The organism is Halioglobus sp. HI00S01 (genome assembly GCF_001635445.1).
Classification (GTDB): Bacteria; Pseudomonadota; Gammaproteobacteria; order Pseudomonadales; family Halieaceae; genus Halioglobus; species Halioglobus japonicus.
The window spans coordinates 115,344-172,052 of the sequence record NZ_LWEE01000010.1; the positions used below are offsets into that span (position 1 = coordinate 115,344).

The 56,709-nt window shown below is 59.2% G+C and carries 59 protein-coding genes and 2 tRNA genes (2 of these 61 running past the window's edge); 48 read left to right on the plus strand and 13 right to left on the minus strand.

What is annotated here, in order from left to right; translation table 11 throughout:
- From dnaX to A3709_RS02555, 10 genes are all read left to right on the plus strand, one after another.
- Positions 1-557: the 3' portion of a DNA polymerase III subunit gamma/tau gene (gene dnaX / locus A3709_RS02510; RefSeq protein ID WP_066049605.1), read on the plus strand. 1,225 nt of this gene lie to the left of the window's left edge; the window shows 557 of its 1,782 coding nt (coding positions 1,226-1,782); the start codon falls outside the window, past its left edge; the stop codon is at positions 555-557.
- A gap of 9 nt (positions 558-566) precedes the next feature.
- Complete coding sequence (locus A3709_RS02515; RefSeq protein ID WP_066049608.1) at positions 567-890, plus strand: YbaB/EbfC family nucleoid-associated protein; 324 nt, start codon at positions 567-569, stop codon at positions 888-890.
- 14 nt (positions 891-904) lie between these two features.
- Positions 905-1,504, plus strand: coding sequence for a recombination mediator RecR (gene recR, locus A3709_RS02520; RefSeq protein WP_066049611.1), 600 nt, complete (start codon positions 905-907; stop codon positions 1,502-1,504).
- A gap of 13 nt (positions 1,505-1,517) precedes the next feature.
- Positions 1,518-2,636 (plus strand): ribonuclease D, encoded by a 1,119-nt coding sequence (gene rnd, locus A3709_RS02525; protein WP_066049613.1) that lies wholly within the window; start codon positions 1,518-1,520, stop codon positions 2,634-2,636.
- Complete coding sequence (locus A3709_RS02530) at positions 2,633-2,905, plus strand: YcgL domain-containing protein (RefSeq protein WP_066049616.1); 273 nt, start codon at positions 2,633-2,635, stop codon at positions 2,903-2,905. Before rnd ends, A3709_RS02530 begins: the two co-directional genes overlap by 4 nt.
- The gene (locus tag A3709_RS02535; protein WP_066049619.1) at positions 2,898-3,332 is read left to right on the plus strand and encodes a YcgN family cysteine cluster protein; all 435 of its coding nucleotides are present in this window, start codon (positions 2,898-2,900) and stop codon (positions 3,330-3,332) included. Before A3709_RS02530 ends, A3709_RS02535 begins: the two co-directional genes overlap by 8 nt.
- Before the next feature lie 8 nt (positions 3,333-3,340).
- Entirely contained in the window at positions 3,341-3,730 is a 390-nt protein-coding gene (locus A3709_RS23555; protein WP_066049622.1) for a hypothetical protein, read from the plus strand.
- Positions 3,723-5,216 (plus strand): VWA domain-containing protein, encoded by a 1,494-nt coding sequence (locus A3709_RS02545; RefSeq protein ID WP_066049625.1) that lies wholly within the window; start codon positions 3,723-3,725, stop codon positions 5,214-5,216. The genes A3709_RS23555 and A3709_RS02545 overlap by 8 nt, the downstream gene beginning before the upstream one ends.
- A gap of 55 nt (positions 5,217-5,271) precedes the next feature.
- The gene (locus tag A3709_RS02550) at positions 5,272-6,117 is read left to right on the plus strand and encodes a MoxR family ATPase (RefSeq protein ID WP_066049875.1); all 846 of its coding nucleotides are present in this window, start codon (positions 5,272-5,274) and stop codon (positions 6,115-6,117) included.
- Positions 6,118-6,123: 6 nt separating this feature from the next.
- Entirely contained in the window at positions 6,124-7,299 is a 1,176-nt protein-coding gene (locus A3709_RS02555) for a VWA domain-containing protein (protein ID WP_066049628.1), read from the plus strand.
- A 7-nt stretch (positions 7,300-7,306) separates the two neighbouring features.
- Here the strand turns inward: A3709_RS02555 and A3709_RS02560 are convergent, their stop codons facing one another.
- Genes A3709_RS02560 through A3709_RS02570 form a run of 3 tightly spaced genes read right to left on the minus strand, consistent with a single transcriptional unit; the run spans position 7,307 to position 10,043 of the window.
- On the minus strand, positions 7,307-8,077 hold the full coding sequence (locus A3709_RS02560) for an RNA methyltransferase (protein WP_066049631.1): 771 nt from the start codon (positions 8,075-8,077) through the stop codon (positions 7,307-7,309).
- Positions 8,074-9,126, minus strand: a complete 1,053-nt coding sequence (locus A3709_RS02565) for an AraC family transcriptional regulator (protein ID WP_156507540.1) — start codon at positions 9,124-9,126, stop codon at positions 8,074-8,076. The genes A3709_RS02560 and A3709_RS02565 overlap by 4 nt, the downstream gene beginning before the upstream one ends.
- A 20-nt stretch (positions 9,127-9,146) precedes the next feature.
- Positions 9,147-10,043, minus strand: a complete 897-nt coding sequence (locus tag A3709_RS02570; protein WP_066049636.1) for an IclR family transcriptional regulator — start codon at positions 10,041-10,043, stop codon at positions 9,147-9,149.
- Positions 10,044-10,201: 158 nt separating this feature from the next.
- Here A3709_RS02570 and A3709_RS02575 point away from each other — a divergent pair, with 158 nt between their 5' ends.
- Positions 10,202-10,420 (plus strand): glutaredoxin family protein, encoded by a 219-nt coding sequence (locus A3709_RS02575; RefSeq protein WP_066049639.1) that lies wholly within the window; start codon positions 10,202-10,204, stop codon positions 10,418-10,420.
- A gap of 12 nt (positions 10,421-10,432) precedes the next feature.
- Here A3709_RS02575 and A3709_RS02580 read toward each other — a convergent pair whose 3' ends face one another.
- On the minus strand, positions 10,433-10,867 hold the full coding sequence (locus A3709_RS02580; protein WP_066049642.1) for a universal stress protein: 435 nt from the start codon (positions 10,865-10,867) through the stop codon (positions 10,433-10,435).
- Positions 10,868-10,983: 116 nt separating this feature from the next.
- Here A3709_RS02580 and A3709_RS02585 point away from each other — a divergent pair, with 116 nt between their 5' ends.
- The 4 genes from A3709_RS02585 to A3709_RS02600 all read left to right on the plus strand — a co-directional run bounded on the left by A3709_RS02585 (position 10,984) and on the right by A3709_RS02600 (position 15,087).
- Positions 10,984-11,439: a hypothetical protein gene (locus tag A3709_RS02585; RefSeq protein WP_082849834.1), complete on the plus strand. Its 456-nt coding sequence runs from the start codon at positions 10,984-10,986 to the stop codon at positions 11,437-11,439.
- A 105-nt stretch (positions 11,440-11,544) separates the two neighbouring features.
- Complete coding sequence (topA, locus tag A3709_RS02590; protein ID WP_066049881.1) at positions 11,545-14,196, plus strand: type I DNA topoisomerase; 2,652 nt, start codon at positions 11,545-11,547, stop codon at positions 14,194-14,196.
- The gene (locus A3709_RS02595) at positions 14,193-14,654 is read left to right on the plus strand and encodes a DUF6586 family protein (RefSeq protein ID WP_066049645.1); all 462 of its coding nucleotides are present in this window, start codon (positions 14,193-14,195) and stop codon (positions 14,652-14,654) included. The genes topA and A3709_RS02595 overlap by 4 nt, the downstream gene beginning before the upstream one ends.
- Positions 14,655-14,826: 172 nt before the next feature.
- Positions 14,827-15,087, plus strand: coding sequence for a hypothetical protein (locus tag A3709_RS02600; RefSeq protein ID WP_066049648.1), 261 nt, complete (start codon positions 14,827-14,829; stop codon positions 15,085-15,087).
- A 102-nt stretch (positions 15,088-15,189) separates the two neighbouring features.
- Here A3709_RS02600 and lexA read toward each other — a convergent pair whose 3' ends face one another.
- Together lexA and A3709_RS02610 are read right to left on the minus strand one after the other, a co-directional pair.
- Complete coding sequence (gene lexA / locus A3709_RS02605; protein ID WP_066049650.1) at positions 15,190-15,792, minus strand: transcriptional repressor LexA; 603 nt, start codon at positions 15,790-15,792, stop codon at positions 15,190-15,192.
- Between the two features lie 68 nt (positions 15,793-15,860).
- Positions 15,861-16,178, minus strand: a complete 318-nt coding sequence (locus A3709_RS02610; RefSeq protein WP_066049653.1) for a DUF6763 family protein — start codon at positions 16,176-16,178, stop codon at positions 15,861-15,863.
- Positions 16,179-16,451: 273 nt separating this feature from the next.
- Between A3709_RS02610 and A3709_RS02615 the strand changes: the two genes are divergently transcribed.
- Together A3709_RS02615 and A3709_RS02620 are read left to right on the plus strand one after the other, a co-directional pair.
- Positions 16,452-17,546 carry a mechanosensitive ion channel family protein gene (locus tag A3709_RS02615; protein WP_066049656.1) on the plus strand — a complete coding sequence of 365 codons (1,095 nt, stop codon included), beginning with the start codon at positions 16,452-16,454 and terminating at the stop codon, positions 17,544-17,546.
- The gene (locus A3709_RS02620) at positions 17,543-18,295 is read left to right on the plus strand and encodes an S-methyl-5'-thioinosine phosphorylase (protein ID WP_066049660.1); all 753 of its coding nucleotides are present in this window, start codon (positions 17,543-17,545) and stop codon (positions 18,293-18,295) included. The genes A3709_RS02615 and A3709_RS02620 overlap by 4 nt, the downstream gene beginning before the upstream one ends.
- A 25-nt stretch (positions 18,296-18,320) precedes the next feature.
- Here A3709_RS02620 and A3709_RS02625 read toward each other — a convergent pair whose 3' ends face one another.
- Complete coding sequence (locus tag A3709_RS02625) at positions 18,321-19,355, minus strand: CsiV family protein (protein WP_066049662.1); 1,035 nt, start codon at positions 19,353-19,355, stop codon at positions 18,321-18,323.
- The gene (gene mfd / locus A3709_RS02630; RefSeq protein ID WP_066049665.1) at positions 19,355-22,819 is read right to left on the minus strand and encodes a transcription-repair coupling factor; all 3,465 of its coding nucleotides are present in this window, start codon (positions 22,817-22,819) and stop codon (positions 19,355-19,357) included. The genes A3709_RS02625 and mfd overlap by 1 nt, the downstream gene beginning before the upstream one ends.
- Before the next feature lie 151 nt (positions 22,820-22,970).
- On the opposite strand from mfd, the gene A3709_RS02635 reads away from it, so the two are divergent.
- From A3709_RS02635 to A3709_RS02695, 12 genes are all read left to right on the plus strand, one after another.
- Positions 22,971-24,440 (plus strand): glyceraldehyde-3-phosphate dehydrogenase, encoded by a 1,470-nt coding sequence (locus A3709_RS02635; RefSeq protein ID WP_066049668.1) that lies wholly within the window; start codon positions 22,971-22,973, stop codon positions 24,438-24,440.
- Between the two features lie 954 nt (positions 24,441-25,394).
- A complete protein-coding gene (locus A3709_RS02645; protein ID WP_066049674.1) occupies positions 25,395-26,738 on the plus strand; it encodes a Na(+)-translocating NADH-quinone reductase subunit A in 1,344 nt (447 codons plus the stop codon).
- Positions 26,739-26,741: 3 nt separating this feature from the next.
- Entirely contained in the window at positions 26,742-27,935 is a 1,194-nt protein-coding gene (locus A3709_RS02650; protein WP_066049676.1) for an NADH:ubiquinone reductase (Na(+)-transporting) subunit B, read from the plus strand.
- Entirely contained in the window at positions 27,928-28,698 is a 771-nt protein-coding gene (locus tag A3709_RS02655) for a Na(+)-translocating NADH-quinone reductase subunit C (protein ID WP_066049679.1), read from the plus strand. The genes A3709_RS02650 and A3709_RS02655 overlap by 8 nt, the downstream gene beginning before the upstream one ends.
- Positions 28,699-28,700: 2 nt before the next feature.
- Entirely contained in the window at positions 28,701-29,363 is a 663-nt protein-coding gene (locus A3709_RS02660) for an NADH:ubiquinone reductase (Na(+)-transporting) subunit D (RefSeq protein ID WP_066049682.1), read from the plus strand.
- Positions 29,364-29,972 carry an NADH:ubiquinone reductase (Na(+)-transporting) subunit E gene (gene nqrE, locus A3709_RS02665; RefSeq protein ID WP_066049686.1) on the plus strand — a complete coding sequence of 203 codons (609 nt, stop codon included), beginning with the start codon at positions 29,364-29,366 and terminating at the stop codon, positions 29,970-29,972.
- Between the two features lie 15 nt (positions 29,973-29,987).
- Positions 29,988-31,208: an NADH:ubiquinone reductase (Na(+)-transporting) subunit F gene (nqrF, locus tag A3709_RS02670; RefSeq protein ID WP_066049691.1), complete on the plus strand. Its 1,221-nt coding sequence runs from the start codon at positions 29,988-29,990 to the stop codon at positions 31,206-31,208.
- A complete protein-coding gene (locus A3709_RS02675) occupies positions 31,192-32,259 on the plus strand; it encodes an FAD:protein FMN transferase (protein ID WP_066049694.1) in 1,068 nt (355 codons plus the stop codon). Before nqrF ends, A3709_RS02675 begins: the two co-directional genes overlap by 17 nt.
- Before the next feature lie 19 nt (positions 32,260-32,278).
- Positions 32,279-32,515 (plus strand): (Na+)-NQR maturation NqrM, encoded by a 237-nt coding sequence (gene nqrM, locus A3709_RS02680; protein ID WP_066049696.1) that lies wholly within the window; start codon positions 32,279-32,281, stop codon positions 32,513-32,515.
- A gap of 14 nt (positions 32,516-32,529) precedes the next feature.
- Positions 32,530-33,789 (plus strand): lipoprotein-releasing ABC transporter permease subunit, encoded by a 1,260-nt coding sequence (locus A3709_RS02685; protein ID WP_066049699.1) that lies wholly within the window; start codon positions 32,530-32,532, stop codon positions 33,787-33,789.
- Positions 33,782-34,462: an ABC transporter ATP-binding protein gene (locus A3709_RS02690; protein WP_066049702.1), complete on the plus strand. Its 681-nt coding sequence runs from the start codon at positions 33,782-33,784 to the stop codon at positions 34,460-34,462. The genes A3709_RS02685 and A3709_RS02690 overlap by 8 nt, the downstream gene beginning before the upstream one ends.
- Positions 34,459-35,703, plus strand: coding sequence for a lipoprotein-releasing ABC transporter permease subunit (locus tag A3709_RS02695; RefSeq protein WP_066049705.1), 1,245 nt, complete (start codon positions 34,459-34,461; stop codon positions 35,701-35,703). Before A3709_RS02690 ends, A3709_RS02695 begins: the two co-directional genes overlap by 4 nt.
- On the opposite strand, the gene A3709_RS02700 is transcribed toward A3709_RS02695, so the two are convergent.
- The gene (locus A3709_RS02700) at positions 35,696-36,223 is read right to left on the minus strand and encodes a DUF2062 domain-containing protein (RefSeq protein ID WP_066049709.1); all 528 of its coding nucleotides are present in this window, start codon (positions 36,221-36,223) and stop codon (positions 35,696-35,698) included. The two genes, A3709_RS02695 and A3709_RS02700, sit on opposite strands and share 8 nt — an antisense overlap.
- 133 nt (positions 36,224-36,356) lie before the next feature.
- On the opposite strand from A3709_RS02700, the gene A3709_RS02705 reads away from it, so the two are divergent.
- The 14 genes from A3709_RS02705 (at position 36,357) to A3709_RS02770 (ending at position 49,052) form a co-directional block, all read left to right on the plus strand.
- Positions 36,357-38,612 carry a DNA internalization-related competence protein ComEC/Rec2 gene (locus A3709_RS02705; RefSeq protein WP_066049712.1) on the plus strand — a complete coding sequence of 752 codons (2,256 nt, stop codon included), beginning with the start codon at positions 36,357-36,359 and terminating at the stop codon, positions 38,610-38,612.
- A gap of 73 nt (positions 38,613-38,685) precedes the next feature.
- Entirely contained in the window at positions 38,686-39,309 is a 624-nt protein-coding gene (locus tag A3709_RS02710; RefSeq protein ID WP_066049715.1) for a MotA/TolQ/ExbB proton channel family protein, read from the plus strand.
- Positions 39,306-39,740 (plus strand): biopolymer transporter ExbD, encoded by a 435-nt coding sequence (locus A3709_RS02715; protein ID WP_066049718.1) that lies wholly within the window; start codon positions 39,306-39,308, stop codon positions 39,738-39,740. Before A3709_RS02710 ends, A3709_RS02715 begins: the two co-directional genes overlap by 4 nt.
- The gene (msbA, locus tag A3709_RS02720; RefSeq protein ID WP_066049721.1) at positions 39,733-41,574 is read left to right on the plus strand and encodes a lipid A export permease/ATP-binding protein MsbA; all 1,842 of its coding nucleotides are present in this window, start codon (positions 39,733-39,735) and stop codon (positions 41,572-41,574) included. The genes A3709_RS02715 and msbA overlap by 8 nt, the downstream gene beginning before the upstream one ends.
- Entirely contained in the window at positions 41,574-42,548 is a 975-nt protein-coding gene (lpxK, locus tag A3709_RS02725; RefSeq protein ID WP_066049723.1) for a tetraacyldisaccharide 4'-kinase, read from the plus strand. The genes msbA and lpxK overlap by 1 nt, the downstream gene beginning before the upstream one ends.
- A 23-nt stretch (positions 42,549-42,571) precedes the next feature.
- The gene (gene kdsB, locus A3709_RS02730) at positions 42,572-43,336 is read left to right on the plus strand and encodes a 3-deoxy-manno-octulosonate cytidylyltransferase (protein WP_197484051.1); all 765 of its coding nucleotides are present in this window, start codon (positions 42,572-42,574) and stop codon (positions 43,334-43,336) included.
- On the plus strand, positions 43,333-43,812 hold the full coding sequence (locus tag A3709_RS02735; RefSeq protein WP_066049729.1) for a low molecular weight protein-tyrosine-phosphatase: 480 nt from the start codon (positions 43,333-43,335) through the stop codon (positions 43,810-43,812). The genes kdsB and A3709_RS02735 overlap by 4 nt, the downstream gene beginning before the upstream one ends.
- Entirely contained in the window at positions 43,793-44,815 is a 1,023-nt protein-coding gene (gene murB, locus A3709_RS02740; protein ID WP_197484052.1) for a UDP-N-acetylmuramate dehydrogenase, read from the plus strand. Before A3709_RS02735 ends, murB begins: the two co-directional genes overlap by 20 nt.
- Before the next feature lies 1 nt (position 44,816).
- Positions 44,817-46,643 (plus strand): excinuclease ABC subunit UvrC, encoded by a 1,827-nt coding sequence (uvrC, locus tag A3709_RS02745; protein WP_066049737.1) that lies wholly within the window; start codon positions 44,817-44,819, stop codon positions 46,641-46,643.
- Positions 46,640-47,212, plus strand: coding sequence for a CDP-diacylglycerol--glycerol-3-phosphate 3-phosphatidyltransferase (gene pgsA / locus A3709_RS02750; protein WP_066049739.1), 573 nt, complete (start codon positions 46,640-46,642; stop codon positions 47,210-47,212). Before uvrC ends, pgsA begins: the two co-directional genes overlap by 4 nt.
- Positions 47,213-47,328: 116 nt before the next feature.
- Positions 47,329-47,404: transfer RNA gene (locus A3709_RS02755), tRNA-Gly, on the plus strand.
- A gap of 114 nt (positions 47,405-47,518) precedes the next feature.
- Positions 47,519-47,592: transfer RNA gene (locus A3709_RS02760), tRNA-Cys, on the plus strand.
- 194 nt (positions 47,593-47,786) lie between these two features.
- Entirely contained in the window at positions 47,787-48,401 is a 615-nt protein-coding gene (locus A3709_RS02765) for a hypothetical protein (protein ID WP_066049742.1), read from the plus strand.
- 120 nt (positions 48,402-48,521) lie between these two features.
- Entirely contained in the window at positions 48,522-49,052 is a 531-nt protein-coding gene (locus tag A3709_RS02770) for a hypothetical protein (protein ID WP_066049745.1), read from the plus strand.
- Here A3709_RS02770 and A3709_RS02775 read toward each other — a convergent pair.
- Positions 49,038-49,853, minus strand: a complete 816-nt coding sequence (locus A3709_RS02775) for an NAD-dependent protein deacetylase (protein WP_156507541.1) — start codon at positions 49,851-49,853, stop codon at positions 49,038-49,040. The genes A3709_RS02770 and A3709_RS02775 overlap by 15 nt on opposite strands.
- A gap of 88 nt (positions 49,854-49,941) precedes the next feature.
- Between A3709_RS02775 and A3709_RS02780 the strand changes: the two genes are divergently transcribed.
- Both A3709_RS02780 and A3709_RS02785 read left to right on the plus strand, forming a co-directional pair.
- The gene (locus A3709_RS02780; protein WP_066049751.1) at positions 49,942-50,829 is read left to right on the plus strand and encodes a TIGR01777 family oxidoreductase; all 888 of its coding nucleotides are present in this window, start codon (positions 49,942-49,944) and stop codon (positions 50,827-50,829) included.
- Between the two features lie 9 nt (positions 50,830-50,838).
- Complete coding sequence (locus tag A3709_RS02785; protein WP_066049754.1) at positions 50,839-51,312, plus strand: pyridoxamine 5'-phosphate oxidase family protein; 474 nt, start codon at positions 50,839-50,841, stop codon at positions 51,310-51,312.
- Between the two features lie 9 nt (positions 51,313-51,321).
- Here the strand turns inward: A3709_RS02785 and A3709_RS02790 are convergent, their stop codons facing one another.
- Positions 51,322-52,290 (minus strand): DUF523 and DUF1722 domain-containing protein, encoded by a 969-nt coding sequence (locus A3709_RS02790; protein WP_066049757.1) that lies wholly within the window; start codon positions 52,288-52,290, stop codon positions 51,322-51,324.
- Between the two features lie 175 nt (positions 52,291-52,465).
- Here A3709_RS02790 and A3709_RS02795 point away from each other — a divergent pair, with 175 nt between their 5' ends.
- From A3709_RS02795 to A3709_RS02800, 3 genes are read left to right on the plus strand one after another with little or no spacing between them, the layout of a single operon-like run.
- Positions 52,466-53,383, plus strand: a complete 918-nt coding sequence (locus A3709_RS02795) for a MerR family transcriptional regulator (RefSeq protein WP_066049760.1) — start codon at positions 52,466-52,468, stop codon at positions 53,381-53,383.
- Positions 53,384-53,429: 46 nt separating this feature from the next.
- Complete coding sequence (locus A3709_RS23000; RefSeq protein ID WP_156507542.1) at positions 53,430-53,594, plus strand: hypothetical protein; 165 nt, start codon at positions 53,430-53,432, stop codon at positions 53,592-53,594.
- Complete coding sequence (locus A3709_RS02800; RefSeq protein ID WP_066049763.1) at positions 53,594-54,058, plus strand: LEA type 2 family protein; 465 nt, start codon at positions 53,594-53,596, stop codon at positions 54,056-54,058. The genes A3709_RS23000 and A3709_RS02800 overlap by 1 nt, the downstream gene beginning before the upstream one ends.
- On the opposite strand, the gene A3709_RS02805 is transcribed toward A3709_RS02800, so the two are convergent.
- Positions 54,044-55,396 carry a sodium-dependent transporter gene (locus A3709_RS02805; protein WP_066049766.1) on the minus strand — a complete coding sequence of 451 codons (1,353 nt, stop codon included), beginning with the start codon at positions 55,394-55,396 and terminating at the stop codon, positions 54,044-54,046. The two genes, A3709_RS02800 and A3709_RS02805, sit on opposite strands and share 15 nt — an antisense overlap.
- A 41-nt stretch (positions 55,397-55,437) precedes the next feature.
- Positions 55,438-56,709, minus strand: the end of a protein-coding gene (locus tag A3709_RS02810; protein WP_066049770.1) for an AsmA family protein. Its footprint extends 1,920 nt past the window's final position; the window shows 1,272 of its 3,192 coding nt (coding positions 1,921-3,192); the start codon falls outside the window, past its right edge — the gene reads right to left on this strand; it ends in the stop codon at positions 55,438-55,440.

Genomic DNA, 56,709 nt, shown 5'->3' on the forward strand with positions numbered 1-56,709 from the left:
TCACCCCTGAGGCGCGACCAGAGCCGCCTGTGCCGGCAGAACCGGCACCGGCAAGCCTCATGGCAGCGCTTGCCACACCGTCGCAACCGGAGGTCGTCGAAACACCGCCCGTTGAGTCGCGCCCGGCCGAATCGGCAACCCCAGCCGTGGCGCCGGCGGATTTCAGCCAACTTGTGCCGGCGGCCTGGCCGCAAACGCTGGAGCAGCTCGGTCTGCTGGGCATGGTGTACAGCATTGCCAGTAACTGTGAGCTGATCTCGGTTGATGGGCCTGCACTCAAGTTTGTGCTGGACGAGGCCAATGCCAGCCTGTTCAACGATGGCCACAGTAAAAAGATCGCCTTGGCTTTGCAGAACTACTTTGGCCGGGAATTGTCCGTTTCTATAGATATCGGCAAACCTCCCGGCGAGACGCCGGCCAGGGTGGCAGCCCGCGCAGCTCGCGAGCGTCAGGCCCTGGCAGTGGCAGAGATAGACAGTGACGAGCGTCTGCAGGCGCTGCTCATACGATTCGATGGTGAACTGGACCGCGCGTCCATCGCCCCTACAGATTCTTGAGGTAGTAACATGAAAGGCAGTCTTTCCGACCTGATGAAACAGGCCCAGCAAATGCAGGCCGATATGCAGAAAGTCCAGGACGATCTGGCGAACGCAGAAATCCTGGGCGAGGCCGGTGCCGGTCTGGTCAGCGTGGTAATGACCGGGCGCCACGACGTTAAACGCGTGAGCATCGACCCCGCGGTATTGTCAGAGGACAAAGAAGTGCTGGAAGACCTGCTGGCAGCGGCCGTTAACGACGCGGTTCGCAAGGTCGAGGCACATAACCAACAGGCCATGGCCGGCGTTGCCTCGGGATTGAATATCCCGGGCGGCTTCAAGATGCCGTTCTAGGGCGCAATTACCCCATGAAATTCAGCCCCGCTCTGCAGGACCTGATAGAAGCCTTGCGCTGCCTGCCCGGTGTCGGCCCCAAATCCGCCCAACGCATGACGCTGCACCTGCTGGAGCGTGATCGCGAGGGGGCGGCTGCGCTTGCCGAGGCGTTGCGCAATGCAGTAGATCGCGTCGATCACTGCAGTCGCTGTCGCAACTTTACCGAACTGGATGTGTGTGAAATCTGCGCAGATCCGCGGCGCGATGCGTCGACCATTTGTGTAGTGGAGACGCCCGGCGATGTGCTTGCCGTTGAGCAGAGCGGCAGCTATCGCGGCATCTATTTTGTATTGATGGGCCATCTTTCGCCGATAGATGGCATAGGGCCTGAGGAAATAGGCCTCGACAAGTTCCAGCGCCGGGTCGTGGAGGAGGGGATTGCCGAAGTTATCCTGGCCACGAATCCAACCGTGGAAGGCGAGGCGACGGCCTACTACCTGACGGACATGCTACAACCCCGCGGCGTCAAGGTGTCCCGGATTGCCCACGGTGTGCCTCTGGGAGGCGAGTTGGAATATGTGGATGGCAGCACCCTGGCGCACGCTTTTTCCGGCCGCCGCGTAGTGGAGTAACTACACTGTGACTATGGAATGGAAACTGATTGAATCTGACCAGGCGCTACAGGAGTTGATGGCTGCGAGCCAGGGCTGCCAGGCTGTTATGGTCGATACCGAGTTCATGCGCCGCAACACCTTCTACCCGCAGGTGGCGCTGGTGCAGTTATGTTTTGACGGCAGCGCCGCCGCCGGTACTGCCTGGCTGATCGACCCTTTGGAGATCAGCGATCCTGCACCCCTGGCGCAGTTGCTGCAGGACCCTGGCGTGGTCAAGGTGCTGCACTCCGCCAGTGAAGATCTGGAGGTGTTCCAGCGCTGGCTGGGCTGTGTGCCTGCGCCGCTGTTCGATACCCAGAAAGCGGCAGCCATGGCCGGGCTGGAGTTTGGCATGGGATATCGCGCGCTGATTCTGCAGCTGTGTGACGAGGACTTGCCCAAGGGGGAAACCCGCTCCGACTGGCTTAAGCGCCCACTGACCGAATCGCAGTGCCACTACGCCGCGCAGGATGTGACGTATTTGCTCGATGCCTATGCGCAGCTGGCCCAGCGCTGTCAGGATCTGGGTCGCTACGACTGGGTGCTCAGCGATGGCGAAGATGCCGCCGCGTCGCTCGCCACAGCCTTGCCCAATTACTACAAACGCATCAAGAGTGCCTGGAAGCTGGAGCCGCGGCAGTTGGCAGTGTTGATGGCTGTAAGTCAATGGCGTGAAGAGGCTGCGCGAGACTGGGACAAACCACGGTCGTGGATTATTGACGACAAAGCCTGCTTGCAAGTTGCGCAGCACATGCCTGTGGACGTTTCGGAGCTGCGCAACAAGGTCGATCTGCCGCCGGCGGTGATGCGCAAGCGCGGTGAGCTGCTGGTGGACCTGGTCGCGAGTGTCAGCGAGATCGAGGAGGGCGACTTGCCCCAGCGGTTGCCGCCGCCCCTGGAACAGCGGCAGCGCGATCAGCTCAAGGCGCTGAAAAAACGCGCAGCGGCGATCGCCGACAAACTGGAGATGCCTCAGCAGGTTTTGCTGGCGGCCAAGGATTACGAACAACTGCTGCGGCCAGCTGAGACAGAGCCCGTCTCCTGGCAGGGCTGGCGCAAGTCTGTGGTGGTGGAACCACTGCGCGACGCAATACTTAGAGGTGAGCTGTGAAACGCCTGTGTGAGATCTTCAAGAGTACACACAAGGAAGAGATGTATCTGTATGTCGACAAGGCCAAAGGCCTGGAAGATGTGCCAGAGGTGCTGCTGAAACAGTTCGGGGAGCCGCAGTCCGTGATGACCATTATCCTCACGCCGGAGCGCAAGCTGGCCCGTGTCGATGTCGCTGAAGTGCTGGAGAAGATCGATAGCGACGGGTTTTTCCTGCAAATGCCGCCCACCCCGGAACAACTGCTGCAACGAGATCGCGCCAGTGACTGAATGGTGGGAGCAGCCCATCGAGGCACTGGATCGCGACCAGTGGGAGGCGCTCTGTGACGGCTGCGCCAAGTGTTGCCTGCACAAACTGGAAGACGAGGATACCGGTGAGGTGTTCTATACCAAGGTGCGCTGTCAGTATCTCGACGAATCCACCTGCCGCTGCGGCGACTACAGCCGGCGTTCGATTTTGGTGCCAAGCTGTATTCACCTGGAACAGGGCAGCGTGGGCGACCTCGACTGGCTGCCATCTACCTGTGCCTACCGGTTGCGAGCAGCCAATCAGCCGCTGCCGGAGTGGCACTACCTGGTATCCGGCAGTCGCGAGACGGTGCACAGCGCCGGTGCGTCTATCCGCGGGCGAGCCATTTCCGATGAATATGTACACCCTGACGGTTATGATGAGCACATTGTGACCTGGGTGGAGTAGGAGACGGTATGCTGACTGAAGAATCCTATATGCTGGCGATATACGCCTACATAGGTGCCGCGGCCATGGTGGCGCTGATCCTTGCCTGGTGGCTGTTGCGTCGTTGGCCGAATTTCTGGACCTTGCTGATCGTCATGCTCAGCGCGGCCCTGCTGTTAACGCCTGCCTACCCGCAGCCCGGTGTGGAGACCATGGCGCCGGCGCTTATCGTCGCCGGGTTCGAGTTGCTCCTGAACGGTCCTGAAGCAGCACAGCATGCCATCAAGCCCTTATCGATTGCCTGTGCGGTTGCCCTGGGCGCGGCGGTGCTGCTGCGCCTGTTGGTGGTGCGCCCGCGTAGATCGGCGCATACCGATGAGCAGGGCGCAACAGATCAGGAGCCCGATCCCGTTGTCTAGGTCGTTACTGTTCGGACTGTTTGCGGCGCTGTGTGTGCTGTTAACGCCGGCGCACGCCGATACCCCCGGCGCGGGCCTCAAGCCTGATCTGCGTCTGTTGATCGACATTTCGGGCAGCATGAAGACATCTGACCCGGACAACCTGCGTGGCCCCGCCATGGAGATGCTTATTCGGCTGCTTCCCGATGGGGCACGCGCTGGTGTCTGGGTGTTCGGAGAAGACGTCAAAGTGCTGGTGCCCCATGGAACTGTGAATGCGCAGTGGCGGGCAGCGGCCCACAGCGTATTGGACCTGATCGATAATTCTGGCCAGCGGACCAATATTCCCGCCGCGCTGGATGCGGCGACGTATGACTATGATCGCCTGGACCCCGGTTACCGCACCAGTATTGTGCTGCTTACCGACGGCAAGGTGGATGTGGGTGAATCTCCGATGCTCAACGCCGGTGCAGCCCGCGCCATTCTCAATGAGCGCGCCCCGGAGCTCGGTGCCAGCGGCATTCCCGTGCACACTATCGCTCTGTCCGACGAGGCCGATTGGAAGTTCCTGCGCTCGCTGGCGCAGTCCNCCAGCGGTATCGCTGAGCAGGCCGTCACCGCCGATGCACTTAGCGGTATATTCCTGCAATCGCTGGAGTTGGTGGCACCGGTGGCTCGCGTGCCCGTGGCGGGGCAGCAATTCACCATTGATGCATCCGTCGAGGAACTGACCGCTCTGGTGTTCTTCAGTGCTGGGAATCACTCGGTAGCCCTGCGCAGCCCGAGCGGGCGGGTATTCGCCCCTGAGGGAGAGGACGCCGACTGGTTTGTCAGCGACCAGTTTGCCCTGGTGACGATTTCTGCACCGGAGCCCGGCGATTGGCAACTGGTAGCGCCTGGGGCCGAACGGGTGCGGGTAACCGTCATCGCCGACCTGCAGTTGGAAGTCGACCCGCTGCCGGCCAGTATTGAAGCTGGTCGCCAGGCCGAGATGGGTCTGCGTATTACCGAGCAGGGCAGGGCGATCACCGATCCTGACGTGCTTGCGGCCTTTCGTCTGTCGGTAGACGTGCGCGCACCGGACGGCAGTACCGAGACGATTGCGGTCAGCGAGCGCTATCCTGCGCCCGCCGACGGCGAATACCGGGTCATGGCACCTACATTCGCGCAGGCGGGGCGCTATGAATTTATGGTGCGCCTGGAAGCCCAGACACTGCGCCGTGAGCTGCCCATGCATGTCGAGGTGATGCCGCTGCCGGAGCAGGCAACGCTGGTGACCCGCGGCGATGAATTGCCCGACGACGAGTACACTGCGTCTCTGGCGGCGGTTGGCGTGGCGGTGCTGATCATTGCACTTTTGATCTGGCTGATCCTGCGTCGACGCAAACAACGCAAGCTTGAAGTCTGGCAGCGCAGGGCAATGCAGTCGGAAAATGGCGCTACCGGCCAGTTTGCATTGTCCGGTGTGAGCGCGGCCAAGGAGTCTCCCGACGAGCCGCTTGATTAGCGCGTTCCCTATGAGTACCCTGTTCGGCCTTGCTCGAATACAGGTACTACCCCAGATGAAATTTGAAGGCACTGATCGTTACGTCGCCACCGATGACCTGCGAATGGCGGTAAACGCCGCCGTCGCACTGCAACGCCCCCTCCTAATTAAAGGTGAACCCGGCACGGGCAAAACCATGCTCGCCGAAGAAGTTGCCGGCGGCCTGGGCATGCGCCTGATCCAATGGCACATCAAGTCCACCACCAAGGCTCAGCAGGGTCTGTACGAGTACGACGCTGTATCGCGCCTGCGCGATTCCCAGCTGGGTGACGAAAAAGTCCACGATATTGCCAACTACATCAAGAAGGGCAAGCTGTGGGAGGCCTTTGAGTCTGAAGAGCAGGTTGTGCTTCTCATCGACGAAATCGACAAGGCTGATATCGAATTCCCCAATGACTTGCTGGTAGAACTCGATCGTATGGAGTTCTTCGTCTACGAGACTGGCGAGACCATTAAGGCCAAGCAGCGCCCGATTATTATCATCACCAGTAACAACGAGAAGGAACTGCCGGACGCATTCCTGCGCCGCTGTTTCTTCCACTTCATTAACTTCCCCGATCGCAACACCATGCGTGAGATTGTGGCAGTTCACTACCCGGAGATCTCCAAGGAACTGGTGCAGGAAGCGATGGAAGTATTCTTTGACCTGCGTGCGATTCCCGGGCTCAAGAAGAAGCCCTCGACGTCGGAGCTCATCGATTGGCTGAAGCTGCTGATGGCCGACGACATTCCCGACGAGATTCTCAAGGATCGCGATCCTACCAAGGCCATTCCGCCCCTGTATGGCGCGCTGATGAAAAACGAACAGGATGTGCACCTGCTCGAACGTCTGGCCTTTATGCACCGCCGGGAATCACGGTAAAGCCCTATGCTGATCAACTTCTTCCACGGCCTGCGCGACGCAGGTGTACCGGTGACCACACGCGAACTCCTCGATTTGCTCGAGGGTATGAAACAGCGTGTTGTGTTCGGTTCGATGGACGAATTTTACTATTTCAGCCGCACCTGCATGGTGAAGGATGAAAAGTACTTCGATCGCTTTGATAAAGCCTTCGGTCTGCATTTCAAGGATCTGGAAGCACTCGACGATGTGATCGAGGCAATGATTCCCGATGACTGGTTGCGCTCGGAGTTCCTGAAGAACCTGAGCGAGGAAGAGAAGGCCAAGATCGAATCCCTCGGTGGTCTCGAGAAACTGATTGAGGAGTTCAAGAAGCGCCTCGAAGAACAGGAAAAACGCCATGAAGGGGGCAACAAGTGGATAGGTACCGGCGGTACCTCGCCTTTTGGCCAGGAAGGCTATCACCCTGAAGGTATTCGCGTTGGCCCCAACGGCAAGAACAAAAAGGCCGTTAAAGTCTGGGACAAGCGAGATTTCAAGAACCTCGACGACAGCGTTGAGCTCGGTACCCGTAATATCAAGGTCGCCATGCGACGCCTGCGCAAGTTCGCTCGCACTGGCGCCGCCGATGAGCTCGATCTGGATGACACCATTACCTCGACTGCGCGTAATGCCGGGCTGCTCGATATTAAAATGGTTCCAGAGCGTCACAATGCCGTGAAGGTGCTGCTGTTCTTCGACGTTGGTGGGTCAATGGATCCTCATGTAAAAGTGTGCGAGGAGCTGTTTTCAGCGGCGCGTACCGAGTTCAAGCACATGGAGTATTTCTACTTCCACAACTTTCTCTATGAGAGCGTGTGGAAGAACAATATCCGTCGCCACAATGAACGCACGCCGCTGCTGGATATTCTCCACAAGTACAGCCACGACTATAAGGTCATCTTTGTCGGAGATGCCTCCATGTCACCGTATGAAATCCTCCAGCCCGGCGGCAGTGTCGAGCATTGGAACGAGGAGTCTGGCGAGGTGTGGTTCCGTCGTCTGCAGGAAGTCTACGACAAGGTGATCTGGATTAACCCGGTTCCCGAGGAAGACTGGCAATACACCCAATCGGTTAGCATTACCCACAAATTGCTGGAGGGACAAATGTATCCTTTGACCCTCAAGGGCCTGGAAGAGGGGATGTCGTTCCTCTCCAAGTAGCGCCGTCCTACATCCTGTCAGCGTAGGCGATCAGGCTTGCGGTGACAGCGACATTGAGTGATTCAACCCCATTGTTCATGGGTATCGACAAGCCTTGCTGGGCGAGTTTACTGACGGCGGCGGAGACGCCGTCGGTCTCATTGCCGAGCACGTAGATGCAGTGTCCTGCGGGACGATAGGCAAACAGATCTATCCGCGCGTCCGCCTCCAGGGTGCACACTTCAAAGCCGTTATGCTGGCACTGCTGCAGGGCTTCGGGCAATGCCTGGCAGGTGAGCACCGGCGCCCGGTATAAGGTGCCGGCGCTGGCTTTGACGACCAGTGGCCCGGGTGCCGCATTGCCTTTGCGCGACCACAGCAGGCCGTCGATGTTGCCGGCCGCCGCCGAGCGGACGATCATGCCGATGTTTTGCGGATTGGTAATACCGTCCAGGGCGAGCAGGCGCTGTCGGGGTTTGCCCTCCAGGTTATTCAGATAACTCTCCACAGACTGAAACGCCGGGCACAAGACATCCAGGGCGACGCCCTGATCCTGTTTGCCATTGCGGGATATACGCGCCAGTTCCTCCCGGGAGTGGCGCTTGATCGTTACGCCGCGTTGCTCTGCGGCTGCCAGTAACTCACCGACGATGCCGCCTTCGCGATTGCTGTGAGCCAGATGCAGGGTCTGGCAATCCAGGTCGCGATCCCGCAGGGCTTCCAGCGCTGGTTTGCGTCCGTACAAGGTCAGCATGCGGTCGAAATAGCTGCGCTTCTCGGTATAGCTGGTGTCGCTCATGAGGGCTGGTTTCCTGCCTGTAGCTGTGCGCGGTAGCGCCCCGGTGAGGTGCCGGTCCACTTCTTGAACGAGCGGTAGAAAGCCGAGTTGTCGGGAAAACCCATAATCGCAGCAATCGCGTCCAGCGAGAGCTCGGGTCTGTTCATGTAGTGCACGGCCAGCTCGCGACGGAAGTCGTCCTTGAGCTGCTGGAAGCTGGTGCCTTCCTGAGTCAGTTTGCGGTGCAGGGTGCGCGGCGACATATTCAGCTCCGCGGCGATGTCACTGGCATTGGGTAGTCGCTGGCTGTTGTGCTCAGTCAGTCGTTGCTTGATTTTCTCCGTCAGCGGATTGAGGTTGCCTGGCGTTTCCCGTTTAACGAGTTGGTAGGGCGCCTGGCGGAGAAAATCGCGCAGCGTGTCTTCGGTTTGTACGATGGGCAGTTGCAGCACATTCTCCTGCAGCACCAGTCCGGAGTGTTCGGTACCGAAGCGCACTGGACAGCCAAAGATAGCTTCGTAGGGCTGAGGGTCTGCCGGTTCGCTCGCACGCAGATGGATCGCCTGCAGGGGTAACTCGCGACCAATCAGCCAGCTGTAGAAACGATACATCATCAGCAGCACGTTGGCGTGACCGATATGAATACGGTCCTGCTCCAGTGACGCGGAGCGCTCCAGGACACATAAGATCTTGCCATCGCCCTGATCGATAAACAGCGGCTTGGCAGCACCCTGGGTAGCGCGGAACTGGTCGCAGTAGATGAAGAATTCCCGCGCCCGGCGCAAGGCCTGCCCCAGGTTGGGGCAGTGGATGACAAACAGGCACAGCATGCGAAAAGTACCTGGTGGCGCGTGGTTTTCCTGGCCCAGGCCAAAGGCCTCGTCCTGGAGGATTTCCATCACCAGCCCGTACAGTTTGCTGTAGCTGTCGGTGGGAATCTGGCTGGGGAGCGTGGCGGGGTCGTCTTGCAGTGGATTGAAGTCCAGGCCGATCTGCGCCAGGGCCCGGTCCACGGGATAGCCCTGTTCACTGACCACGCGCAGCAGCGTGGTCAGTGTTTTAAGGGGCATGGTGTTCAAAGCTCGCTGCCTTAGCTAAAGCTTTCGGCGAGGGCAGTGACCCGGTCCGCAGACTCCTTGATGCGAGCGGCGATTTCTTCGATCTTGGCGCCGGTCATCGGTTCTTTGAAGGATCCGGCAACAAAGCACACCACAGGCAGTTTATTTTCCACAAACACCGGGACCGAAATGGTCGAAACGTCGTACTTGGTTTTGGGGTCGATGCGGTCCAGGTGATATTGCTCGTCGCAGAGGTCGATCTGGTATTTGCGCGCGGCATCTTCCAGTTCGGTCAGGCTCCAGGAATTGTGGATGCGCGACAGTTCGCGAGTGAGTTCGGCCTCAGCCTTGGTTTTCAGGGTGACTTCGTAACCGCGGGCGCGAATCCCGATCACTGAAACGCGCAGTTTCTGGTCCAGGCGTTCGTTGTAACCGCCGCGTGATTCGTGGGCACGGGTGAGCCAGGCCTCCAGATGTTTGGCCGGCGAGAACGCGATAAAGCTGCTCGCCACGGGGGCGTCATTGGGCAGGCGCAGGCCCAGCTGGAACGAATTAATCAGCTCGGATGCCTGGCCATACAGCGCTAATAACACCATGTGTTGCTTGGAGCGACCGGTCACACCAAAACCAATATCCAGATCCGCCTGCAGCGCTTCCAGCTCCGGGCGAGCGTACTCAAGCACGGGGAACTGGGCGAAAGCGGCGTTACCTGCGGCAATAATAGAAGGGCCGAGGCGGTAAGCCTTGGTTTTCGGATGTTGGACCAGGAAGCCGTAGTTGGCCATGGTGGTCAGAATGGCGTGGCAGGTTGCCTTGTTGAGGTTGAGGCGGCGGGTCATCTCGGTCAAGCCGAACGCCTGATCAGGGTTGGCCATTAACAGATCGAGAATGGCCAGGGCACGGGCGGTAGGTTGTGAGAATAGGGCCAAAGCGTCAGCTCCCTTTTAGTTGGTGTACCTGAGCAAAATAAATGGTATGAATTCTTGTACCTTGCGGTTATGGTACCGCTCCAGCTTGAGGTACTTCAAGCCTTGAGTGGGGCGACATAATAGTGGCCGAATTCAACAGAGACAATGAGAATTAAGGAATGTTAACCCTGTTCGGAACATCAGCCTGTCACCTGTGCGAGCTGGCCGAAGCACTTCTGGTGCAGGCGGGTGCCGGTTTTGAGCATGTAGATATCAGTGAATCTGACGATTTATTCGAGCGTTACGGGACGACGATCCCGGTTGTGCGCACAGAAGAGGGCCGGGAGCTGAACTGGCCCTTCGACGCACAAATGCTCGCTGAGTTTCTTGCCGGCTAGCGGCTGTTCTCGCTATGAGCCGACGCGCACCGCCAGCACGTCACAGCTGGCGCCGTGGAGCACGCCGTTGGCGGTAGACCCCATGAGCAGGGCGAGACCATAGCGGCCGTGGCTGCCGACCACGATCAGGTCGGCGCTGATTTTTTCCGCCACGGCGTGAATCTCCACCTCGGGGCGCCCCAGCAGAATGTGTTGGTGATCAGCGGCAATACCGTTTTTCTCAGCGAAACGCTGTAATTGGCCGGTGGCCTGTTCCTGGATTTCGTCCTGAAGGCCTGAGAAGTCCATGGGGATGTCGACGCCATAGGCGAAGCTGAGGGGTTCTATGACATGTACAAGGTGGAGTTCGCTGCCAGCAGACGTGGCGATAGCGCGCGCTCGCGCCGCAACCAGGTCAGATTCTTCGCTGAGGTCGATGGCAACAACCACTTTCGAGTACTGCGACATATATAGCCTCCCTGCAGGCTTTTTTCACGCTTCTATTTATAGCATAGAATAGTCGCCGAACAACGGGACACGGCTGCGTCTGCGGCGTAAGTTTGATCTGGGTCAGGAAACCACCTTTGGAAATTTTTCTTATCATTTTCGTGATCGCGTTGGCGCTGGCACCGTTGACCCACTTCATCCCCAGCAAGCGCCAGCGGCAGGTGGCCGGAATGAGAGAGTATGCCGCGGTCCATGGCCTGTTCGTCGAGTTCCGGGACCTTCCCGGCAGTGATCGCGCGTTACCGGGGCAGGCCCGGCGCCCCGAGCAAATCATTTATTACGGCAGGCGCCTTCCAGCATCGCGTGGCGAGCCTCGTTCGAGGTTGGCCTGGCGAATTGAGGAAGGTGAGTGGCGGGGCGTGGGTCACCGACAGCCGCCGCCAAAACAGACTGCGCTGCTGCCCGCAGAAATACTGGCCCTCAGCCAGGAAGAGGGCAGTTGTGGGATCTACTGGTCAGAGCCCGAAGAACAGGGTCAGGTTGAGCAAATTGTCACGGCCCTGGAGGCCTGGTCAGAGGCACTCTCGGCCTGACCCGTCTCGGGGGCGAAACACGATTTTTCTTGACCCGTCCCGGCGGTGGCCTTATATATGCCCCTTTTTGCTGCCGCACCCGGCACCCAATGTCAGCAGGATGAGATGGGAAAATCACTCGTAATCGTCGAGTCGCCCGCCAAGGCGAAGACAATCAACAAGTACCTGGGCAAGGACTACGTGGTTAAATCCAGCGTGGGGCATATTCGTGATCTGCCCACCGCCGGCAGTGCCACCGCCAAGGTAGATCCCAAGGAGCGGGCTGCTCAGGCGGCGATTACCCGCAAGATGGGGCCGGAAGAGAAGGCCGCCCACAAGAAGAAGAAAGCGCGCGAGCAATTGATTCGCCGCATGGGTATCGACCCCGAAAATGGTTGGGACGCCAACTACCAGGTCCTCCCCGGTAAAGAAAAGGTGGTCAACGAGCTGAAAAAGCTCGCCGAAGACTCCGACGCTATCTATCTCGCGACCGACCTTGATCGCGAGGGAGAAGCCATTGCCTGGCACCTGCGCGAGGCCATAGGCGGTGACGATAGTCGCTACCAGCGCGTGGTATTTAACGAAATCACCAAGAAGGCGATTACCGAGGCCTTTGAAGAGCCGGCGGTACTCGACCAGAACCGGGTGAACGCCCAGCAGGCGCGTCGTTTCCTTGATCGCGTGGTGGGCTACATGGTCTCGCCATTGCTGTGGGCGAAGGTTGCGCGGGGCCTGTCTGCCGGTCGGGTGCAATCGGTCGCGGTCCGTCTGATCGTCGAGCGCGAGCGCGAAATCCACGCCTTTATTCCCGAGGAATACTGGGAAGTGCACGCCGACCTGGCCTCCAAGGATGCCTCGGAAGTGCGTTTTCAGGTTAAGCGTCACAAGGGAGAGAATTTCCGCCCCGGCGATGAGGCGACCACACTGGCCGCCACCGCAGAGCTGGAAACCCTGCCTTACGCCGTCAGTAAGCGCGAGGACAAACCCACGCGCTCCAAACCGCCTGCGCCCTATATCACCTCGACGCTGCAGCAAGCCGCTTCCACCCGGCTGGGCTTTAGCGTGAAGAAGACCATGATGATGGCTCAGCGCCTCTACGAGGCCGGTTACATCACCTATATGCGAACCGACTCCACGAATCTGAGTGCCGAGGCGGTGGCCGCCTGTCGCGATTACATCGGCAACAACTTCCCGCCGCGTTACCTGCCGGAGAGCGCCAATCTGTACTCATCCAAAGAGGGTGCACAGGAAGCGCACGAGGCCATTCGTCCGTCAGATGTCAATGTGTCGCAAACCTCGCTGAAGGGCATGGAGCGCGACGCAGAGCGACTCTATGAACTCATCTGGCGTCAGTTTGTGGCCTGTCAGATGCCGGCAGCGGAATACACGTCAACCACCGTGACCGCGGCTGCAGGCGAGTACGAGCTCACCGCCAAGGGACGCATAATCCGGTTTGATGGCTACACCCGAGTGCAGGCGCCTGCTGCGCGCAAAGGCGACGACACGGTACTGCCCGATCTGAAAGAGGGTGACGCGCTGTCACTCAAGAAACTCGATCCTGCCCAGCACTTCACCAAGCCCACCCCGCGATATGGTGAGGCCAGCCTGGTGCGCGAGCTTGAAAAGCGCGGCATCGGCCGGCCATCAACTTACGCGTCGATTATCTCCACCATCCAGGATCGCGGCTATGTGCGCCTGGAAAACAAACGCTTTTATGCTGAGAAGATGGGCGATATCGTCACCCAGCGACTACAGCGCAGTTTTACTGACCTGCTCGACTACGGCTTTACCGCCAATATGGAAGAGCGGTTGGATGACGTAGCTGATGGCAAGCGCGACTGGCGAGATCTGCTGGACGCCTTCTATGCCGAGTTCAGCGACCTGCTCGAAACGGCCAATGAACCGGAGCCCGTGGGCATGCAGCCCAATGAGCCCACCATGACCGATATCGCCTGCGATAAATGCGGGCGTCCGATGCAAATTCGCACTGCCAGTACGGGGGTGTTCCTGGGGTGCTCCGGATACGCGCTGCCGCCGAAAGAGCGCTGCAAGAACACCATTAATCTGACCTCGGGGGATGAGGCCATCCGCGAGGATGCAGATGACGAGGCCGAATCTCGCCAGCTGTTGGAACGCCATCGCTGTACCAAATGCAACTCGGCCATGGACAGTTACCTGATCGACGAAGATCGCAAGCTGCATGTCTGTGGCAACAACCCCGATTGCGACGGCTTCGAGGTCGAGCACGGCAAGTTCAAGATCAAGGGGTACGAGGGGCCGACCCTCGAGTGCGATAAGTGCGGTAGTGAAATGCAGCTCAAGAACGGCCGTTTCGGCAAGTACTTCGGCTGTACCAATGAGGAGTGCAAGAATACCCGCAAGCTGCTCCGCAACGGCGAGCCCGCACCGCCCAAAATGGATCCGGTGCCGATGCCGGAGCTGGCATGCGATAAGGTCGACGATCACTACGTGCTGCGCGATGGCGCCGCTGGTATGTTCCTCGCCGCCAGCGGGTTCCCGCGCAACCGGGAAACCCGTGCGCCGTTTGTTGACGAGCTGCTGCCGCACAAGGAAGCCATCGATCCCAAGTACACGTTCATATTCTCTGCGCCGACTGAGGATGACGACGGCAATCGTGCCCAGGTGCGTTACAGCCGTAAGACCAAGGAGCAGTATGTCATGACCGAGAAGGACGGCAAGGCTAGCGGCTGGAAGGCCTACTACCGCGGCGGTAAGTGGGACGTTGAGCAGAGCAAGAGTCGGGCGAAGAAAAAGTGAGTTCCGCTCGCGGCCAGGCCAACCATGCGTTGTACCTGGCCCGCATCCTGATTGGCGCCTGGCGCCGTGACCTCGACACCCAGAGCGTGGCGGCCAAAACCCTGGCCAGTGCCTATTGGCCCGGGGTGCGCAATCACCTGACAAATGCCTACGGCTGGTTTCTTGTGGAAATCACCCGGCCCGGTGGATTGCCGGAGACGCCGCCGCAATGTCTTGCCGAATTACCGGAGATAGTCGCAGGCAAGGCCATGCCCGGTGAGATTCGAGAGTTCCAGCGCCTGGAGCGGGAGGGCTGGATTGGCGCCATGTTATCGGCAGAGAGTGATGCACCGCAGTCATCGTCGATGCATAACCTGGCGGTGGCAGCCGCCGGTGCCGACCCGGAGCAGGCCGAGACCTGGGCAAACCTGCTACAGCAGCTGTTCGACCGCATGGGCGACTCCCTCGACGAGTACTAGTTCCGGGGCCGGAGCAGGGCGCTCAGGCGTCTATTGCGGCTCTTGCTGCTGTCGCCGCACACTGCCCGCAACTGCGCACCCGTTCACAACTATTCCCGAATAAGCCCTATCGGGCACCCATGGCTGCTGTTATGATGAAGTGGCAGTGTTCGCAACAACAGAGGTTTATTGAGTGTCTGCATCCTTACTGGAGATTGTCGACCTGGGCGACGGTGAAATCGTTCTGCAACGTGCTGACGATGATTCCGCGCCGCTGGTGACCATACAGTTCTCCGACGAATCGCGCATGTACCTGATGGAAAACGGACTGGAAGTGGCCAAGGCCATGATTCAGGCCGGAATTCAGGCCGCGGCCAATATCATGGAACAGAATGAAGCTGAGGCGGATGCCGAAGCTTACGCTGAGCCAGAGGCACCGCGCGTCCTGCACTGACAGGCGTTATTCGACATCCCGCCGGGGCGTTGCGCCACCGGCTATCTGCAGCCCCCTGAGGGGCCTGTCAAAGCCCCTACCGCTTTTAAAAACGTCCGCTGCCTAATTGCCGCGGCGCAGCACACCTACACTCAGGCCTTCAATCGCAAACGATTGCTCGCGCAAATCGACCTTGATGGGCTCGAAATCAGGGTTCTCCGGCAGGAGTTCCAGCAGGTTCTTATCGCGCCCCTGTTGCAGTCGCTTAACGGTGACCTCGTCTTCGATGCGGGCCACAATAATGTCGCCATTATTGGCCACGGGCGTGCTGTGAACGGCCAGCAGGTCGCCGTCGAAGATACCGATATCGATCATCGAGTCGCCAGTGACGCGCAGGAAATAGTCAGCTGCGGGTTTGAAAAATTGGGGCGGGAGGTCGCAGTATTCCTCGATATTCTCCTCGGCGAGCACCGGGTTACCGGCGGCCACCCGACCGACGATGGGAATACCTTGGGTATCGGGCAATTTAATGCCCCGTGAGGCGCCGGGGATAATTTCAATCGCGCCTTTGCGGGCCAGTGCCTTGAGGTGCTCCTCTGCGGCATTGGCTGATTTGAATCCCAGTTCGCGGGCTATGTCGGCCCGGGTGGGCGGGAAGCCTGTGTCATCGATATGTGCACGGATAATATCCAGCACCTGTTGCTGCCGCTTGGTGAGCTTGTCCATGTGTGCCCCATCTGTGTATTTATACAGGTGCTGTGATTATATACAGCATGGGCAGCGGATAACAACGCCTAAAAATCCTCCACGCCATACATGGCTTCGGGCTCGATGGAGTTCAGTGGACTATTCCAGTCTTCCGGTTGCATGGGCAGGTCGGGGTCCAGCAGGTCTTCGTCATCCAGCTCAAAGGCAGAGCGCCAGTCTTCCGGGGCTTCCGCGCGTTCCAGCAGCATTTCGCGCCAGGCATCGAGGTCGTATTCAGACACTTCGCCATCCAGATATTGGGTTTCGATGGTGAGGTTACTGGGATCCCAGTCCACCACCTCGAATAAGGCATTGGTTTGCAGATCCTTGTACCAGCCACCGACAACGGGGCTTAGCATTTTCATGGAGATTTTCCTCCCCTTTTTTCGTGTGCCGCAGACCAACATATCACGCTGGCGTGGGCTGTCCATTATGTGATAACGCTATAAAAACAGGGATGGAAATAGCTTTTACGGCGACGGAAATTCTTTTCAAAAGAGATCAAGCAGTTGCGCTGGACTTCAAGAGATGACTTAATCTGTGCCGCTGATTTATATAATCTTTCGAGACTAAACACGCGGTTCCCACATGAAAAAATTGTCTAAAAATCGTGCTTTTTGCGCTAGAAGAGGTGGCCAGTGACGAGCCTTGGATCGCTTTTCGACAGCCTCGCGCTCAGCCTGGGATTGGAGGGGCAGCTTTTGGCCCTGATCCTACTGGTGACCCTGGGCGCGATGGCTCACCTGGCCCTCGGAATGCTGGTGCGACAATTGCACCGCGCCGCGAGCGCCACAGACTACAACTGGGACGATGTGGCCGTCACGGCGATGGCGATGCCGGTGCGGGTGCTGCTGTGGGTGCTGGTGCTGTATCTGGCCCTGGAAATTTACCCGGTGGCGGAAACCCTGCAGGCCTTTCTCGCCCAGGCTTACGACACTGCGCTGGTGGTATTGCTGGCCTGGTTCCTGCAACGACTTATTCACGGGGTAGAGGAAGAGCTGCTGTGTGAGACCCGCGGCACCCGCCAGTCGGCGGACAAGGCCACCGTGCGCGCGGCGGCCAAGCTGGTGCGCTTTGTGCTCTGGATTACTGCCGGGCTCATGATTCTGCAGAGCCTGGGCGTATCGATCTCCGGGCTGCTTGCCTTTGGGGGCATTGGTGGTATTGCGGTGGGTTTCGCGGCGAAAGATTTGCTCGCCAACTTCTTCGGCGGCCTGAGTGTTTACCTGGACCGGCCCTTTACGGCGGGGGATTGGATTCGCTCACCCGATAAAAGTATTGAAGGCACGGTAGAGGACATAGGCTGGCGCCTGACCCGTATTCGCACTTTTGATCAGCGGCCGCTGTATGTGCCCAACTCGACGTTCTTGCAGATCTCCGTGGAAAACCCCTCGCGCATGCTTAACCGGCGCATCTACGAGACCATCGGCCTGCGTTACCAGGACGCCGCGCTCATGGAGCCGGTGGTTACCCAGGTCAAGGAGATGCTGCGCAACCATCCTGAGATTGACCAGTCGCGCACCCTGATAGTGAACTTTGTGTCCTTCGGGCCATCGTCGCTGGATTTCTTTGTCTACACCTTTACCAAGACCACCGACTGGGTGACGTATCACGAGATCAAACAGGACGTCATGCTGAAGATTCTCGACATTATCCACGCCAACGGCGGCGATGTGGCGTTTCCCACCCAGACATTGCAGCTGGAGCACATTGCCCCCGAGGGCGAAGCGTGAGCGCACTGGCGGTGATCGGCGGTACCGGGGTGGATCGTCTCGGCGGGCTGGACATTGTCACTCGTCACGCGGTCGACACACCCTTTGGCGAGCCGTCACAGGTGGTGCAGGAAGGGCGCCTTGGCGACACGACGATATTCTTTCTACACCGGCACGGTAGCCCCCGGGCCATTCCCCCGCACCGGGTGAACTATCGGGCCAATCTCTGGGCGCTGCAACAGTTGGGCGCCACCCATATCATCGGCATTAACGCCGTCGGTGGCATTGCCCCGAATATGCCGCCAGGCAGGCTGGTTATTCCCGATCAGGTTATCGATTACACCTGGGGGCGTGAGCACACCTATGACACCGGTGAGAGCGGTGAGCTCATGCATATCGACTTTACCGAGCCCTATGATGCGGCGCTGCGCAATGCGGTGCTCGAGGCAGCGGACCGTGGCGACATTGCCTGTGCCCGCGCAGGCGTGCATGGCGTAACGCAGGGCCCGCGCCTGGAGACCGCCGCGGAGATTCGGCGCATGGCCAGCGACGGCTGTGATGTCGTGGGTATGACGGGTATGCCGGAGGCGTCGCTGGCGCGGGAGCTGGGTGTGGCCTATGCGAGCATTTGTATGGTGGTGAATGCCGCAGCCGGGCTCGATGACAAACCCCTCACCCTGGACATGATGCGAGCAACGCTGGAGCGCGAAGCAGACGTAGTTGCGTCGTTGGTTGAAGGTCTGTGCCGCAGCTCTCGCTGGGCGGACTGAAGGAATCGTTGTGCGGCTTAACCGCCTAGTCCAATCCCGCTATCGTATCGGCGTCTGAGCGCTGCTCGGCCAGCCCCATCTCGTGTAACTGCTCTTCATCCAGCGGGGTGAACTTCACTACCAGCCCCACCAGAGGATGATCGAGGTAGTGCACTTCATTGCTGCGCATGCGGCGCTTTTGTTTGAAGGCCACCGCGTGGCGCCATGGGTATACCGGGCCCATATCCTGCTCCAGGTCCGGTATGGCATTCGGGTCTCCAGGCCACACGCTATGGTCGGCCGGCACCTGGTTCACGTAGTAGGGCTCAGGTGCTTCGACCATGTTCGGTTCTGGTTGCTCCACCACAAGCGAGGGCGGTCCCAGCGGCGGCGCCGGCATGCGCCATTCCCCGGGCAGGTAGTCGCCGCGCGTATTCAGCCAGAGGTTGGTTTCAACGTGCAGGTAACGCGCAATGTGCAGCGTGACCGTACCCTGCAGGCGCGGCCAGTCCTGGATGTCACCGGAACTATCCAGTACCAGGGGAATAGCCGTGGCCTCTGGCTGTACCGGTTGTACCCAGGTTTCGTGAAACAGTGTGCGATATTTGCCGGTGCGCTGCATATACGCCGACTTGCCGTGAAACTCGCGCTGCGCGTGGGGCAGGGCGATAAACGGCGTCGGGTACAGTTGCTGCGGTTCCAGCGGGTCTTGGTCAGGCTCAGTTACCGCAGGTTCCAGCGCTGTTTCCGGCGCCGCAGTATCAGGAGAGGGCAGTGGCGGGATGTTGGTGCTCTCTTCGAGGGCTGACATGACGATTAACTGGCGGCCGTAGGCGTCGATGTTGCTCGCGCCGGGGTGCTCGGCAAGGCGCGCTTCGACCTGGGCGGGATAAACGAGGAAACGACTGCTGCTCGGGTAGTTCAACTGGGGCAGTGGTTCCCACTGTTCGCTGGCGCTGCCCGTCTCATTGGCAAACACCATGAGCTCTACCTGATACCAGCGTTCGTTAGCCTGGGCTGCAGCGCTGAGTAGGCAGAGGGAGAGGGCTGTAGGGTAGAGCAGGTGGCGAGCAAGCGGCATCAAGCGGCAGTGTCCTTGGCGTCGGTGGTAAATGTCTGCAGCAGCCCCTCGATAAACTCCTGGCGCTGCAGGTTATCCGGTAGCTCGCGATCAAACCGCAATCGTGTGGCTCCGGCCAGTTTGTAAGCCCGTGGGTCCGACTGTACCAGCTTAACCAGTGCCAGCGGATCAACCCGGGTGCTTTCCTTGAAGTCGATACTACCACCACCGGGGCCCGCTTCAATGGCGCGAATGCCGAGTTTCTGTGCCTTGAGCCGCAGTCGCGAGGTCTGGAAAAGGTTGCCGACCTGCTCGGGCAACAGACCGAAGCGATCGATCATCTCTACCTGCAGCTCGCGCAGCTGGTCTTCGTCTGCGGCGGCGGCAATGCGCTTGTACAGTACCAGACGCGTATTGATGTCCGGTAGGTAGTCCTCGGGAATCAGGGCCGGCATATGCAGATTGACCTCGGTGCCGGCGTCGAGGGGCGCGTCCACATCGGGAATGTCACCCCGCTTAAGTGCGGCCACAGCCCTTTCCAACATATCCATGTACAAGGCGAAGCCAACGCTGTGGATCTGGCCACTTTGCTCATCGCCGAGCAGTTCGCCGGCGCCGCGAATTTCCAGGTCGTGCGTCGCCAGCAGGTAGCCTGCGCCGAGATCGCCGGCAGCCTCAATCGCCTCCAGGCGCTTGCCGGCATCGGAGGTAATCGCCGAGCGCGGCGGGGTGAGCAGGTAGGCGTACGCCTGGTGGTGGGAGCGGCCGACGCGGCCGCGCAGCTGATGTAACTGCGCCAGCCCGAATTTGTCTGCCCGCTCGATAATAATTGTGTTGGCGTTGGGAATATCGATGCCGGTTTCAATAATCGTGGTGCACAGCAGAATGTGGTGGCGCTGGTGGTAGAACGCGGACATCACTTGTTCCAGTTCAGTCTCGCGCATTTGCCCGTGGGCCACACCGATGTTCAGCTCCGGCAGCAACTCGCGCAGTTTGCGGGCACTTTCCTCGATCGATTTGACCTCGTTGTGCAGGTAGTACACCTGCCCGCCGCGCAGGGTTTCACGTAACACGGCCTCTTTGATCAGGGCGATGTTGTGCTCGCGAATAAAGGTTTTGATCGACAGGCGCCGCGCGGGCGGGGTGGCGATAATCGACAGGTCGCGCATGCCGCCCAGGGCCATATTCAGCGTGCGCGGAATCGGGGTCGCTGTCAGCGTGAGAATGTCGACTTCCGAGCGCAGCGCTTTGATCGTTTCCTTTTGCTTCACGCCGAAACGATGTTCTTCATCGATGATGAGCAGGCCCAGGTCGGAGAATTTGAAATCTGACTGAAGCAACTTATGGGTGCCCACCAGAATATCCGTGTTGCCTGCGGCAATACGTTCGCTGACGGCCTTGATATCTGCCGCCGTCTTGAAGCGCGAAACCACCTCGATATTAACCGGCCAGTCGGCGAAACGATCGCAGAATGACTGGTAGTGCTGTTGCGCGAGCAGAGTGGTCGGCACCAGCACGGCCACCTGCTTTTTGCTCTGGGTGGCGATAAAGGCAGCGCGCATGGCCACTTCGGTCTTGCCAAAGCCCACGTCGCCACACACCAGCCGGTCCATGACCCGCGGACTGCACATGTCTTCCACCACGGCCTTGATAGCCTGTTCCTGGTCGGGGGTTTCCTCGAAGGGGAACGCCGCGGCAAATTTATCGTAGGCGATAGGATCGCATTCAAACTCGTAGCCCTTACGCGCTTCGCGGCGGGCGTACACCTCGAGCAGCTGCGCGGCGATGTCGTTGGCCTTTTCACTGGCCTTGCGGCGGGCCTTGTCCCACTGCTCGGAGCCGAGGGTGTGCAGCGGCGCGGCATCCGGGTCGGCCCCTGAATAGCGACTTATCAGGTGCAGCGATGCCACGGGCACATAGAGCTTGGAACCCTTGTTGTACTCCAGGGTAAGGAATTCTGCCTGTTGCCCATCCACGTCCAGGGTTTGCAGGCCCACATAGCGGCCCACACCGTGCTCCAGGTGCACCACCGGCACGCCTTCGCGCAGCTCGTTAATGTCGCGGAAAGCATTGGCGGCTGCAGCGTCTGAGGTTGCCTTGCGACGCCGGCGCTGGGCCACCCGGTTGCCAAACAGCTGGGATTCGCTGACCAGGGTGGGTTCGTCCGGCCCCTGATACAGGCCGCGATCCAGCGGCGCGGTCGCAATCGCAAATGCATGGCCGGAAGTGACAAAGTCATGCCAGTTAAGCACTTCCGGCGGCTTCAGACCGAGTTCCTTCAGTGATTGCAGCAGGATCTCCCTGCGCCCGGCGGATTCTGCACAGAGCAACACCGGCCCGGCGTGGGTCTCCACGAACTTGGCCAGGTTCTGGGCCGCGGATACAACGGTCTGATCGGTGGATAGGTCTGGCGGGGGGAGCACGCCGCTGTCAGCATGGACCGGCGCGTCAGGGTTGTGCCGCAGCTCGAGAACAGGGAATCCCTTCAGGCCTCCGTAGAATTCATCCACTGGCACAAAGCCCCGGTCCGGCGGCAGCAGTGGCCGCCGTGGATCGATGCCGTACTCTTCAAATCGGGTGCCCACTTCCTGCCAGAAGTGGTTGGCGGCGCCATTGTGGTCGCCGATGGTTACCAGCGCGGCATCTTCCGGAAGGTAGTCGAACAGGGTGGCGCACTCGTCAAAGAACAGCGGCAGATAGTATTCACAGCCGCCGGGGCTGCGACCCGCGCTGACCTCTACATAGGTTGGACAGGCGTCGTGGTCGACATCGAAAGCGTCATACCAGTTCATCTGGAAGCGGCCGATACCGCGGGTATCCAGCGGGTACTCCCGGGCCGGCAGCAGGTTAATGGCCTCAACCTTTTCCACCGTGCGCTGGGTCTCAGGATCAAAGGTGCGCAGCGTATCGACCTCGTCATCAAGCAGATCGATGCGATAGGGCAGGGGGCTGCCCATCGGATATATGTCGAACAACGAGCCGCGCAGGGCAAATTCACCGTGCTCGAACACGGTGTCGACGTTGCGATAACCGTTGCGCTCGAGATCGCGCCGGAAACTATCGATATCGATCTGCTGATTGGCTTCCAGCACCAAGCTTGAGCCCGCCACATAGTGAGTCGGCGGCAGTCGGTGCATGAGGGTTGGCACTGGCACAATCAGAATGCCGCCCCGGGTGCGTGGTAGGGTATGCAGGGTGTGCAGACGCTCGGAAATAATGTCCTGGTGGGGCGAGAAGTTGTCGTAGGGCAGGGTTTCCCAGTCGGGGAAGGCCAGAATGTCGAGCTCGCGATCCAGATAGAAGGGCAGTTCCCGCTCCAGGGCGATGGCCGAGCTGGTATCGGCCGTGATCACCACAGTCAGGCGCTCGGGGCTGGCGAGTTCGGCAATACAGCGGGCGTCGGCGCCGCCGTAGAAGGGGCCCATTGCGGTGCGGGAGCCCGGCTTTTCTGGCCAGGGCGTGTTGGCGACCAGGGATGTAAACATGTGTGCAGACTTGGCTCGTGCTTGCGGGCGCGCATTGTATCGTGCCAGACCCCGGTCCGTGAATATGTCCGTGACGGGTCGGTTGAATCAGGGCGTGCTAGGCTGGATAATACGCGCCCCCGACACACACAACACCGCAGGACAACACACCGTGACAGACCGCAAACGAGAGCGCCCGGACGATTACTTCTCTGATTGGAAGGAGCGCGAGGCCCTGGCCGAGGGCATGATCCCCCTGGTGGGGACCCTTTCCCGTGAAAAGAACGTGAAGTGTTACATCTATGGTAAATCCATGGTCAACGCTTCCGTGCTGCAGTTGATGAAAGACCACCGCTATGTGCGCCAGGTGGAAGAGAACGAACTGTCAGAGTTCGAAACTTTCCCTGTGATCACTGAGTTGTCCAAACTCAACCTGGGCCCGGCCCACATTGACGTTGGCCGTATCGCCGTCAACTACTACGACAAGGGTATGGGCGAAGGCCTGTCCATTGAAGAGTACGTACGCCAGGAAGTGGCCGACGATATCGATTCCGATGACAAGCCCCTTGAAGGTCCCCAGGACGTTGTCCTGTACGGTTTTGGCCGCATCGGTCGTCTGATGGCCCGCATTCTTATCGACAAAACTGACGGCGGCGCCGGCCTGCGCCTGCGTGCCATCGTCGTGCGCAAGGGCAAAGCCCCCAACGATCTGGTCAAGCGCGCCAGCCTGCTGCGCCGCGACTCCATCCACGGTGCATTTAATGGCACTATTCGCGTGGACGAGGAGCGTCAGTCCTTTGTTGCCAATGGCAACGAGGTCAAGGTGATTTACGCCAATGACCCCGCTGAGATCGACTACACCCGCTACGGCATCAACAATGCGATTGTTGTCGACAACACCGGTGTATGGCGCGACGAAGACGGCCTGGGCCAGCACCTTAAGAGCAACGGGGTGAGCAAGGTGATTCTGACGGCCCCCGGTAAGGGCGACCTGAAGAACATCGTGCACGGCATTAACCACGACATTATCGACGACAGCGACCAGATCATCTCTGCTGCTTCCTGTACCACTAACGCCATTGCGCCCCCGCTGAAGGCCATGGACGACAAGTACGGCATCAAAGCCGGCCACGTCGAGACCGTACACGCGTTTACCAACGACCAGAACCTGATCGACAACTACCACAAGGGTGATCGTCGCGGCCGCGCGGCCCCGCTGAACATGGTTCTGACCGAGACCGGTGCTGCCAAAGCCGTTGGCAAGGTACTGCCCAAGCTGAACGGCATGCTCACCGGTAACGCGATCCGCGTTCCAACCCCGAACGTGTCCATGGCGATCCTCAATCTGACCCTGAACACGGAAACTACCGCCGAGGAAGTCAACGAGTACATGCGCCACATGGCCCTGCACTCGCCGCTGCGCAAGCAGATCGACTACTCCAGCTCGCCGGAAGTGGTGTCCACCGACTTTGTCGGCTCACGTCATGCCTGTATCTTCGATGCCCAGGCCACCATCGTGAACGGCAACCAGGCGGTTCTGTACCTCTGGTACGACAACGAGTTCGGCTATTCCTGCCAGGTGCACCGCATCCTCGAGCAGATGGCTGGTATCGACTACGCGGTTTATCCGAAAGAGGGCTGATTCCTTCGCCGCGTAACGAGCGCCCGGGTGGTTTTCCACTCGGGCGTTTTTGGTTTTGGGCGGACTGTTCGGTTTGTGAGAGCCCGAAGACTCTTGCAAGTCACTCCAATTACCTCCAGGAAAGCTTTCTTCGTCCTATTGGTTTACTGGTCAGGCATTTGTATGGATGGGTCATAGCGAAACCGGCCTGAAAAGGCTGCATGCCCTTCTGAAACCGCTTCAGGGCCATCCATGGCGCGCTTCGGCGTCCGGCATCCATGCCTCCCGACGATTTCAGAAGGGCATGCAGCCTTTTCAGACCTCCTAGAGTTCTATTCCCGTTTGCTATCTTTCGTCCCGCAGCCCCGCAGCCCCGCAGCCCTGCAGCCCTGCAGCCCCGCAGCCCCGCAGCCCGCAAGCCATAGCCCCATAGCCGTTTAAATCCATAGAACCACTCCAAGCCGCCATGCAGGCCTATGTCCTTCTCGTCATATTCCGGCGCGTTCATGGTTTGCGGAAGAGGCGAAGGGCTTTCCGCAGTGAGTGTTTGAGGGGTGCTTGATGATTGCGCAGCAATCCCACCCCGAGTTGCGCCACGGCCGCAGTCTCTGGAGCAAACCATGCGCCGGGACGAGAAGGGCTTAGGCCAGCATGGCGGCGGCTAGCCAGAAATGCCAAGGTTGGTATGGAGGCCTCAAGCCGATACAAGGCGACTTATGACCGCCCAAAAGTCGTACTAGACATTGGTCGAACACCAAGAGAAAAAACGCAGCAGAATCAAAGAACTGGCTCAGAGTGAGTGGCCTTTTCAGGGCTCTTCCCCTATAATGCGCGCGGCTCAGAGACAGGTGGCGGAAAACGTTCATGCAAGATGGCGCTTTCCGGCAGTATCGCGATGCTGCAAACCCTTGTGATTACTAGGTTTTTCAAATGCTGTCTCAGCCTATCCACACACTAGATTCGTAGGCAGATCGTATGATCAAGATCAAGCGGGGCATGGATATCCCTATCCAGGGAGCTCCCCAGCAAGTTATTGAAGATGCACCTGCAGCCCGCGCCGTCGCGCTGGTAGGCTTCGACTACGTCGGTATGAAGCCCACCATGGAGGTGAAAGAGGGTGACCGGGTGAAACTCGGCCAGGTTCTGTTCACTGACAAAAAGACCGAAGGCGTGCGCTACACCGCACCGGCTTCCGGTGTCGTCTCAGCTGTCAACCGCGGCGCCAAGCGCGTACTGCAGTCGGTAGTGATTGACGTTGACGGTGACGATGCAGAAGATTTCGGTGCTTCCAGCGCGGCTGATGCCGCCAACCTTGACGCCGCCGCCGTGCGCGCCAAGCTGATTGAGAGCGGCCAGTGGACAGCACTGCGCACTCGCCCGTTCAGCAAGGTTCCCGAAGTAGACAGCGAAGCCGCTGCCATTTTTGTCACAGCCATGGATACCCAGCCACTCGCTGCTGATCCCGCGGTGATCATTGATACCCAGGTCGAAGCATTTACGCTCGGTCAGGATCTGTTGGCCAAGCTGACCAACGGCAAGGTATACGTCTGCGCTGCCGCTGACGTGTCCATTCCGCTGGGCAAGTCTGGCAAGGTTCAGTATGCCCAGTTCGACGGCCCGCACCCGGCTGGCCTGGCAGGCACCCACATCCATTTCCTGGAAGGCGCCAGCAACGGCAAAACCGTGTGGCAGGTTGGCTACCAGGACGTGATCGCCATTGGCCGCCTGTTCCTCGACGGAAAGCTATACACCGACCGCGTGATTTCGTTGGCCGGCCCCCAGGTAGAGAACCCCCGTCTGGTGAAGACGCGTCTGGGTGTAGACCTGCAGGCGCTGTGTGCCGGTGAAGTGAAAGAGGGCGAGAACCGCATCATCTCCGGCTCCGTACTCGGCGGTCGCGGTGTTGCTACCGGCACTTCTTACCTTGGTCGTTACCACAACCAGGTCAGCGTGCTGCTCGAAGGTCGCCAGCGCGACTTCATGGGTTGGCTGAGCCCCGGTGCCAGCCGCCACTCCAGTCTGGGCATTTACCTGTCCAGCTTCTTTGGTGTGAAGCCACTGCCCATGACTACTAACACCAACGGCTCCGAGCGTGCCATGGTGCCGGTGGGGCAGTACGAAAACATCATGCCGCTGGATATTCTTCCCACCCAGCTGCTGCGCTCGCTGATTGTCGGCGACACCGAAACAGCCCAGGCCCTCGGTTGCCTGGAACTGGAAGAGGAAGATCTGGCCCTGTGCACCTATGTCTGCGCAGGCAAGTACGAGTACGGTCCTATCCTGCGGGATAACCTGACCCGCATTGAGAAGGAGGGCTAAGTCGTGGGATTGCGCAAGACTCTTGACGACATGGAACATCACTTCACCGAGGGCGGTAAGTACCAAAACTGGTATGCTCTCTACGAAGCGGTAGATACTATTTTCTATTCCCCGGGCAGTGTGACCAAGTCCACCGCCCACGTGCGCGACGGCATTGACCTCAAGCGCATAATGATTACCGTTTGGTTCGCCACATTCCCGGCCATGTTCTACGGCATGTACAACCTGGGTTTCCAGGCGACGGGTGTTATGGAAGCCGGCATGGCAGTAGAAGGTTGGCGCGGCTGGCTCATCGAACTGCTCGGTGGTTATGACGCGACCAGCCTGTGGCACTGCTTCTGGTATGGCGCCGTGTTCTTCCTGCCAATATATGCCGTCACATTTGTGGTCGGTGGCTTCTGGGAAGTACTGTTTGCCATGAAGCGCGGCCATGAGGTTAATGAAGGCTTCTTCGTGACCTCGGTTCTGTTCGCCTTGATCTGTCCCCCCGATGTGCCCCTGTGGCAGGTGGCCCTGGGCATTAGCTTCGGTGTCGTTATCGGCAAGGAAGTGTTCGGCGGTACGGGTAAGAACTTCCTCAACCCCGCTTTGACCGGCCGTGCGTTCCTATATTTTGCGTACCCCGCTCAGATGTCCGGCGACGCGGTCTGGGTAGCTGTGGATGGTTACACTGCGGCGACGCCGCTGTCGATCGTCGCTGCTGACGGCATGTCCGTACTGCAGTCACAGTTCACCTGGATGGATGCCTTTATCGGCCGCATTCCCGGCTCGATTGGTGAAGTATCCACGCTGGCCATTGCGATTGGCGGTGCCGCGTTGCTGATTGCTCGCATCGCTTCCTGGCGTATTGTGGCTGGCGTCATGGTGGGTATGGTCGCACTGTCGACCCTGTTCAACATTGTCGGTTCCGATTCCAACCCCGCATTCGCCATGCCCTGGTACTGGCACCTTGTGACTGGTGGCTTTGCTTTCGGTATGTTCTTTATGGCCACTGACCCCGTGTCAGGGGCCATGACCAACACTGGCAAGTGGGCCTTCGGCATTCTGATCGGTGCGATGACCGTACTGATCCGCGTTGTAAACCCGGCCTTCCCCGAGGGCATCATGCTGGCGATTCTGTTCGCCAACCTGTTTGCGCCCCTGATGGATCACTTCGTGGTCCAGGCCAATATCAAGAGGAGACTTGCTCGTGTCTAGTAACGACAGCATCAAGAAAACGCTGATTGTCGCGTTCTCCCTCTGTATCGTCTGTTCGGTTGTTGTGTCCACAGCTGCGGTAATGCTCAAGCCCGCGCAGGTGGCAAACGCCGAGCTCGACAGGAAGAAGAATATTCTCGCCGCTGCGGGCATCCTCGAAGAGGGTCGCAGCATTGACGAGCAGTTCGAATCCATCACTACTCGTGCGGTCGATCTGCGCACCGGCCAGTTCACCGATGAGGTGGATGCGGCCAGCTTCAACCAGCGCAAGTCGATTAAAGACCCGGCGCTGTCCGACAAGTTGAGCAGCAGTGACGACCCCGCCAAGATCCTGCGCCGTGAGCACTTTGCGCTGGTCTACATGGTCGAGGACGAGAACGGTCTGGACAAAATCATCCTGCCCATCCGCGGTTACGGCCTGTGGGGCACTCTGTACGGTTTTGTGGCGCTCGAGGGCGACATGAATACGGTTGCAGGCCTTGGCTTTTACGAGCACAAGGAAACACCCGGACTCGGCGGTGAAGTCGACAATCCCCGCTGGAAAGGCCTGTGGCCGGGCAAGCAGATGTTTGCCGATGGCGAAGTCGCCCTGACGATCGTAAAAGGCGCAGTTGATCCCGGCGCGGAAGGTGCCGATTTCATGGTGGACGGCCTGGCCGGTGCCACCCTGACAACCCGCGGCCTGGACAACCTGGTCAAGTACTGGCTGGGCCCCGAAGGCTTTATGCCCTTTCTTAGTAACCTGAAATCCGGGGAGGCCTGATCGTGGATTCTGTTAAAGACACACTCTCAACCCCAATTTTCAAGAACAACCCCATCGCGCTGCAGGTGCTGGGTGTTTGTAGCGCCCTGGCGGTAACGTCGTCGTTGCAGGTAACCCTGGTCATGTGTATCGCACTGACTTCGGTGTGTGCGTTCTCTAACCTGGGTGTTTCTCTCATCCGCAACCACATTCCCGGCAGCATTCGTATCATCGTGCAGATGATCATTATTGCCTCGCTGGTAATTTCGGTAGACCTGACACTGAAAGCCGTCGCCTATGACATCAGCAAGCAGTTGTCGGTGTTTGTCGGCCTGATCATTACCAACTGTATCGTCATGGGTCGCGCCGAGGCCTTCGCCATGAAGAACCCGCCGCTGCCTAGCTTTATCGACGGCATCGGCAATGGTCTGGGTTACTCCGTGGTGCTGATCGCAGTCGCGGTGGTACGTGAGCTGTTCGGTGCGGGCAAACTGTTCGGCATCGAGATTCTGCCGCTGGTCACCGAGGGTGGCTGGTACAACCCCAACGGCCTGCTGCTGTTGCCTCCAAGTGCCTTCTTCCTGATCGGCATGTTCATCTGGATTCTGCGCTCTGCACAGAAGGACCAGGTTGAGGAGCCCGACTTCAAGATGGCGAAACACACTGTTGCGCGGGAGGGCGTGTAAATGGAACATTACCTGAGCCTGTTTATCCGCTCGATCTTTATCGAGAACATGGCCCTGGCATCCTTCCTGGGCATGTGTACCTTCCTGGCGGTATCCAAAAAGATCCAGGCGGCCTTTGGCCTGGGCGTAGCGGTGGTGGTTGTACTGACCATTACCGTGCCGGTGAACAACCTGATCTATAACTCCCTGCTGGCGGAAGGCGCTCTGGCATGGGCCGGTTACCCCGAGCTCGACCTGAGCTTCCTGGGCCTGCTCAGCTACATTGGCGTAATCGCGGCGATGGTACAGATCCTGGAGATGTTCCTGGATAAGTATGTACCTGCGCTGTACAACGCGCTCGGTGTATTCCTGCCGCTGATTACCGTGAACTGTGCCATCCTCGGTGCATCGCTCTTCATGGTTGAGCGGGACTACAACTTCAGCGAATCGCTGGTCTTCGGCGCAGGCGCCGGCGTGGGCTGGGCCCTGGCCATTGTTGCCCTGGCCGGTATCCGCGAGAAACTGAAGTACTCCGATGTGCCCGACGGTCTGCAGGGCCTGGGTATTACTTTCATTATCGTTGGTCTGATGTCCCTGGGCTTCATGTCCTTCGGCGGCATCGATCTGTAAGGAGTAGCGGCGACAATGGATACAATTATTTTCGGCGTAGTTATGTTCACCGCCATCGTGCTGGCCCTGGTGGCCGTCATTCTTGTGGCGCGCAATTCCCTGGTGAGCACCGGCGACGTCAATATCGAGATTAACGGCGAGAAGACCATTACGGTTCCCGCCGGCGGCAAGCTGCTGCAGACCTTGTCTGAATCTGGCCTGTTCCTGCCCTCTGCCTGTGGCGGCGGCGGTACCTGTGCCCAGTGTAAGTGCATTATCAACGACGGTGGCGGCTCTATGCTGCCCACCGAAGAATCGCACTTCACCAAGCGCGATGAAGCGGAAGGCTGGCGTCTGAGCTGTCAGGTGGCTGTGAAGCAGGACATGAAGATCGAAGTCGAAGAAGAAGTCTTCGGCGTGAAGCAGTGGGAATGTACCGTTGAGTCCAACCCCAATGTGGCGACCTTCATTAAAGAGCTTACCCTGAAGCTCCCCGAGGGCGAGAACGTGGACTTCCGCGCCGGCGGTTACGTGCAGCTGGAATGTCCCGCGCACCACGTGAAGTACTCCGATTTCGATATCGAAGAGGAATACCGTGGTGACTGGGAGCACTTCAACTTCTTCAAGCACGAATCCATCGTGAAGGAAGACGTGATCCGCGCCTACTCCATGGCCAACTATCCGGAAGAGAAGGGCGTTGTTAAATTCAACATCCGTATCGCCACGCCGCCTCCCGGCAGCGAAGGCATTCCTCCCGGCCAGATGTCATCCTGGGTATTTAACCTGAAGCCGGGTGACAAGGTGAACGTATACGGTCCCTTCGGTGAATTCTTCGCCAAGGATACCGATGCCGAGATGGTCTTCATTGGTGGCGGAGCGGGTATGGCGCCAATGCGCTCCCATATCTTCGACCAACTCAAGCGTTTGAACAGCAAGCGTAAGATCTCCTTCTGGTACGGTGCGCGCTCCCTGCGTGAAATGTTCTACGTGGAAGACTACGACACCCTCGCAGCCGAGAACGAGAACTTCGACTGGCACGTGGCGCTTTCTGATCCGCAGCCCGAGGACAACTGGGACGGCCTGACAGGCTTCATTCACAACGTATTGTATGAAGAATACCTGAAGGACCACCCCGCACCTGAAGACTGTGAGTACTATATGTGCGGGCCGCCGATGATGAATGCGGCGGTCATCCAGATGCTGACGGATCTGGGTGTCGAGCCCGAGAATATCCTGCTTGATGACTTCGGCGGATAATCCCAAAAGCCACTCCAAGGAGTGGCTTTTTGCTGTGTTGGGTGCGGCTTTCGCCGCACTGCTGCTGGTGGGCTGCGCCGATCAGGCGCAGTCGTTTAAGCTGACCGGCGCAACGATGGGCACTACCTGGCACGTGACAGCGACCCCCGGCGACGACGCCAACATCGACACGGCGCAACTGCAGCGCGATATCGAAGTGGTGCTTGAGTCGGTTAACGACAGCATGTCTACCTATCGGGCAGAGTCGGAAATCAGCCGTTTCAACCAGGCGCCCGTGGATGCCTGGTTCGATGTGTCTGAAGATTTCTACCTGGTGCTGTCGGCCGCTATGGCGATTCACTGGCAGAGTAATGGCGCTTACGATGTTACCGTCGGCCCGCTGGTTAACCTGTGGGGGTTTGGCCCCGGTGAACGTATCGATGCTGCGCCTGATGCTGCCGCCATCGACTTGGTGATGACGCGGGTAGGGCAGGACAAACTGCGCGTCGATGGTGAGCTGCGCAGTGTGCGCAAGCAGGCCGATCTCTATCTGGATTTCTCCTCCATCGCCAAGGGATTTGCCGTGGATGAGGTCGCGCGCTTGCTGCAGGCGACCGGCATCGAAGACTATCTGGTGGAAATTGGCGGTGAGATGCGGGTCGGCGGTCTGTCGCCTCGCGGAGACGCCTGGCGCATTGCGATCGAGCAGCCGGAGGTAGGCGCCAGGTCGATTGCCCAGGCGATTGCATTGCGCGATGTGGCGATTGCCACGTCCGGAGATTACCGGAATTACTTTGAGGCGGATGGCGTGCGTTACTCGCACAGCATTGATCCGCGCACCGGTCAGCCGGTTGCCCATGAACTGGTCTCAGTTACTGTGATTCACCCCAGTTGCATGATGGCGGATGCCTGGGCCACCGCGCTCACCGTGCTGGGTGCCGAAGAAGCGATGGCAGTGGCGGAGTCGGCCGGTTTGGCGGTATATTTTATTCAGCGCGAGGGCGAGGGTTTAGCAGACAGCCATACAGAGGCATTTGCTCCCTACCTCGGCTCAATAGGCGCAACCGAGTAGTTGGCGCCGGGAGAGACAGATGGCAATTTTTATCATTACAACCCTGTTTATAGGTATCGTGATTGCTGCGATGGCGGTAGGTGTGATCGCTGGACGTGGGCCGATTAAAGGCTCCTGCGGTGGCATGGGTGCGCTGGGTATCGATACCTCCTGTGATATTTGTGGCGGCGACCCACGGCGCTGCGATGAAGAGACCCGGGAGGGTGAAGTCGGCAAGGCCAACCCGGGCCTGTACTATCCTGCCGACCGCGAGTAACGGAATAAGCCGCTTTGACTAAGCCTGGCGGCTCGATCGCTAACTACGCCCCATTTATCGGCCTGCGCTACAGCTTTAGCCGCAAACGCAGCCGTTTCACAGCCGTCATTTCTCTGGTGTCCATGCTCGGCATGGTGCTCGGTGTCGCCAGCCTGATCACCGTATTGTCGGTGATGAATGGGTTTGCCGGCGAACTGCGCGGGCGTATCTTGTCGCTGGTGCCTCACGGTTATGTGTCTGCGCCGGACGGTGTTTCCGACTGGCAGGCCCTGGGTGATCAACTGCTGCAGGCCCCGGGCATTGATGCCTATTCCCCCTATATTTCTGAAAAGGTGATCCTCGCCAGCGGCCGCTCGCTGCGTGGCGCTGTGCTCACCGCCATTGATCCCGCGTATGAACAGCGCGTGTCACGGGCTTCACAGGCGATGGTGCAGGGCGAGCTTGCGGCGCTGGCAGACGATAGTTTCAGCGTGGTGTTGGGCGGATCGCTGGCGCGTATGCTCGGCGTCAGAGTTGGGGACAGTGTGGAAGTCACCGTGCCGCGCTTAACCATGACGCCCCTGGGTGTATTTCCCCGCAGCAAGCGGCTTACTGTCGTGGGTTTGTTTGAAGTGGGCGCCCAGCCTGACACGTTTCAGGCCTACGTGGGCCTGGCTGCCGGACAAAAGCTGCTGGGCCCGCGGCGTTCTGTCGAGGGCCTGCAGCTNAAAACCGCCGATCTGATTTCGGCGCCGCAGACTATCGCCCAGCTGGCAGATCAGCTGCCTGAGGGTTACCAGTTGCAGGACTGGAGCCAGACCCAGGGCTCATTGTTTCGCGCGGTAAAAATGGAGAAAGTTATGGTCAGCCTGCTGTTGCTCAGTGTGGTAGCCGTGGCGGCCTTCAACATCGTCTCCACCCTGGTGATGTCGGTGGCTGAGAAACGTCGCGACATTGCGGTGCTCCGTACCATGGGCGCCCGGGCCAGCGGCGTCATGGCTATTTTTGTCGCCCATGGGCTGGGACTTGCGCTGGTGGGTATTACCGCAGGCGCAATCATCGGCGTATTGTTGGCTACCAATATTTCCGCGATTACCCTCTTTATTGAAAACCTGTTCGGAGTGAAATTGTTCGATCCCTCTGTGTATTTCATCAGTGAGTTGCCCTCGGTATTAATGCCGGGTGACGTGCTTATGGTGACGCTTGCTTCGCTCGCACTGAGCCTGCTGGCGACGATTTATCCCGCATGGCGGGCCGCCAAAGTGGCGCCTGCAGAGGTACTGCGCTATGAGTGAGCCGGTATTGTGCTGCGAATCGCTGGTGCGTGACTACGCCGATGGAGACAAGGTGGTGCGGGTGCTCGATGGTGTTGAACTCACACTGATGCCCGGTGAAAAAATCGCCGTGGTCGGTGCCTCCGGCTCCGGCAAGTCTACGCTATTGAACCTGCTCGGTGGCCTGGATCATCCCACGGCAGGGCGGGTGGTGCTCGGTGGGCAGGACATGGCTGCCCTAAGCGAGGCGCAGTTGTGCGCAGTGCGCAATCAGCAGCTGGGCTTTGTGTATCAGTTCCACCATTTGTTGCCGGAATTTGATGCCCAGGAAAATGTCGCAATGCCGCTTCTCATCGCGGGGGTGTCGCGCCGCGACAGTGCTGCAGCTGCCGAGGAAATATTGACCCGCGTCGGTCTCCAGCACCGTCTTCGCCACCGCCCCGGGCAGCTGTCCGGCGGCGAGCGACAACGGGTGGCCATTGCCCGGGCACTGGTGACATCGCCGGATTGTGTGTTGATGGATGAGCCCACGGGTAATCTCGACCCGGAATCCGCCGCCCAGGTACTGGCGCTGATCGACGAACTCGGCGAGTCCAGTGCCGCGTTTATTGTGGTTACCCATGACCCTGAGATCGCTGCCCATATGCACCGCACCCTGGAGCTGCGCGGCGGCGTACTCGAGGCGCGCCAGTGAATTGGGCCGACCGGGGCAGGGTGGCACGTCGCTACACGTTTGCCTTCGGCCAGGGGCACTTGTCCACGTTTCTCTCTTCGCTGTCGATGCTTGGCCTGGTGCTTGCGATTGCATTGCTGATTATTGTGCTGAGCGTTATGAACGGTTTCGATCGGGAAATGCGCGAGCGTATTTTGTCTCTGGTGCCTCACATTACTGTGTATTCGCACGAACCCATGGATGACTGGCCGGACCTTTCGCTGTCGCTTGAGCAGCATCCGCAGGTGCGGGAGGTGGCGCCGTTCAGTCAGTTCGATGCGCTATTTATGCGCGGGAACGAGATTGAGACTGCCCAGGGCATTGGTTTGCCAATGGACTCACCCGCGACCCGACGCCTGCTCGAGTCCTTGGATGACGAACAGTTTTCCGCCTTTGCTGCGCGCGATGACGGTCTTGTCCTTGGCGTGGGAATTGCTCGCCGCCTCGGTGTGGCCGCCGGCGATATGGTGACGCTTATTGTGCCCGGCGGCGGGTTGACCGGTGATACGGGGCGCACCCGTTTCGAATCGCTGTATCTCGCCGGTGTTATCGCTACCGGTACCGAGCTGGACGAGGCCATGGCCCTGTTGCATCTCGACAAGGCATCGACGCTTGCCGGGTTGGGTGATGCAGTGAGTGGCCTGCGGGTGGTGACCTCGGATGTGTTCTCCAGTTCGCGATTGGCCTGGGAATTGGTCAACCAGTTGCCAGTGGGCCACTACGCAACCCATTGGAAGATGACTCACGGCAACCTTTACGCAGCAATCCAGTTGTCCCGGGACCTCGTGAGTATCCTGTTGTTCTCAATCATTGCCGTGGCGGCATTTAACGTCGTCTCCTCGCTGGTGCTGGTGGTGTTCGATAAGCGCGACAATATTGCCATCCTGCGTACCCTCGGTGCTTCGGGTGGCGATATTGCCTGGATCTTTGTATTGCAGGGGGCCATGATCGGCCTGGTCGGTGTGGCGCTGGGCAGTTCGCTGGGTGTGCTCGGCAGTCAGCTGGTGCCCGGCTTTGTCAGCGCGCTGGAAGCGGCCCTGGGAACGCAGTTCCTCGATACTGACGTGTACCCGGTATCTTTTGTGCCGGTGGATTTGCTCTGGCGGGATGTGGCCGCTGTTGCCGGGATTGCATTGGTGATGTGCCTGGTCGCTGCCATTTACCCGGCGATACGCGCCGCGCGCCTAGCGCCGGCGGCGGTGTTGAGCCAGGAGCTTAGCTGAGTTTTGCCTGGCGACGTTTTTTGCGTTCGCGCCACATGCGTGCCACGCGCATTCGCCACAGAATACTGATCACAAAGTACCCCACCGATCCGAAAAACAGACCGCAGATAAAACACCCGGTGAGAAACGGTAACCAGATTGCGCGGGTGCTGGTTGAGAGCCAGTAAAAGCTCAATTCAAACTCAATGGGCTGCATGGGGACGTCGATAATCATTGCGCCCACCTTGTAGGCCAGATAAAAAATCGCCGGCATGGTCACCGGATTGGTAATCCACACCAGGCCCACAGACAGTGGTAGGTTGCAGCGCAATAGCACGGCCAGGCATGCCGCTATCAGCATTTGCCCGGGGACGGGCATAAAGGCCACAAACAGGCCGACAAAGAACGCCATTGCCGAAGAATAACGATTGATATGCCACAGGTTGGTGGCGTACACCCAGTCACCCAGAACCCGCAGCGACTTGATGGAGCGTATCCGTTCAGGGCTGGGTGTAATAGATTTAAGCGTATCCTTTGGCATATCTCTGGTGGTCGGAATCGGTGTTCAGGTGCCAATTCTGCCGTGCTCTACTGCACGCATGAAAGTCGGACCCCCGTTTTTGCGCCCCGATATTATGCCTGCTCCTGTCGCGGTTCTCTATATGCGTACGGCGATGTCCGGATTCGTTGCCGGCATCGTGCCCGCGCCCTTTGTGCCGCATCTCGGCTACCTGGCCGCGGTTGCATTGCTGCTGTTGATGCTGGCCTGGTGGCTGCGCCGTCGGACCATGTTGTCTGTAGCAGCATTGTTCGCCGCGTTGGCCGCGGCCTGCAGCCTCATGCACAGTGGCTTTTGGTTGTCTGCCAAACTTCCGGTGTCCTGTACTCGTGTGCCGGTATTGGTTGAGGGCACCGTCGTGTCACTGCCGCGCCGACAGCGCGGCTATACCGGCAGCGATAGCCAGCGCTTTGAGTTTGAAGTAGGCAGGCTGGCGCCACTTGCCTGTGACGCACCCCGCAAATTGTTGATTACCTATTACGGCCCAGAGGTGATAGCGCCGGGGCAGGGCTGGCGGTTCAGGGTGCGGTTACGTCCACCCCGCGGTCAGGTGAATCCGGGGNCGGGCGACTTCGCACGGTGGTATGCCCACAGTCGTATTCATGGGGTTGGCAGCAGTGGTCAGTATGCGCAGCGAGCCCCGCAGTGGAATCGCCCCTGGCGCAGTAGCCATCACCGGTTGCGCGCCCGCTTGAGCGCGGCAGTGACAGCGGCGCTGGCGCCTGGTATGGCATCCGCTGTAATGCAGGCGATTACGGTGGCTGACAAGAGCGGCATTCGTCATCGTCTCTGGGTGATGCTGCAACATCTGGGTATCAACCATTTACTGGTGATCTCCGGCCTTCATGTGGGCATGGTGGCTGGCCTCGGCTGGTTGCTGGGGGCGCTGCTGGCGCGCTGGCTAGCAGCCTTCTGGCCTGTCAATCCTCGCTATTGCGGGGCACTGTTGGCACTGGTATTTAGTGGCTTTTACACCGCTTTGGCAGGCTTTTCAATGGCCACCACCAGGGCTTTCCTGATGATTGCTATCGCGGTCATTGCTGTAGTGACGGCTCGTCGGGTAACACCGTGGCAGGTGCTGTTGGCGCTGGTACTGGTGTTGGCGGCCAATCCCCTGGCAGTGTTCGGCAGCGCGCTGACGCTGTCGTTTGGCGCTGTGGCAGCGCTGCTATGGCTGGGGGGATGGTCCCGGCACGCATATGCCTGGCAGCGCTGGTCGTCGGTGCACGCCTATATGAGCCTGGTTATGTTGCCGCTGGGTGCCATCTGGTTTGGTGGTGCGAGTGCGATTGCCGCGCCGGTCAATTTTCTCTCGATACCGTTTTTTACCTTTTTTCTGGTGCCCCTGGCGCTGGCTGGCAGTGCAGCGGTGTTGCTCGGAGCGACAGGGTGGGGCGCAATGTTGTGGCAATGGGCTGCCGCGCCGTTGCAAGTTGTGATGCAGTGGAGCCAGGGCCTGGAGTTGGAGCGCGGGTTTGTTGCGCTGACACCGTCGGCGCCTGCGATAGCGTTGTCGGTATTTGGTCTGGTCGCTGCCGTTGTGCCAGGTGGGCGCGTCAGGCGGATACTCAGCCTTGCCATTGTCGTGCCCCTGTTTCTCGCACCGCGTCCACCAGTGCCCCCGGTCCTGGCGCTATTGGATGTCGGGCAAGGCACGGCGGTGGTGTTTATGGCCGCAGGCAGGGCGCTGTTATACGACACCGGCGGTGGCGACCCTGAGGGACCTAATCAGGCCCAGCGGGTGGTGATTCCCTATTTGCGGGCCAGCGGTATTCGTACACTGGATACGCTGGTGATCAGTCATGGCGATCTTGATCACGCCGCCGGTCATCAGGCCGTGGCTGCTGCCATGGCACCGGCCCGAACCTGGTACGGTGGCCTGCATAGCGCCGGGCACGATGTCTGCCGCGCCGGGCAGCGGTGGCGCTGGGCAGATGATATTGTGTTTCAGTTTCTGGCTCCCGGCGCAGCCTGGGGCAGCAGCAACAACCGCTCCTGTGTGTTGCTGATCGACGTCCGCGGGCAGCGAATTCTGCTCGCCGGTGATATCGAGTCGGCCATGGAGCGCGAACTGATTCGCTACTGGGGCGCGGCTCTGAGTGCAGAGGTATTGTTGGTCGGACATCACGGCAGCGCCACGTCCACGTCGCAGTCCTGGCTGAATCGGGTCGATCCGGACCTGGCACTGTTGAGCTACGGCTATGGCAATCGTTTTGGGCACCCTGCGCCGGTGGTATTGCGGCGGCTGCAGGCCCAGGGCGTCGTCGCGCTGGCTACTGCCCGTCACGGCGCCCTGGAACTGGAACTGTCGACATCGAATCAGTGGCAGATTCGCGCGCATCGGAAATATCCGGAAAACTGGAGGTTGTGAGATTTCACCAGTACCGCCGGAATATGGCCTATGCGTATAATGGAACCACCGAATTTACTGTCGAGATGTCCCTGTGCTGGAACTTTTGACCGCTGGCGGTTGGCTGATGATACTCATTGTGTTGAGTTCAGTCGTCGCGCTGGCTATCTGTATCGAACGACTCTATACCCTTAACCCGAAAAAAATCGCGCCTCCGCATCTGCTGGCCATGGTCTGGAAGCAGCTCAAGGCGGGTGAAATGGATGCCAACCGGCTCAAGGCGCTGAAGCAGTCATCGCCTCTGGGGCGTATTCTGGCCGCGGGTCTGGGCAATGCCTATCACGGCCGTGAGGTGATGAAGGAGAGCATCGAGGAAGCGGCATCCCACGTGGTGCACGACCTTGAACGCTACCTCAATACCCTCGGTACGATCGCAGCCATTGCACCGCTGCTAGGCCTGCTGGGCACCGTGGTGGGTATGATTAAAGTGTTTGCCGAGATCATGGCCCAGGGCACTGGCAATGCCAGTGTGCTGGCCGGCGGAATCTCCGAGGCACTGATTACTACCGCTGCGGGACTGACCGTGGCGATTCCTGCGCTGGCTATGCACCGCTACTTCATCGGCAAGATCGATGCGATTGTGGTCGAGCTGGAGCAGGAGACCATCAAGTTGGTGGATGCTCTGCACAGCGAAGACAACGCGGAAGAGAACCGTTGAAATTTCGCCGCCAACGTCTGGACGACGTCAACGTCAACCTGACGCCGCTTATCGACGTTGTCTTTCTGTTGCTCATTTTTTTCATGGTGTCTACCAGCTTTACCCGCGAGACGTCACTGAGTATTGATCTCCCTGAGGCCAAGGGCGAGATCAAGGAAGTCGTCGAGGAAGAGATCGAAATTCTGATCGATGAAGGCGGCACCTATCGTGTCAATGGCCAAGGCCTGGTAGACAACAGCATGCGAACACTGCAGGCTGCGATATACAAGATATCTGCCGGGGATACGACCATGCCCATGATTATTACCGCCGATGCCCAGGCCGCCCATGAGGATGTGGTGCGGGCCATGGACGCTGCCGGTCAAATGGGCTTTGTACACCTGAGTATCACCACCCGCCAGCCGGCAGGGGCTCCGCGCAGCGATGGGTAGCAAGTCCCGCCATCCCGGTATTCCGCGCCGCGGAGAGATGAGCGACTGGCAGCTTTATGGCCGCCTGCTGCGCTACATCGTGCCTTACTGGTGGGTCTTTGCCTTCAGCCTGGTGGGCTACATCGTCTACTCACTGGGCAGCGTACTATTTGCGGACATGATGCAATTCCTGCTCGATGCGCTGAATAACGACGAGGCAGTGGACAGCGGTATTGTGTCCGGATTTGCCTACCGTCTTTTTTACGAGCCGGGCATGGATACGCTGGAATTTACCCGGGTGGCATTCCCGGTGTTTCTGGTGGCCATCGCGTTTCTGCGAGCCATGGGCTTTTTCGTCGGCACGTATTTCATGAATCATGTGGCGCGCAATCTGATCCATGAATTGCGCTGCCAGTTGTTCGACAAAATGCTCGTGGCGCCCAGTGCCTACTACGATGCCCACAACCAGGGTGTTTTGATTTCTAAGATTACCTTTAACGTCGAACAGGTGTCCGGGGCTGTCACCAAGGCCCTGAAGATTATTGTTCGCGAGGGTCTGCTGGTGATTGGCCTGCTGACCTACATGCTGTATCTCAACTGGCGCCTCACCCTGGTGTTCTTCCTGGTGGCGCCCTTTATCGCGGGCGTCGTGGTCGTCGTGGGCAAGTATTTCCGGCGCTACAGCCGGCGCATTCAGTCCTCCATGGGCGACGTGACCCAGGTCTCCAATGAAAGCATTGGCGCCTACAAGGAAGTGCGTATCTTCGGCGGGCAGGAGCAACAGTCCGGCCGGTTCCATAAAGCCTCGGCCTACAACCGCACCCAGAGCCTCAAACTGGCGCTGGTGGATGCCGCCAGCACACCGGTGATTCAAACCCTGTTGGCGGTCGCCCTGGGCGCGTTGGTCTGGTTTGCGCTGGATCCACGAATTCTGACCGACTTCAGTGGCGGTAAATTGGTGGCGTTTCTCACCGCAGCAGGGCAGTTGGGCAAACCGATACGCTCTCTCAGTGGCGTGCAGGCCATGGTACAGCGCGGTCTTGCCGCCGCCGAGGATATCTTCGCGCAACTGGATCAGCCCGGTGAGCCTGACAGTAGCAGCTATCGCACCGACAGAGCGCGCGGCGACATTGAATTTACAGACTTGAGTTTTGCCTATCCTGGCAGTGATGCACCGGTGCTGCGGGATTTTTCACTGGCCATTCATGCCGGTGAGACCGTCGCGTTAGTCGGCCGCTCGGGCAGTGGCAAGAGTACGCTGGTGCAATTGCTGATGCGCTTTTATGACCCCGCCAGTGGTGCTATTACCCTCGATGGCAGAGAACTCAGCGACTATCAGCTGGCGAACCTGCGCGATCAGATCGCCATGGTGTCGCAGAATGTGACCCTGTTTCACGACACCGTTTACAACAATATCGCCTACGGGACACTGGCTGAGAAGGGCGAGGCCGAGGTCATGGCCGCGCTCGATTCTGCGTATGCGAGCGACTTTATTGAACGCATGCCTGAGGGTGTCAATACCATGCTCGGTGATGATGGCGGCGGCCTCAGCGGCGGCCAGCGCCAGCGCCTGGCGATCGCCAGGGCAATTCTCAAAGATGCCCCGATTATTGTTCTCGATGAGGCTACCTCGGCGCTGGACAATGAATCGGAACACCGGATCCAGAAGTCGCTGGACGGCATCATGGAAGACCGTACCACCATTATTATTGCCCATCGCCTGTCGACTGTGGAGCGCGCCGACCGCATCGTGGTGATGGACAGCGGCGAGATTACCGCCGTGGGAACCCACCAGGAGTTGCTGGCGGCAGGGGGCATTTACGCACAGCTGTATCACCAGGAGTTTGCAGACTGATGGGTACTCTGGAGGCAGCCTGGTACCGCGGTGCCGTCTGGCTCTGGCTGTTGCGCCCACTGGAATGGCTGTATCGTATTCTCACCGCCCTGCGTCGCGGCGCCTATGGACGTGGCCTGATTCGCGCCTATCGTTGCGACCGGCCCTTGGTTATCGTCGGCAATATCACGGTGGGCGGTACGGGAAAGACGCCGGTGGTGATTGCGCTGGTTGAAGCGCTCAAGCAACGCGGCCTGCGCCCCGGCGTGGTCAGTCGTGGTTACGGTGCCACCGCCCATATCTCCGCATTTCCACACCAGGTCTCCCTGTCTTCCAATGCTAGTGATTGCGGTGACGAACCGCTGTTAATTTATCGCCGTACTGGCGTACCGGTGGTGGTGGCTCCGCGGCGCGCCGAGGCGATCAAGGCCCTGCTGGCGAACGCCGATATTGATGTGGTTATCAGTGATGATGGCTTGCAACACTATGCCATGGCCCGGGACCTGGAAATTGCCGTCATCGATGCAGAGCGTGGCCTGGGCAATGGTTTCTGTCTGCCCGCCGGGCCGCTGCGCGAGCCACAGTCGCGTCTGAAAACGGTGGACCGGGTCATCTATCGCGGCGGCGACGTCAGCGATTCGTCGGTGACCTACCAGCCGCAGTGCTGGGTGAATGTCAGCAGCGGGGCCATGCGCCCCCTCGACAGTTTTGTTGACGCGGCCACGTTAGCGGCGATTGCGGGTATTGGCCAGCCGCAGCAGTTTTTCGACACGCTGACCGACTTGTCGATTGCCGCCGCACAGACGGTTTTCCCTGATCATCACGACTACTCCGCCGAAGACTTTGCCTCCCTTGAGGGGCAGACCGTTCTCATGACCGAGAAAGACGCGGTAAAATGCGCGTCGCTGGCTGGGGATGATGCCTGGTTCCTCCGTATTGATGCGGTGCTGCCGCAGTCCCTCATAGAGCGCGTCGCCGAACTCGCCCAGCGCTAAGCCAACAACGACCTGGAGTGTCTATGTCTTTTTCTGTCGTCATCCCCGCACGCTATGGCTCTACCCGTTTGCCGGGCAAGCCACTGCAGGACATTGCCGGCAAACCGATGGTGCAATGGGTGTGGGAGCAAGCCTGCCAGAGCAGCGCGAGCGAGGTAATTGTCGCCACGGATGACGATCGTATCCATGCGGCGGCGATCGCCTTTGGTGCCCAGGCCTGCATGACGGACCCCGATCACCCCTCGGGTACGGATCGCCTTCAGGAAGTGGCCGCGCTGCAGAACTGGCCCGATGAGCACATCGTGGTCAATGTGCAGGGCGACGAGCCCCTGATTCCACCCGCGCTGATCGATCAGGTGGCGGGCAATCTTGCCAGCCGCAGCGACGCCGGTATCGCCACGCTTTGTGAGTCCGTGACCAGCCTCGAAGAACTCAAGAACCCGAACGCCGTGAAGGTGGTGTCTGACCAGCAGGGCATGGCCCTGTACTTCAGTCGCGCCACGCTGCCCTGGCCCAGGGATGCCTTTGCCGCCGATGCGACGACCATGCCGGAAGGGCAGTGGTGGCGCCATATCGGTATTTACGCCTACCGCACCGCATTTCTGCACCAGTACGTAGCCTGGGCGCCTGCGCCCCTGGAGCAGTTGGAGCAACTGGAGCAGTTGCGCGCCATGTACAACGGTGTGCGCATTCATGTAGAACTCGCGCAGGAGCCTGTACCGGCTGGTGTTGATACACCGGAGGATCTCGACGCGGTGCGCGCCCTGTTAAAGGAGCGCAAGCTATGACCCGTGTGTTGTTTGTTTGCCTGGGCAATATTTGTCGTTCGCCGACGGCCCACGGCGTCTTTCAGTCGATGGTGGACAGTCGCGGATTGCAGAGCCGCATTACTGTGGATTCCTGCGGCACCGGCGACTGGCACATTGGCCACGCGCCGGATAAGCGTGCAACCGCTGAGGCGGCCGAGCGCGGTTACGACTTAACACCTTTGCGTGCCCGCCAGGTGACTGCGGCGGACTTTGACGAGTTTGATTACATTGTGGCCATGGATAACCAAAACCTGGCCGATCTGCGCGCCATGTGTCCCGCGCATTTCAGTGGTTACCTCGGCTTGTTTTTGCCCTTCGCCGCGGCAAACGCCGTGGATGAAGTCCCCGACCCGTACTACGGCGGTCCGGAGGGCTTTACCCGGGTGCTCGACATGGTAGAGGCTGCCAGCGAGGGTTTGTTGGCGGAGATTGAGCGTGCAGATTCTTCACGCTGAGTCACTCAGACAGCGCAATACCCTGCATCTGGATGCCCGTGCGCAGCTATTGGCGAGCGCCGCCGATGAGCAGGGAGTGATTGCAGCGCTGGATTATGCCCGGGCCGAGGGGCTGCCTGTGGTGCCCATGGGCGAGGGCAGTAACATGGTGTTGGCCGGTGATCTCGCCGCACTTGTGCTGTGCCAAAGCGCGCAGCAGATTCAGTTACTGGGCGAGCACACTGGCGCGGTGAGACTGCGGGTGAGCGCAGGTTACGGATGGCATGCGCTGGTGCAGGCGTGTCTTGCGCGCGGCTGGCATGGCCTGGAAAACCTGGCCCTGATTCCGGGGCAGGCAGGTGCGGCCCCCATCCAGAATATTGGGGCTTATGGCGTAGAGGTTGAACGCTTTGTCGAAGCTGTGCACGGCGTGCACATTGAAACCGGTGAGGCGTTTGTGTTCTCGACTGGCGAATGTCAGTTTGGCTACCGGGACAGTATTTTCAAGCGCGAGTTACGCGACAAAGCGGTGGTCACCGCCATCGATTTGCGCCTGTCTACGCGCCGCCAGGTACACGTGGTGTACCCGGCCCTGGAGCAGGAACTGCAGAGTAGGGGCGTCGATGATCCCGCTCCGGTCGATGTCTTCGATGCGGTGGTGGCGGTGCGCAGCCGGCGCTTGCCCGACCCGGCGCGTGAGCCCAATGCCGGTAGCTTTTTTAAAAACCCCGTCATCGGTGGCGATCAGGCCGATGCCTTGCGCCAGGCCGCGCCGGCCATGCCCGCATACGAGCAAGCCGATGGCAGCGTTAAACTCGCAGCAGCATGGTTAATCGAGCAGTGTGGTTTCAAGGGGCATCGCGAGGGCGACGTGGGTATGCACGGTGATCACGCACTGGTGTTGGTGAACTCAGGCAGTGCTACCGGCAAAGAAGTTCTGGCTTATGCCCGCGTGGTGATTGACGCGGTGCGAGAGCGTTTTGGCGTTGCCTTGGAGATGGAACCCAGGGTGTACGGCACCTGATATGAGCAGCTTTGATCACAAGGCATTCCTGAAAACCCTGACCACCCGGCCGGGGGTTTACCAGATGTACGATGAGGCGGGTAAGCTTCTGTACGTGGGCAAGGCCAAGAACCTGCGCAATCGCGTGGGGAGCTATTTTCGCGCTAGCGGGCTGACCGATAAGACCGTTGCCCTGGTCAATCGCATCGCCGAGATCCAGGTGACGGTGACCTCCACGGAGGTGGATGCGCTGCTGCTGGAACACAACCTGATCAAGACGCACCAGCCGCCTTACAATATCCTCCTCAAGGATGATAAGTCCTACCCCTACATTTACATGAGCGGCGACACGTTCCCGCGCATCAGTCTGCACCGCGGTGCCCAGCGCAAAAAAGGTCGCTACTTTGGCCCTTATCCCAGTGCGGGCGCTGTGCGTGAATCGCTGCATTTCATGCAGAAAGTCTTCAAGGTGCGGCAGTGCGAAGACAGCTACTTTCGCAATCGTTCCCGGCCGTGCCTGCAATACCAGATCGATCGCTGTACGGCACCCTGTGTCGAGCTGGTCAGCGAGGCGGACTACGCCGAGCAGGTAGAGAACACCAGCCTGTTTCTCAAAGGTAAGTCGCAGCAGCTTATGGTGCGGTTGGCAGACGATATGGAAAAGGCGGCGGCAGAACTCGAGTACGAGAAAGCTGCGGTGTTTCGCGACCAGCTGGCGCAGCTGCAACAGGTGCAGGCCAGCCAGGGCATTGAGGGCGTACAGGGCGACTTGGATATCATGGCGGCGGCGGTATCTGCCGGGCGCGCCTGCGTGCAGGTGTTGTTCGTGCGCGGCGCAAGAGTACTGGGAAGTAAAACCTACTATCCGCCCCTGAAGCTGGAAGAGAGCCCGGCCATGGTGCTGGAGGCCTTTTTGCCGCAGTACTACCTTAACGGTTCGCGCGCGATACCCGGTGAAGTGATCGTCAACGCCTTGCCCGACGACGCCGAAACGCTCGCCGAGGCGCTGTCTGTGCAAGCGGAGCGCAAGGTAAAGCTGCGCAGCCGCGTGCGCGATGCACGGGCGCGCTGGCTGCGCCTTGCCGTGCAAACCGCGGAGACCAATCTCCAGTCGCATCTCGCTGACCGCCAGACGGTGCTCAGCCGCCTCGAGAACCTGCAGGACATTCTGCAACTGCCGGAGCTGCCTGAACGCATGGAGTGTTTCGATATTAGCCACAGTTCGGGCGAAGCCACCGTGGCGTCCTGCGTGGTGTTTGACCAGAACGGCCCGCGCAAGAGCGATTACCGCAAGTTCAATATTGAGGGCATTACCGGTGGCGACGATTACGCCGCCATGCAGCAGGCCCTGGAGCGCCGCTTCAAGCGCCTTAAGTCAGGCGAGGGCGCCCAGCCGGATATCCTGTTTATCGACGGCGGTAAGGGGCAGGTCACCCAGGCCATGGAAGTGCTGCAGGAGCTGCAGATCTCTGGTGTAGAGGTGATTGGTGTGGCCAAGGGCGTGACGCGTAAGGCAGGCTTCGAAACGCTCATCGATGGCAGCACCGGGCGCGAGTGGCAATTGCCAGGTGACAGCCCGGCGCTGCATCTGATTCAACAGGTGCGCGACGAGGCACACCGCTTTGCGATTACCGGACACCGCGCGCGGCGTGACAAGAGCCGGCAGCGGTCAGTGCTGGAAGATATCCCCGGCGTGGGGGCCAAGCGCCGGCGGGAATTATTGCGGCACTTTGGCAGCGCCCAGGGTGTGGTGAACGCCAATGTTGAGGAACTGCAGAAAATTTCGGGAATTAGTGCCACAATGGCGCAACAGATATATGACCACTTGCACGGGAATACGGGGCATTGAAACTCAACATACCGAACGCACTGACACTGCTGCGAATCTGCCTGATCCCGGTGTTGGTGGTGGTGTTCTATCTCCCGTTCAACAATCACCTGTTGGTGGCAGCCGTCATCTTTGCCGTCGCGGCCATTACCGACTGGGTTGACGGCTACCTTGCCCGGCGGCTGGGACAGACCACGGCATTCGGCGCGTTTCTCGACCCCGTCGCCGACAAGCTCATGGTGGCCGTGGCACTGGTACTCCTGGTGGAACGCCACGACACGCTGCTGTTCACCCTGGCGGCTTGTGTCATCATCGGCCGGGAAATTGTGGTGTCGGCATTGCGGGAGTGGATGGCCGAGCTAGGGGCGCGTACTTCGGTGGCCGTGTCCTATGTCGGCAAGGTGAAAACCGCCTTCCAGATGGTGGCGATTACGGCCCTGTTGGCCATCAATCCGCAGACGAATGAGAGCTGGTTACTGGCCCTCAGCTACGTGGTGCTATATATCGCCGCGATTCTGACCCTGTGGTCCATGTTCATCTACCTGAAAGCGGCCTGGATCGTGATGAAAGAGCGGGATAATTCTTTTTAATTCAGCGCCTTGCAGGATTTTTTTGGATAATTGGTTGACACCGGGCGCCCGGTGCATACAATAGGCGCCTCTTGAACGTGCACGGTATTACCGACACGCTTTAAGGAAGTTGAATTGCGGGAATAGCTCAGTTGGTAGAGCGCAACCTTGCCAAGGTTGAGGTCGCCGGTTCGAACCCGGTTTCCCGCTCCAATTTCCTCGCATCTCTCCTGATGCAATGAGGGTTGAGGAGTTCGAAGTGGTCCGCCACCCCGGCCGTTTCCCACTCCAATTTCCTTTCCCCAGACTGGTTCTCAGTCGCGATATGGCTCGGTGGCAGAGTGGTTATGCAGCGGACTGCAACTCCGTGTACGCCGGTTCGATTCCGACCCGAGCCTCCATATCTTTACTGGTTCCGACAGCGCGCAACTATGCACGCCGGTCAAGTGTCGGACCATCGACCCCGACCCGAGCCTCCATGTCCCTTTAAAATTTCCCAAGATTTCGACACGGCTTTCTCCACCTGAGATACGCCGTTTGCGGGCCGCCAAAAATAGACATAGTATGTGCCAATAAAATCACAACGGAGAATCATATGTCGTCTTTACCGCTGGCTGTACTCGAACAACAACTATCAGCCCAATTGATCGAGGGAGCCTATCTGGTGACCACAGGCCGGGAGCTAGTGATGGAGGTTTTCGATGCGGCTACGGGGCTGGTATGGATGTCGACTGTACCGGTTACCGCAGAGTACTTTCATAATCTGGCACTCGATGAAGGCCTGTCCAAAGTGGGCATTGCCTCAGCCTCAATGGATAGCGCTGGTTTTCAATGCTCCCCCGGGCGTGAGGGCGAGGCGGTGCTGACCCGAGAAATCGACGGCAAGAGCTACATTAACGTGGCGCGACCAATGGCGCCGAAAATGCCCACTAAGCAAGATGGACCGATAGAAATTGAGGTAGATAAGCACCACGTGCTTGGCTTTGAGGCGGGGCGCACGTTAGCCATATTGCGCCTGCCGGAGGGTGATTTCGTTGAAGTGGTCGGCGACAACGATCAAGACGACGCGCTGGTGCTGCCCGATGGCGCCGAACTCATTACTATTGAGCTGGCGGCACCCTGGGTGGTAGCGCTGCCTGCACCGACCCGGGCCTTTTTCTGGATGGAACAGGGCATGCGCAGCTTTCAGGGGCCGGTGAGATTACCCTGATTGCACTCACGCGGGCCTATGCCAGGTAAGTGCCGGGGAGATTGTGTAAAAAACAGACTTCTATACAATGCAGCGCTCGCTCAATGGGGGCGCAGGCCTCCCACAACGTGCCGATGCTCAATGACTGATATCGTCCGAGAAACTGATCAAGCCAAGTACAATCGCGTGCTCGCCGCCATGGCCGGTGCAGGCGCCATTTACGTGGGCTCTGCCGCTGCCAATTCACAGATGGTGGTGACCCACGATCGCCTGGGGGCGAACCCATTGAAAGCGCTGCTGGAACCTTATCTGCGCGGACAGACTTCGCTTGCAGGGGTTATGTCACTGGCGGATGGCCGATTTGCGGTGTTCTGGCACAGCGATGTGCCGCAGGGGCCCTTGAGCGATGCGCTCGTTGATCGGGCGGATCACCTCTACTGGGATAGCGAGGCGGGACAATTTATCGGAGCCGATGCTATATGGCCCGCTGACTATGTCTTTGGCCAGTTTCTGTTGCTGGTCAGTCTTGGGGAAATCAAGCTTCCCCAGGTGTCTGGTCAGGTGTTCTGCCCGTTCTGTGGCGATCATCACGAGCCCAAGGGGCCGGTGACGCATTGCCCTCGTATGCAGGATGATTTCGCCAAGTTTTCGGTGGCGCTAGACCTGCACTGACGCAAACGCCTCGGCCGCTGTCTGGGCGATGCGCATATCGGCAAGGTCGTCCGCGCGGGTCTTGCCGGGATTTACAATCACCAGCGGCAAGCCCAGCTCTTTGGCGCGGCGACAGAATCGATATCCCGAATACACCTGTAACGAGCTGCCCACCACGAGTAGGGCGTCTGCCCGATCCAGTGCCGCATTGCAGGAATCGTGACGTGCCGGCGGAATGCTGCCACCAAAGAACACGACATCCGGAATCAGTACGCCTGTGCACCGTGCACAGGATGGAATTTCAAAACGTGCCAGTGTGTCATCTGGCAAATCCCGATCGCCATCGGGGCGGGCCTCGCTGCTGTCTGCGCTCAGCCAAGGGTTGGCGCTGGCCAGTGTCTCCTGCAGGCTTTCGCGGCTGGCTAAGGCACCGCAATCCAGGCAGCGCACCCGGTCCAGCCTGCCGTGCAAGTCGATGACCCTGCGACTGCCGGCACGTTGGTGCAGCCGGTCCACATTTTGGGTAACCAGCAATTCCAGCTGGCCCTTTTTTTCCAGTCTTTGGAGCGCGTAGTGCGCCTCGTTGGGTGATGCATCGCGCACCGCGGGCCAGCCCAGGGTTGACCGCGCCCAGTAGCGCTTGCGGGTGCTCTCCCGGGCCAGGAAATCGCGATGTTGAATGGGTTTGCGATACAACCAACTGCCATTCTCATCGCGATAGGTGGGGAGCCCCGACGGGGCGCTTATGCCTGCCCCCGTGAGCACCAGTAGATTGCTGTGTGCGGCAAGAAAATGTGCGAGTGCGTCGTGGCTGTCTGTCATTGTCATACCGTTAGTATACGTAGCGTTTCGACAATGGATGTAGTGATCCACAGACGTGGGTTGGCGTATACTTTCTCGAGGAGGATGTATGCGAATTCTGGTTACCGGCGGCACAGGGTTTATCGGCGAGGCGCTACTGCCTGAACTGGTCGAAGATGGCCATGACATTGTGGTTTACAGCAGGCAGGTGAACCCGTGTGAAGGCCGCTTTACATCTTATACAGCGCTCGCCGACATCCCTTCATCCGAGACCTTCGATGCGTTCATCAACCTTGCGGGCGCATCAATGGCCGCCAAGCGCTGGACTCGCAGTTACAAGCAGCAGCTGGTGAACAGCCGTATCGACACCACCCAGGCGCTGGTTGACCTTGCCAGTCGGTTGGCACAGCCGCCGGCGGTGATTCTCACGGCCAGCGCGATAGGCTATTACGGTCATCACCAGGACGAAGCGTTGGGTGAGGATGGGCAGCCGGTACCCGGGTTTGCCCAGGACCTTTGCCAGCGTTGGGAAGAAACCGCGGCACAGGCGCGCGAGTTGGGCTGCCGGGTGACCATGCTGCGCCTGGGTGTGGTGCTCGACCAGGGCGGTGGCGCGTTTGGCCAGATGGCCGGCTCATTCCGCTTCGGCCTTGGTACCTGGCTCGGGAGTGGCCGGCAGTGGCTTAGCTGGGTGCATCGCGCCGATGTGGTTGCCGCCATCAAATACCTGTTGCAAGACGATGCCGCCGAAGGCCCTTTTAACCTAAGTGCCCCCGAACCCGTCACAGCGCGCGAATTTTGCCGCGAGTTGGCGCATCACTATTCACCGCTGGTGTCGCTCCCTGTGCCAGGCCCGGTGGCCCGAATACTGGTGGGCGAAATGGCGGATGAACTCCTGCTGAATGGCCAGCGCGTAGTACCTAGCGCGCTGCAGGCAAACGGGTTCGTATTTCGCTATCCTTCACTGCGACAGGCAGTGACTGCAATCCAGCAATAGGAGAACGCCTTGAAGACCAATGGCCCCTGGGAATTAGCGGACATTCACAACTGGCTTGGCGACAGCCGCTACCCCCTGCGCGTGTCCTGTGTGGGCGAGGACGGCTACCCGCGAGTTGTGTCACTCTGGTACATCTTTCGCGACGGAAAATTCCATTGTGTATCCCATCGCAATTCGCCGCTGGTAAAACTGTTGCGTAAATCACCCAAGGTGGGGTTCGAGGTATCGCCGAACCAGCCGCCTTACTGCGGTGTGCGTGGGCAAGGCGACGCAGCGCTCACCGGCGACGGAGCCGCTGACACACTGCTTCTGGCGATCGATCGCTATCTGGGCGGCGGTAGCCAGTCCCTGGCGCGCTGGCTGATGTCGCGAGTTGAGGATGAGGTCACCATTACGATAACCCCCGGGCGTTTTTTCAGCTGGGACTATCGCTACCGGATGGATGAACAGCCTGCACAGCGGGACCAGGTTCCCGTCACCTGAGTGCTGGCTCTAGGTGACGTTGCGGATTTGCAGCTGATCGGGGAACGGGCTTAAAAAGGCCTGCTGATCGATATAGGCGTTGGGGTGATTGGCAAAGTGGTGCTTTAGCAGCGTGATAGGCACGATAAGCGGAACTGCACTGAGACGGTACTGTTCGATCAAATCGCTCAGGCGCTGACGCTCCGGAGGGGCAATTTTCTTGCGTAGGTACCCGGCAATGTGAAACAACACATTGGCGTGGCTGCGGCGGCTGGTGCGTTTGGTGAGAGCCGTCATCAGTTCGGTGATAAATGCCTGGCCGAGTTCCTCAATATCTTCCTTGCCGGCGTTTGCCAGCATTTTACCTATCTTGCGATAACTCGGCACGTCGTGGGCCATGACCAGATACTTGTGCCGGCTGTAAAAAGACACCAGCTTGCCCGCATCCAGGCCCTCAGCACACAACTCGCGCCACTGGTGGTAGGTGAATACCCGGGTGACAAAACTCTCGCGTAACCCGGGGTCATTCAGGCGCCCGTCGTCTTCCAAAGGGAGTAGGGGATCGATGGTGGCCAGTGTTGCGGCAAATACCCCCTGACTGTCCCGGGCGACCAGTCGGCCTTCTTTGTTGAAGCGCTTCACCCGGTCAAAGCCGCAACTGGGGCTACCTTTTACCAGAATGTATCCGGCCATAGTGGGATTGTTGTTGAGCACCTGCTGAGCAAAGTCTTTGAGCGGCTGAGTGACGTCCTGCTGCCGCGTCGCAACGTCTACAACCCTGAGGTCATCCGGTTCCCCGGCAACCTGGATCGGGGGGCGCGGTACACCCAGGCCAATCGCCATTTCCGGGCAGAACGGGCGGGTGTCAAAGCATTCCCGCATGCGCTGTACGTGGATATTGGCGGCTTTGCTCTGGCCGTCGTAGCGCACCTCATTGCCCGCCAGGCAGGAGCCGATACCGACCAGTGGTTGTGGGTGTTTGTCCTGTGCAGTTGTCATGAGCGGCTCTCCTGAAGTTTGAAACTACGTGGTCACGAACGGGTATGCAATAGCTACGCAAAGTAGACGCCAGAGGATTGCGTACGATAGGTAAATCCAACCTATCGGCAGCTGCGTACAGTTACTAAACAGTGGTAGAGGTTGCAAGCAAGTGACACAGATAGAGTTCCAATCCATGCCCCTTTATGGCATCGGTACCGTGGCTCGGCTGACGGGCGTAAAACCGGACACCTTGCGAGTGTGGGAGCGTCGTTATCACTTAGGCGCTAGCCATAAGTCACCTACTGGGCGGCGGCAGTATACGCAGACAGACCTGGATCATTTGCAGTTGATCTCAGCGTTGGTTCAGAGCGGCACTCGGATAGGCGAGATTGCCAACAGCGACCGCAAGACGCTCGAGCATTTACTGGAAAGCAGCACAGGCACTGCTGCCGCGGCACCGCGGCCAAGGGTGACGTTTGTTGGACAGCGTCTGGCCGGTTGGCTGGAGGAGCATCAGGGCTATCTCGCCAAGTGCAACGCCCGGATTACATCCAGTAGCGTGATTGAGTTTCTTGAAGCGGCAAGCTCGCGGGAGTTTCAGTGCGACGCCCTTGTCGTCGAAAGCACCTCCCTGGGGCCTGAGGCGTGGCGCCGTTTGAACAGCGCCCGGGAATGTCTTGGAGATCCCTGCCTGATGATTCTGGCGGATAGCATCAGCGATCACTGGCGCGAGGAGCTGGATCGCGCCGGGGTGGCCTCCGCACCATTTCCTCCGGAGCCCACTGAGCTGGCTTATTACTTGGCCCACGGAATTACCGAGCGTGAAACAGAGGCGGGGCACTCGAGCCTTGCTGATCTGGTGTCTCGCAGGCCGCATTCCTTCAGCGACAAACAGTTGCGCGACCTGCAAGAGGCGAGCCTTGACGGTTACCAGAAGCTGGTGAGTATGGTGCAGGATCTCAACGAACTCGAGGATACCTGTGCCTCCAGGGACGGTGACACCTGGCAGCAAGCTGCCAGCAACGCCGTGATCTATGCGCTAGTGCGCCAGGCCCGGTGGTTAACCGAACGCGCCCTGGAGACCGCAGTCAGCCCCCATGGGCGCTCCTGATCAATTGGTCTAGAATGTGACCCCACGATCTTGATGGTGGGGTGACATGGGTCAACTCGGTAGAAGTCTCGGCATGGCGGCAGCCATTGCTATGTTCCTGTTCAGCGCCTGGATGTACCAGCGTACAGGCGATTGGGTAGCACTGGTGTTTGCCAGCGGTAGCCTTGCCTACGGAGTGTTCTTTTTTACCCGCAAAGGGAGCGGCGGCTGATGGCCCAGGTGAGACCATTCTTCGTCATCGTTGTGCTGGCGCTGCTGTCAGGCTGCGCCAATATGATGGCCGAATACGATCCCCCCAAAGTAACCCTGGAGAGTTTCAAAGCACTGCCATCACACGGCAGCTCGCCACGCTTTGAATTTAAATTGAGAATCGCCAACCCCAATAAGGAAGCACTCGATATCGCGGGCATCAGCTACAGTGTAGAGATATTAGACAAGGAACTGCTGAGCGGTGTGACTAACGACGTCCCTTATATCGACGGGTATTCCGAGGAGGTCGTTACTGTAGAAGCGGGGTTGCAATTGTTCCAGCTGGTGCGGCTACTGGCAGGCCTTACCCATGAGACCACCAGCAGCCTTGACTATAAATTCTCGGCCAAAATCGATTTCAATGGCTTTATGCCGACTCAGCGTATCGAGGAGACCGGCACTATTGATTTGTCAGCCCAGCAGTGACTGGAGGAAAATCGTCAGAATAATCAGCGGGCAGACAAATTTCACATACCAGGGCCAGACCTTCCAGAACAGGCCCTGTTCTACCTCAGGGTTGCCCTTGCGCAATTCTTGCAAAATAGCATTGCGGTTCCACACCCAGCCCGCGTAGATACAGAACATAAAGCCCAGTAACGGCTGGCTGTAGCGGGTGGTGACCGAGATCACGAGGCCGAACAGCGTGCCGAAATTCAGCAGGATGGCGGTGCTGACCAGCGCAATGGCTCCGCCGATCATCCACACGGCCGTGTGCCGTTTAATGCCGTGCTCTTCGATGGTGTACGCCACAGGCACCTCCAGCATGGAGATGGAGGAGGTCAGTGCGGCAATACTCATCAGGAAGAAAAAGGTAAAGCTGACGATCAGGCCGGTAAAGCCCATGGTGGAAAACAGTTCCGGCAGTACAGTGAAGATCAGCGTGTCTTCCGAAATAAGTGCACCAGTCTCAGTGAAAATCTCAACGCCGTTGTTCAGCGCAACATACATGGCCGGCAGCACCAGGAAGCCTGCCACCACCGCAATTGAAATATCCACCAGCGTGACCATGCCGCCAAGCACGGGGAGATTTTCCTTGTCAGATACATAGGATCCGTAGATCAGCATGGTGCCCACCCCGAGCGAGAGCGAGAAGAAGGCGGCACCGAGCGCTGCGATAATCAGTTTGGGTTCCAATGCGCGTTCAAAGTCAGGCAGCAGATAGACCTTGAGGCCATCAACAGCGCCGTCCAAGGTAAGGACGTAAATCACCAGCGCCATGAGGGTGAGTAGCAGGGCAGGCATCAGCCTGGCGGACCAGCGCTCAATCCCCTCGCGCACGCCGGCGCTGATAATGCTGATTGTCAGGCCCATAAAGAGCAGCATGAAAATGAGGTTGCGTATAAAGCCGAACGACACCAGCCACTCGGCGGCGCCATCCATGCCCAGCAGGAGTGCCGCTGACGACAAGCAGTGAGCAACCATCCATCCGGCGACAATGGCATAGAAACTGAGGATTAGGCTGGCGACCACAAATCCGGCGATACCGGTGGTGGTGCCGACTTTGCGCAACGCAGCATTGGGGGAAATCAGGCGGAGCGCCGATACCGCGTTGGCGTGCGCGTGACGGCCAATAATGAGTTCGGCCATGAGTGCCGGGTAGGCGAGCGTAAAGGCCAGGATCAGGTATACCAGCAGAAAGGCAGCGCCCCCGTTACTGGCGGCCTGGGTAGGGAACCCCCAGATGTTTCCCAAGCCCACTGCGCTGCCTGCAGCTGCCATTACAAACCCAAAGCGGGAGGTAAATTCACCCCGTGCTGATGCCATGTTTCACCTGAAATCGTTATTAATGCGCGGATTGTAGCAGGCTACTGGACGGCCTCACAGGGTCGTTGTTGTTTGTTGCGAGACTTGATGCCAAACAGCTTGCGGGTAATCTTAGGAACCAGGGCCAGAACCTCTGCATAGGCATCGAAGGCGGCCGCAATCGGCGAAACGGTGGTCCTAGGGTCGTCGAATTTCCCTTTGAGCCGCACCGAAGAAGGGACCTGCAGTGCGCGGGATTTAGAACGGGGGGTGATCTTTACATCCATGAGCTGGTTCACCATGTCCAGCTCGGCTTCTCCGGTGGCTACCATGCGCCGGGTCTCGACGTAGAGGCTGTCGCTGCTGGCGACACCATTCAGCAACTTGAACTTGGCCATGGTGCAGTCGATGTGGGTGGATTTTTTGGCGGAGGCCCCGGTGTAAAACCAGGCCAATAGATCCGTCGCCAGCAGGTCGTAGGCAGCGCCCTGAACTTCCGCGTCCTCCAGCGCCAGCGCCAAGCTGCCATCCAGGTCGCCGAGCAGCTGATCCATATCAGTGCCCTGTGAGCTGATGCCGCCACGCAGGGTCAGTTCGCCGCGTACGTCGGCATCCATGCCCATATCCCGGCCGAGGGTGTTCAATGGTAACGCTACGGCCTCGCCCGCGAGGCTGACGAAGGGCGGTTGCGCATTGAGGTCGATTATGCCGCGCACCTCCCCGACGGTATCTGCATATCCCACATTGAACTCCCGCAGGGTATAGCGATTGTTCTGTCCAGTGACGTGGATGTCGAGCCGGTTAATATTGGTGCGTTTGCCGGAGATGCCGCCAAAATTTACCCGCAGATCGGTGGGCATTGAAGCGCGCCGGCCCAGGATATGTTCGATAAAGTCACGTGGCTCGGCCTGGTCGAGCTTTTCGACCGGGCTATAGCCTTCAGCAGCGACTTCTGCCTGCAGACCCAGGTCGCTCAGGTAAAGCAGTGGGCTGTTTAGTGCGGCCGTCAGGCCCGTAAGCTTGCCAGCGCTCAAACTTGCTCTGGCATCAAGCTTGGCTACCGAATCGCCAATTTCACCGGTATGGGATAAAACAAATTCTGACGGTGAAAGCTGGATCTTGCCCTGGCCCTGCAGCGGGTTCATGCGCAGCCCGGTCAGCGCCTCAAGCAGGTCTGGGTCGCGCAGGCGGTAATCAATATCACTTTGCACATTTAGCCTGCCGGTGATGTCCAGGCTCTTGCCAGAGACAGTAAGTAATAGCGGCCCCTGTTTGTCGTCGGATTCGATGGTGAACGAGGGAATATTGAGTTTCCCGCCGCTGTAGTCGACGGT

Excerpts from the sequence above, each read along its gene's own strand:
- A3709_RS02560 (WP_066049631.1), bottom strand. The coding sequence starts at position 8,077 with ATGAGCGACACCAGCTATACCGAGAAGCGCAGCTATTTCGACCGCATG.
- mfd (WP_066049665.1), bottom strand. The coding sequence starts at position 22,819 with ATGTTTACATCCCTGGTCGCCAACACGCCCTGGCCAGAAAAGCCGGGC.
- A3709_RS02645 (WP_066049674.1), top strand. The coding sequence starts at position 25,395 with ATGATCAAGATCAAGCGGGGCATGGATATCCCTATCCAGGGAGCTCCC.
- rnd (WP_066049613.1), top strand. The coding sequence starts at position 1,518 with ATGGAATGGAAACTGATTGAATCTGACCAGGCGCTACAGGAGTTGATG.
- A3709_RS02550 (WP_066049875.1), top strand. The coding sequence starts at position 5,272 with ATGAAATTTGAAGGCACTGATCGTTACGTCGCCACCGATGACCTGCGA.
- uvrC (WP_066049737.1), top strand. The coding sequence starts at position 44,817 with ATGAGCAGCTTTGATCACAAGGCATTCCTGAAAACCCTGACCACCCGG.
- A3709_RS02700 (WP_066049709.1), bottom strand. The coding sequence starts at position 36,223 with ATGCCAAAGGATACGCTTAAATCTATTACACCCAGCCCTGAACGGATA.
- lpxK (WP_066049723.1), top strand. The coding sequence starts at position 41,574 with ATGGGTACTCTGGAGGCAGCCTGGTACCGCGGTGCCGTCTGGCTCTGG.
- A3709_RS02735 (WP_066049729.1), top strand. The coding sequence starts at position 43,333 with ATGACCCGTGTGTTGTTTGTTTGCCTGGGCAATATTTGTCGTTCGCCG.
- A3709_RS02800 (WP_066049763.1), top strand. The coding sequence starts at position 53,594 with ATGGCCCAGGTGAGACCATTCTTCGTCATCGTTGTGCTGGCGCTGCTG.
- msbA (WP_066049721.1), top strand. The coding sequence starts at position 39,733 with ATGGGTAGCAAGTCCCGCCATCCCGGTATTCCGCGCCGCGGAGAGATG.
- A3709_RS02625 (WP_066049662.1), bottom strand. The coding sequence starts at position 19,355 with ATGCCGCTTGCTCGCCACCTGCTCTACCCTACAGCCCTCTCCCTCTGC.
- kdsB (WP_197484051.1), top strand. The coding sequence starts at position 42,572 with ATGTCTTTTTCTGTCGTCATCCCCGCACGCTATGGCTCTACCCGTTTG.
- nqrF (WP_066049691.1), top strand. The coding sequence starts at position 29,988 with ATGGATACAATTATTTTCGGCGTAGTTATGTTCACCGCCATCGTGCTG.
- topA (WP_066049881.1), top strand. The coding sequence starts at position 11,545 with ATGGGAAAATCACTCGTAATCGTCGAGTCGCCCGCCAAGGCGAAGACA.
- A3709_RS02795 (WP_066049760.1), top strand. The coding sequence starts at position 52,466 with ATGCCCCTTTATGGCATCGGTACCGTGGCTCGGCTGACGGGCGTAAAA.
- A3709_RS02515 (WP_066049608.1), top strand. The coding sequence starts at position 567 with ATGAAAGGCAGTCTTTCCGACCTGATGAAACAGGCCCAGCAAATGCAG.
- A3709_RS02610 (WP_066049653.1), bottom strand. The coding sequence starts at position 16,178 with ATGAAAATGCTAAGCCCCGTTGTCGGTGGCTGGTACAAGGATCTGCAA.
- recR (WP_066049611.1), top strand. The coding sequence starts at position 905 with ATGAAATTCAGCCCCGCTCTGCAGGACCTGATAGAAGCCTTGCGCTGC.
- A3709_RS02775 (WP_156507541.1), bottom strand. The coding sequence starts at position 49,853 with ATGACAGACAGCCACGACGCACTCGCACATTTTCTTGCCGCACACAGC.
- nqrE (WP_066049686.1), top strand. The coding sequence starts at position 29,364 with ATGGAACATTACCTGAGCCTGTTTATCCGCTCGATCTTTATCGAGAAC.
- A3709_RS02555 (WP_066049628.1), top strand. The coding sequence starts at position 6,124 with ATGCTGATCAACTTCTTCCACGGCCTGCGCGACGCAGGTGTACCGGTG.
- A3709_RS02805 (WP_066049766.1), bottom strand. The coding sequence starts at position 55,396 with ATGGCATCAGCACGGGGTGAATTTACCTCCCGCTTTGGGTTTGTAATG.
- A3709_RS02675 (WP_066049694.1), top strand. The coding sequence starts at position 31,192 with ATGACTTCGGCGGATAATCCCAAAAGCCACTCCAAGGAGTGGCTTTTT.
- A3709_RS02765 (WP_066049742.1), top strand. The coding sequence starts at position 47,787 with ATGTCGTCTTTACCGCTGGCTGTACTCGAACAACAACTATCAGCCCAA.
- A3709_RS02770 (WP_066049745.1), top strand. The coding sequence starts at position 48,522 with ATGACTGATATCGTCCGAGAAACTGATCAAGCCAAGTACAATCGCGTG.
- A3709_RS02565 (WP_156507540.1), bottom strand. The coding sequence starts at position 9,126 with ATGCCCCTTAAAACACTGACCACGCTGCTGCGCGTGGTCAGTGAACAG.
- A3709_RS02790 (WP_066049757.1), bottom strand. The coding sequence starts at position 52,290 with ATGACAACTGCACAGGACAAACACCCACAACCACTGGTCGGTATCGGC.
- A3709_RS23000 (WP_156507542.1), top strand. The coding sequence starts at position 53,430 with ATGGGTCAACTCGGTAGAAGTCTCGGCATGGCGGCAGCCATTGCTATG.
- A3709_RS02575 (WP_066049639.1), top strand. The coding sequence starts at position 10,202 with ATGTTAACCCTGTTCGGAACATCAGCCTGTCACCTGTGCGAGCTGGCC.
- lexA (WP_066049650.1), bottom strand. The coding sequence starts at position 15,792 with ATGGACAAGCTCACCAAGCGGCAGCAACAGGTGCTGGATATTATCCGT.
- A3709_RS23555 (WP_066049622.1), top strand. The coding sequence starts at position 3,341 with ATGCTGACTGAAGAATCCTATATGCTGGCGATATACGCCTACATAGGT.
- A3709_RS02690 (WP_066049702.1), top strand. The coding sequence starts at position 33,782 with ATGAGTGAGCCGGTATTGTGCTGCGAATCGCTGGTGCGTGACTACGCC.
- A3709_RS02780 (WP_066049751.1), top strand. The coding sequence starts at position 49,942 with ATGCGAATTCTGGTTACCGGCGGCACAGGGTTTATCGGCGAGGCGCTA.
- A3709_RS02580 (WP_066049642.1), bottom strand. The coding sequence starts at position 10,867 with ATGTCGCAGTACTCGAAAGTGGTTGTTGCCATCGACCTCAGCGAAGAA.
- nqrM (WP_066049696.1), top strand. The coding sequence starts at position 32,279 with ATGGCAATTTTTATCATTACAACCCTGTTTATAGGTATCGTGATTGCT.